The sequence below is a fragment of the Paenibacillus sp. NPDC057886 genome (assembly GCF_042796655.1).
In the GTDB taxonomy this organism is placed as follows: domain Bacteria; phylum Bacillota; class Bacilli; order Paenibacillales; family Paenibacillaceae; genus Paenibacillus.
On record NZ_JBHVMZ010000007.1, the window covers coordinates 208,288 to 265,958 of the forward strand.

Genomic DNA, 57,671 nt, shown 5'->3' on the forward strand with positions numbered 1-57,671 from the left:
ACAAATGGCACACTGTTCGTACCCGCTTCTTTTGCAGAAAAGGTACTGCACGGCCAGGTGACAACCAAAGGAAACCAGGTCACCATCTCCAGTGAAGAGGAAGTGAAAACCGTTACTGAGCGTGGGGTCATTACGGGAATTAACAGCGAAGGCAAGTATCAATCCATCCATATCGGCGGCGCAGGGACAGACGGTATCGTGCTTAATGTTGGTGAAGATACCACTTTCAAATCCGCGGATGGCAAAGATATCAAGCTTACCGATCTGACCATTGGCATGAACGTGGAAGCTGAGCATTCAGAGATTGCAACCCTCAGTTTACCGCCGCAAACCCCTACTTACCAAGTCACTGTACTGGATACTGCTGCTTCGGATTCCGAAGCACAACCAAAAGAGGTTCTGGGTACAGCAGGTACGATTGAAAATGTAAAAACAACACAAGATAACGTTACTCAGATCGAGATCTCCGGCTCTCGTCTGACAGAAACAGCTCCGGACCATGTTATCCTTAACATTAGCAAAGATACACAACTGGTGAATCATCAAGGAGAAACGATCAAACCAGAGGAACTGACCAAAGGAGCCAAAGCGATTGGATTCTATAGCCCGGTCCTGACTCGCAGCCTGCCGCCAATCGGAACGGCTTGGAAAGTGGTCATTGAAACACCAGCCGAACAACCTGAAGCGAAATAAGCTGTAAAGGAACGTACGGTATAAGCCGCTTCGCACGTTGTATGCAGCGGTTTGTAAACTAACATCATGCTGAAATAACCTTATCCGTCCTGTGCTGTGCTCTTGCACCCAGGGTTGGGTAAGGTTATTTCTCTATGCTGTATATTACATCGCTTAGTTAAGTTAAATGGTGAAGCCTGCGATTGATATGTCAAATTGCCACATTGATCCCATCGTGATGTTCAGTAACCACAATATCCAAATTTGTATCTTGTTTGGTAGATACAAAAGAATTAAATGGACAAACATAGCCAGGGTTTAGCAAATTATAAATGTTATTTGGCTATACTCAGAGTAAAAAGCAAATTCAAGTATATTTAAATATGCTTTTGGGTTGAATAATATTCAGCACAATGTATCAGCAAGATTCTGTTTACAGATCGGATTGGATATAAAAAGGTTCCATATTGATCGTTGACAGATATTGACGAAAACGAGATAGTTCTTCGATCGCTCTCTCCTTCTGCTGAAATGTACCTACGGTAAAAGCAGATTCGAAAGAACGGTTCCTTCGTTTGATGTTTCGAGTGTAAGAGCAACAGATTTGACGATAGTTTTCTCATCTTGGCTGATGATCCACATAGTGGGTTTCTCCTCTCGGGTACGTATAATTCTATGCAACAAATTGTACACTTTAATCCGCCCAAAAGCAACATTACGTTTCTTATAAGCATATTTAGAAACGATTTGTTTCCTTTGCTGTATGCAACAAAGAGTTGCATTATACTCCTCATATAGAGGTGATATCATGTTAAATGGTGAACGATTAAGAGAAGGACGTATTGCACAGAACCTAACTCAAGAAGATATGGCAAAAAAGCTCGGTATCACTCGCCAAGCTTATGGTAATTATGAATCTGGTAAAAGAGATGTAGATTCGCAGACTTTAGTGAATCTTGTGAAGATATTAAATGTTTCTGTAGATTATTTATTGGGGTTATCGACAATTAAGACCCTCGAACATAATCTTCAAACTGAGATCATTGAAATTCAAGACTGGACAGATAAAGAAAAAGAATTAGCTAAACTCATAATAAGCAATTGGAGAAAAATAAACTCATAGAATTTAAAAAAACCAACCGTTAATGGTTGGTTTTTTTAACTGTTGACAAAAAAATCTTAGAATTAACTAATCATTCCTCTAATCTCCTCAAAGTTGCTATGAAGAGCGGAAAATTTATAAACTTGCCTAACAAATCTTTTAGTTCCTCAACAAACTTGCTAACTGCATCTAGAGTTTTTCTTTATAGACATCCATGATGGCTCTATTTCGTTACTTCCATATCCGCTTCCGCTTCGACAATCGCTTCCACTTCGATTTCGACCATCAACAGGGGATCGATGAGTGCACGAACCTCCACCATCGTAGCTACAGGCTGGATCTGTCCAAAAAATTCACCATGAGCCTTGCCCACTTCTTCCCACCGGGAAATGTCGGTTACAAACATGCGGGTTCTCACGACATGAGACATGTCTGCACCCAATTCTTTCAGTGCATTTTCAATGGTCTGCAAAATAAATCTCGTCTGTGCATATGGATCACCTGCTCCAACCACAACACCGTCCTGCATGGCCGTAGTACCAGCTACCTCAATTCGGTTGCCAACACGAATGGCACGGCAATATCCCACAAGCGGCTCCCATGGAGAACCCGTAAACACCTGCTGTCTGCTCATTCTGCTTCCCCTCGCTTTAATTGTATTTTCCTTGATTAATCTCTGAAGTATATCAGTCCATTGTCCTTCCGGACAAGGAAATCCAGCTTCATTCCAGTTTGATTCTGCGCATATCAAAAAGCCTTGTAAGACCACCAGTTCACCTCGTCAAATGGCGGTCTTACAAGGACTTGGGAATAACAGTATAGACGCTATGCTAAAACATGTAGCAATTCACTTATGTTTACAGCTTAATGTTAGCCTCGTCAAAGTATTCTTCAAGTGTCAGGCCACTTTTCACAACATCAGGAGCCAGATCAGTGCCGACATAGCGAATATGCCATGGCTCGTACACATAGCCGGTTATCCCTTCCTCACCTTTCGGATAACGGATGATAAACCCATATTCTGCTGCATGCTCAGCCAACCACTGGCCTTCTTTCGATGTGCCAAACACCTCTTCCAGCGCATTGCCTACACTTGGACTGGAAACGTCAATCGCTAGTCCGGTCTGATGTTCGCTGTGGCCTGGCACAGAGCTTACACGATCGGTGTATTCTTGACCTTTGGTTTTGACATTGTTGTTATAGATCGAAACCTGACGCTGATAAGAACGATATCCAGATACCGCACGAAGCTCAATGTCGTCCGCTTTGGCACCTGCAAACAGCTTCTCCAACGCCTCGGCAGCTTCCTTGCGCATATGGCGCTTTTCATGCGGTCCGTCGAAGGAGAACGGCACGTTAGGCTCCACCAGATCATCTGGCTCGTACCCTTCAGGCAAGCTGCGCTGTTTATTAACGATCACGGCCATCGCTTCTGCGTTGGTCACTACCGATTGTGCATCAATCGTCGTTTGCAGCGCGCTAATGCTGCGTTTCTCCATCAGGGGGTCCTCTGCTGTGGCTCCATTGCCTGCGTCAGAAGAACTCTCTCCCCCAGTTGAAGCATTGCCGGAACCACTATCCGTACCTTCATTGTTATTGTCCGAAGATGAGCTGTCATCCCCACCTGTGTTGTTGCCATCATTGCCCGTATCCTCAGTCAAATGAACCGTGGTACCGTCCGACTCTTGCTGTGCGCTTCCTGCTGCGTTCAGATTCTGGTTCTCCTCCGAGCCCGAACCGTCCTGGCAAGCGGATAACAAAGCTCCGCATATCATAAGTGAGGACAGCATGACCGCAATGTGGCGCTGTCGTCCTGTACGTAATTTCATGTAAAAACTCCTATCGGATATTGTAATAATGATTGCAGCATTCGTGCATGTGGGCTTGTCTTCCCTGCGACAGTATACCTTAATTTGCAGCAAAGCTCCACCTGTAAAGACCTCCTTGAGAGCAGGTCATCCTAAAGATATGCCGGGTGTACAGCTTGTACGGTCGTTTTTTGGACTTTTAGAGCCCTATCCCAAGCTTCTACACACAAGAAGCGAATTGGAAATGTATATATCCATTTTGGATAAAAAGGATTGCGCCGATGCACATCACAAACAAGCGGGGGATGATCTGAGATCTCCCCCGCTCCGAATGGTGCATCATTTGGTTGCCGGGCTGTCCTTCTTCTTCTTTTGGACAGCCTCCCACATCCGCGCAGCTACGCGCTCGCGGATCAATGCCATCCCTGCGGTGGCAGGCACGCCTGGCAGCAGCGCCGCCAGTTCCGGCGTTGCCGGGGGCTTCCCCGGCTGCGCCAGCCGCACCTTCACAGCGCCGAAGCCAGGCCCCGGCTGGTGCATGGCGCCGTCCGCGGCTGCCTCGGCGATCCACTCGCCGACGGCTGCGCCGCCTTCGCCGCCCCGCGCCTGCGGGCGGCCGGCCGTTTCGGCTGCGCGGCCGGGGCCGCTGGGATCATGGGCGAGTTCTTCCGCCCATGATCCCAGCACGCCGGCGAGCAGCGCTTCGCGCGGCAGGCCGGCGTGCGCCAGCTGCAGCAGCGGCTCGGCCGCGAAGCGCGCGGCAACGGCGCGCTCAGCGGCCGCGGCATGCGCGCAGCCCGGGCGGCCGCAGGTGCACGCCGCTGCGCCGCCCGCGCTCAGCGAGCTGCTAGCGGTGGCTGTGCCCGGCGCGGCCTCGCTTGGCGCAGCGGGCAGCAGCCCGGCGAGCTCCGCCGGGGCAGGGCCGCCGCGCAGAAGCGCATACAGCGCCAGCGGACGCTTGCGCAGCTGTGCCAGCACTGCCTCCCGCTCAGCTTCACTGAGCTGTGGCAACGTGCCTGTTACCGTGAATAAGCCTTCGGCTAATTCGGTCTTGCTTGCAGCTGCGAATGCCTCTTTGCCTGCATCAGCAGCTGCACTAACTTCTGCTGTCCATCCACCGGGGGACATATGCAGCTCTACATTCCATTTTTCGCTCACAACAATCCCCCTTCCTATCATTACACTCTGCATGTATGTGAGTGTGTATCTATATATGTTTAACTAAACATTTACACAATAACGGAGAGGACAGAAATAACCTGAAGAAGCAAAGCGTTCGCCTAAAAGCTTTCTGAAAGAAAGCTACATCGGAAGCATACGCTATCCCCGGATTTCCCCTTTTATAAAGGAATTAAAGAAATCTGGGGATAACAGCGATCGGAAGGTTGTTCTGTCATCGGAGTGCCAGTGTAAATATTCATTAGTTGAACTTATATAGCAACTTACAGCCATGTCTCGCCCTGAAGCGAGATCAGACCACGCAGTTCATCATCCGACATCTCGGTCAACCAGTTCTCACCAGAACCGACCACTTGCTCGGAAAGTGCCTTTTTACTCTCAATCAGCTCATCAATCCGTTCCTCCAGGGTACCCTGACAGATCAGCTTATGCACCTGTACGTTTCGATTCTGCCCAATCCGGAATACCCGGTCCGTCGCCTGGTTCTCCACCGCAGGATTCCACCAGCGATCGTAGTGAACGACATGACTGGCACGCGTCAGATTCAGCCCCACACCCCCGGCACGAAGAGACAGGACAAACAGGGATGGACCCTCCCCTTTTTGGAAGGTTTCCACCATGTCATCCCTTTGCGACTTCGAAACACCGCCATGCAGGAAATACGGTTCTTCCTCATACCGCTGTGTAAGCCGGGATACGAGCAATTCCCCCATCGCCACATACTGAGTGAAAATCAGCGCCGACTCCCCGTTGTCACGGATCGCATCCAGCAATTCCAGCAAACGTTCCATTTTGCCCGATGCTTCAGCCTTGCCATGTTCCTTCCGGCTGCTGTCCGCCAGCACCGGATGGTCACAGATCTGCTTCAGCTTGGTCAGTGATGACAACACAATTCCCTTACGAGCGATACCGTTTCGTCCATCCAATCCGCCCATCAGATCATCTACCACCCGCTGATACAAAACGGTCTGCTCTGGTGTCAGGGAACAATAAGATTTCAGCTCCAGCTTCTCCGGCAGATCCTTGCGGATATCCGGATCACTTTTCAGCCTGCGCAGCATAAAGGGCGATACAAGCCGATGAAGCTCACGCAAAGAGGCTGCATTTTCTTCAGATGGGCCCAGTCCCGTATACCGCTGGCGGAATGAAGAAGCTGTACCCAGATACCCCGGATTGAGGAATTGGAAAATGGACCACAGTTCGCTTAGTCGATTCTCCACTGGCGTACCCGTCATCGCAATGCGATGCGGCGTAGACAGACGCATAACGCTTTGCGCTTGCTTCGTACGGTAATTTTTAATATATTGCGCCTCATCCAGCACAACGGTAGACCAGTGCAACGAAGCCAGATCCGGGCCATCCCGGCCAGCCAGATGATAGGTCGTCAGCACAATATCATGGGACTGTGCTTCCGCCTGAAAAGCATTGCCGTGCAACCGTTGTCCGCCATGATGAATATATAACGACAGATTCGGGGCAAACCGCTTCAGCTCACGCTGCCAGTTCCCAAGCAACGAGGTAGGGCACACAATAAGTGCAGGCAGATGCGCATCATGCACATGCGGCTGTTCACCGTTCGCGGACTCTTCTTCCATCCCCATAAACGCTTCGTGCTCACGCGCTTCTTCCGCCGCGGCTTGCTGTTCCTCATGTTTCAAGTCCAGCAGGCAGGTAATGACCTGAATCGTTTTCCCCAATCCCATATCATCGGCAAGACATACGCCGAACCCAAGCTCACGCATGGCGGATAACCACTGGTATCCCCGCTCTTGATAGGGTCTCAACTCACCATGCAGCTCTGCCGGAACCTGACGAGGCTCAATACTGCGGAGCACCTGTCCGTCGAGCAAAAAGGAGAGCAGCCCCTCGGATTCCGCACCAAAGACGGAAAGCCCCTTCCATGCGGTATCTTCGCCTTCTTCAGCTGCCAGATGCAGCCATTCGGAGAGTGGCATATATTGTTCTTCTTCTTTTTTCATATAACGCAGAACCTGGCGAATCTCTTTTGTATCCACTTCAATCCATTCACCGCGGAACATCACATAAGGCACCGTTGCTTCCGCAAGAGCAGCCAGCTCCTCCGCCGTAACAGGTTTGCCGTCCAGCATCGGTTCTGCCTTGAAGGCAACCAGCTGCTCCATGCCTAGTGCAGACGGTGCCCCGAGCGGTCTTTCTGTTCCACGATTGAGCATCTGCAGACGTAATCCAGCGCGGCGTTTCCCTGCACGGCTCCAGCGGGAAGGCATTAACACGGTTACTCCCGCCTTCTGCAGACGAGGCACAGCATAGGTCAAAAATTCAAAAAAGGCTTGCTGTTCCAGCTTCATTCCTTCCGGTCGTGCATGAAGAAGCGCCGTTTCCAGCTCCGGTGCCAGTTCTGCTGCATGACCCAGCGCCAACAGGAGCTGTTCTGCAGCTGATATATAACGTACTTTGCCTCGATCCAGATCCCGTTCCGGATGTGCCCAGATCGTGCGTGCAGGCAGTCTCAGGCCAGATTCCTGCACACTGTCTGCCCAGAAGGTAATCCCCCACAATGATTCATGATCACCAAGGGGCGGTTCCAGCCGCAGTACCAGCTTCAGCTCGCCTTCCGTGGGAGCCGTTTCTTCACTGCCTACCACGGGTCTCGCTGTACCGCCAGCTTCTTGCAGCGTTCCAATGAGTTCTGCCATTTCCTCCGTAGGTCCCTGCACCGTCACCGGACGGAACATCGAGATCAGACTATTCCACCACAGCTCTGCTACCGGAGAGGACCCACGCCGGAATGGCGTACGGTAACGGGACAGTTCACTATCCATGCCTTCCATCTCACCTGTGACAACCGCATGAACCATTCCGCTCATAAATGAAAATAATACGGCCGCGCCCGCTTCCTCCCGTGATTCCGGTTCAGAAGATGCGTATGCTCCGGGAGCAGACAATCCGATCGGCGGCATGGATTCCGCCAACTCCCGGAATCGTTCCACATCCGCTTCCTGCAACAGACGCGGACGCCATACGCCTGTCAGCGTTTCCTGTCCGGTGCGGCGACGTGCACCCGTCTTGGCCGCAAACTCAGCGGATGGAGCAAATTCTCCGCGCAGCAGCAGTTCCTGTGTAAACTGTGCTGCTTTTACCCAGTAGCGAATCTCTTCTCCAGCCTGAATTCCTGCCGCATTCAATATACTGTCGTCCCAATGGAGCAGCAGCTTGAATGTATCTTTGGGCGAGATTGCCAGCCCTTCCAACGTCCGCCCGAGCAATTGACGCCGCTTCGTACTCGCTTCCGCGGCATTACGCATCGGATTGGGCCAACGAAGCTCCGCAAGACGCAGAGCGGCAGGCTGAAACAGACGACCCCCGTCGCCAAAATTCAGCTTCCGTACCACGTGGCTCCAGGCATCCACACGTGGCTCCGATGTTTCACCGGAAAAACAAAAAAATACGTCACCAAGCCATACTCCATACAGCGATTGCATCATTACAGTCTCCCGTCATCCCTTCGCATTGTTACTCTCCATCATATACGAAAATGCTCGGATTTAAAAACTTTTACGCATAAAAAGTGCAACATCACTTCGAAAAACCATCTCCAAACCACTTCATACTATATTATGTATGGCTGTTAAAAGGTGAAACACGCCAAGTCATTGCACTCCAGGGTAGGATGCTCACACTAAAAAATGCCCCTTATCCCCAAAAAGGGGTAAGGAGCATTTTCATAATTAACCGGATATGTGCTTTGTATATAATACTTAAGCGTTGCACTTACTGCGACTTGGTCAAATTGCCCAGCAATACATTCAGATTCAGAATTCCGGCCTCATGGTCGTCATTGTGTGCGATTTCCTTGAATATTCCCGTTGTGTAATGACGATATTCTTCCGTAGGCTCTTCAAATCGATCATACATGACCACGGAATCCACTGAATCGACGACGAGCGGTACATAATCATCGTGGTAAGGCACGACAATGATGCGCGTGGAAGGTGTAGTCTCCTCGTCAGGCATGCCCAGCAGGACGCGTACACTCACAACAGAAACCACTTTGCCATACAGGGGCGTAAAGCCCTTGATCTCAGGACTGCCAAAAGGAACAGTGGTTACCGGAAGCATTTTGATAATTTCATGAACTTCATCAATACGAAGCGCACAAATCTGATTTCCTACCGAAAAATTGATGTATTGAACTTGAACTTCCTCATCCATAATATCTCCAAACCCTTCTTCATTTTCAATCTTAGTAAATTTTTTTATAATCATGTTGGATATGCAAGTCTCATTTCACGTTACTTCCTCTGTGATTATATCGGTTGATGTGAGATGAATTTTTACCCACTAATTAATTAAGTCTAATTACTGCTTCACATTTATTAAATAATGACCAATTGTACTGAGTAACTCAATAATTAGGTAACACTCTGATTAGCCCTCTAATTAACCTTCCACTCCGTATAACAATACCGGAATTTTTTCACAAAGAGTATCAAACATGACGGCTGCTTCCTGACGAAGCATGGGGCGGGTTGGCTCATAGTCCACAGCGCCATCAGCATCTATCTTCACCTCTGGACCATAGAGCTGCATAGCAACCGCAAATTGCACTGCTTCTGATGCCCAAGGTGCCGGCAACGTTCCCGTCAGCTTGGCTTGTAGCGCCGGAGCGGATACATTGAATTGAATGAATCTCCAAAGAATAGAAGCCGCTTCTTGTCTGGTTATGGCACGGTCTGGCTCAAAGCGGCCATCCTGTGTCCCTTTTACCCCTGCATACAGAACTGCTGATTGAATCTCTTGTGCCAAATCATGTCCTACTGCATCCTTAAATATTACAGGGTCCTTAGATAGCTGGAATCCGACAATTTTCATTAATATTTGCACAAATTCTCCACGTGTCATTGCTTCTTCCGGTCTAAAGGAATTAGTATCATTTTTATTCAGAAATTGCTGTTGATTTAATTGGTCAATAGAAGCCGCATATGGACTATCGGCAGATACATCAGAGAATGGAGCTTGCACAGGCATTCTTTTCAGGAAGCTGTCTGGATAATTGTAATACATGTATTCAATTTTTCCATCCTCATCTGCCTTAAAGCCTGCTTTTACCCCTTGTTCATCCTGAAATAACAACGCCTCTAATTGTTGAAGCTTATGGGTTCCCAATGCATCCTTTATAATAAGTGTTCCATCCTCACCCGCTTTCACCTCTGCACTAAGTAGAGGTATTCTCAAATCTTGAAATCTCCCTTCAAACTTGGCCAAGCTTTCCTTGGATGATTGGATTGGTGTGGCAGCCTTGTGTTGTTCAGGATAAAATTGATCCATGAATGAGCCAAATATTTCATCGCGAGGGTCCAGCGCTTCACCATTTACAATGATCATGGCGCCTACCTTTTGCTCTGGCACCATCCACAGCCAGGAGTGAAAACCAGGAAGGTCACCACCTTTTCCAATGACGGTCTGACCATTGAAAAGATGATTATGCATGGTTTCAAAACCATAAGACATTACGGGTAAGCTGTCATTAATACCGTATTGGTAGGCTTCCATTGTGTTTGTCGTTTTTTCTTCCAAAATGCGGCCATCACCAAGCTTTCCCCCATCTAACATAGCAAGCATGTATTTGGCCATATCACTACCGGTAGAGAACATGCTGCCACTGGGATCTATGTCAGGATAATTAGGATACACAGCGATTTCTTTACCTGCAGCGTCATAGGTTTTTGCAAGATTGTGATGGACTTGGGACGATAATAAAAAGTCACTATGTGTCATGCCAAGCGGCTTAAATATGTTTTGTTTTACATAAGTATTGAAGTCAATTTCAGCTACATTTTCTACGATATAACCTTGGTGTACAAAAGCCAGATTATCATACCTGTAGGCCTCGCCAGGTTTTATTTTTACCGTTGGCACGTTATTTTTGACATAATTCTGGAGAGAGACACCTGGAGTATTACCAGAAAAATCAGTAAAATCATAACCTGTTGTGTGGGTCATCAGGTTCTTCATTGTAAGGGGAACGCCGGTCTGATTAGGGATCTTAACTCCATCCATATATGCAGAGATATCGCGATCCAAGTCTATCTTGCCTTGTTCGGCAAGCTGCATCACCGCTGTGGTCGTAAATAGCTTGGAGATGGATGCCATTCTAAATTGGGTAATGTCAGGATTGATTGGTGTTTTGGAAGCCACATCTGAGTAGCCATATCCTTTGTTAAGCAGGACTTTGCCATCCTTTACAACTACAAACAATGCCCCCGTAAGCTTCTCCTTCACATCAGCGCGAGCAAAATAGGCATCTGCAAATTCCTCTACGGATTTAGCTGTGATCGGAGGAATTGCGGAGGTCGCTGTCCCTTTCTCAGCCAAGCTTTGGCTTTGGGCCTGATTGCTATTTGGAGTGGCTGATGCATGAGCAGGCAAGCCCGAAGATGACAGGACTAAGCCGGCGATCAAGACACTAGCTAGGATGACCTGTCTGGGCCGTTTACAATTTGATGGTTTCATATATTTTCTCCTCTTCCACTTGGGTTATTATTCCATAGAAATTGTATAATAACCCCATTCGAGGAAACAACCACCTTAGGCCCAGTCACACCCGTGCCTAAAGTTAGTCCCCTGTACTGAACGATGGTCCAGGTTATAACCAAGACTTTGGCCCATTGTCACCTATTACCGTGCCCCAAATGAAAACATTAAACAAGAACAACAAAGACACCTTCATTCCACTTCAATCGTGGTCTTGAAGGTGTCTTTCCCTTTCAACCCTAATATAAATGACACGCTACCTGGCGTCCCGGGGAAATCTCCCGCAGCTCCGGGATAACAGAGCGGCATTCGTCCTTCACATACGGACAACGGGTATGAAACGTGCAGCCGGACGGTGGATTTTCCGGATTGGGCACGTCGCCGCCCAGGACGATCCGTTCCTTTTGCACATTCGGATCAGGAACCGGAACAGCGGACATCAATGCTTTTGTATACGGATGCAGCGCCTCGGTGAACAGCTCGGCTGTGGGCGCAAGCTCCACCACTTTGCCCAGATACATAACGGCAACACGATCACTGATGAACTTAACGACGGATAGATCGTGAGAGATAAACATATACGTCAGTCCGAATTGTTCCTGCAGATCCTGCATCAGGTTCAGTACCTGCGCCTGAATGGAGACATCCAGCGCTGACACGGGCTCGTCACACACAATGAACTTCGGGTTCAATGCGAGAGCACGAGCAATACCGATCCGTTGGCGTTGTCCACCCGAGAACTCGTGTGGAAAGCGGTGAGCCTGATAGGGAGACAATCCGACCACTTCCATCAGTTCTTCGATTCGGCTTTTCAACTCGTTTTTCCCCAGATTGTGATGGGTGAGCAGCGGCTCCTCCAGTGTACGCTGTACCGTCCAGCGCGGATCCAGTGAGGCGTATGGGTCCTGGAACACCATCTGCATATCCGTACGGAAACGGCGCAGCTCTTCTGGCGGAAGCTTCCGTACATCCTTGCCTTCGAAGAACACCTCGCCATCCGTCGGCTCAATCAGACGCAGAATGGCACGCCCCGTAGTGGATTTCCCACAACCGGACTCTCCGACCACGGCGAGTGTTTCGCCGCGTTCCACGGACAGCGTTACACCATCGACTGCCTTGACGGCACCGACCTGTTTGGAGAAGAGGCCTTTGCGGATGGGATAATGCTTTTTGAGGTTTCTGACTTCCAATATCGCACTCATATAATCCCCTCCTGTTGCAGCAGACAGCGACAGCTGTGACTTGGAGCTGTTTCCAGTAATTCGGGCTGTATGGTCTCGCATCGTGCTTCCTTAACCGGACATCGAGGGGCAAAGCGGCAGCCGGACGGCATATGGGCAGGATTCGGCACCTGACCCGGGATGGACTGAAGACGATCCTGATCCCCCGCAAGCTGTGGCAGCGAAGCCAAAAGACCGCGAGTATAAGGATGCTTGGGATCGGCAAAAAGGGTTTTGACATCTGTCTCCTCAACCACTTGCCCGGCATACATCACCATGACACGATCACACATCTCAGCTACAACGCCGAGATCATGGGTGATCATCATTATTGCCATATTCTCCGTACGCTGAAGGTCACGCATCAAGTCCAAAATCTGCGCCTGGATGGTCACATCCAGGGCTGTTGTTGGTTCATCCGCGATGAGCAGCTGCGGGCTGCACACCATTGCCATGGCGATCATCACCCGCTGGCGCATGCCACCTGAGAGCTGATGCGGGTACTGTTCTGCAATTTTGTCAGGACGGGGAATGCCAACTTTGCGAAGCATATCAACCGACCGTGCCCAAGCCTCTTTTTTGCCCAGCTTCAGATGGTATCGTGCCGCTTCCGAGATTTGTTTGCCGATTTTGAATACCGGATTGAGCGAGGTCATCGGCTCCTGAAAGATCATGGCCATTTGGTTACCCCGAATTCGGCGAATTTCTCGCCCGGACAGCTTGAGCATGTCTTTCCCTTGGAAGCGGACTTCTCCCGACGCCACGCGGCCGATCTTTTTGGGGAGCAGCTGCATGATCGATAAAGATGTAATACTTTTCCCGCATCCCGATTCTCCGACAATACCCAGCGTCTCACCCTGCTGTATGGAAAGACTGATCCCGTCCACGGCGCGTATCACGCCTGCATCCGTGATGAACTCTGTCCGCAAATCCGAAACTTCGAGCAGTTTAGTCATGTTGTTCCCCTCCCCTACCATTACGTTCTGAACCTTTTGCTTTTTTCCTTCTAAAAAGAATTAGCGCTTGGACGTCGTGGCTTCTTCGGAAGCCGCACCCTTCAAATTCTTCAATGACGTCTCATCTTCCATACCTTCCACGCCCAAATATTTAAGCGCGCTCAGCGCATACACTTTGGCGCACTGGATAATCTGCCATACGGGTGCTTTTTCGTTAAAATTGTGAATCGTGGACAGCTCTGCCGGACCATATTGCAATACCGGAATCTGATGATTACGGAAGTGGCGTGCATCGCTGGATGCCCATTGCAGCACACCGTACGCCTCTTCGCCGCTCACTTCGCTGATACTCTCCACCAGTTGGCTCACGATTGGTTCATGCGCTGGAGTCCAGTTTGCGTTGCCCTGAAAGCCAAACGGCTTCAGCTCCGACTCAATTCCTGCTTCAAGCAGAAGCGAGCGAGCACGGTCGAGCACATCACGGTAATCCACACCAAATGGAACGCGAGAGTCTACCTGAACAGTGCAGCGATCGGCTACCACATTCACCTTGGTTCCACCCTGAATCGAACCGATATTCACCGTGACATGGTCGAACACTTGATAGGCCAGACCTGCCTTCTCCCGATCACGCGCATACTCCTGCGAGATGCGGATAATATCCTTCACTTCTTCCGGGATGTCTGGCTTGATGTCCCACAGCCGCTGCAATGCTTCAATGCCTTTAGCTGCCTTCACAATCGCATTATCACCTACAATGGGTTGAAGACTGCCGTGGCCCGGTGTGCCTTCCACCGTGAACTCAAACCAGCAGCTCCCCTTTTGTCCAATGGTTGGATGCTGCGGGCTGGAAGGTTCAGCAATTACCGCGGCAGTTCCTGTTGCGAGACCACGTTCCAGAACCCACGGCACTCCCAGATCCCCGCCTGTTTCTTCATCCGGAACAATCATCAGCGACAGATCTCCGCGCAAAGGCACATTCAACTTTGCCAGAATAACCGTCGCAAAGATCAGGCCCGCAAGACCACCTTTCATGTCGGATGCCCCGCGTCCAAGCATATATCCGTCCTTGATTTCACCGCAGAACGGATCAAAATCCCAACGGGAAAGATCCCCGGCTGGCACAACGTCTGTATGACCACAAAAAATCAGATGTTTGTCTGACTTGTCCGCCCCTTCTCCGTTCAACGTCGAGATCAGGTTAAACATGGTTTCCGTTGCCGCGTGTACTTTGGTGTCGATTCCAGCCTGATGCAGATATTCGATAATAAAAGCGCTAATCTCACGTGAATCCCCTGGAGGGTTCTCCGTCGGGAAACGAATCAATTGTGAACAGAGCTCCAGTAATTCATCCTGGCCTTCCTCGATTGCATCAAGTACCTTGCTTTTCCAATCCATCCTGTTCAGGCCCCTTTCAATATTGGCTGTATTGTGCTCAGTGCGAATCGTCAGAAGACAGGCATGATTGCCTGTCCCCCAAATCGTCCGTTCGTTTACTGCTCCTTGCTAAGCGGGTAGAAACGCAGAACCTCATCCGGGTAATACACGTATCCGCTGACCTTGTTATTCATGCCGACAACCCGGTTATATTCGTAAAGATACGCCCATGGTGCTTCTGTCGTAATAATCTCCTGTGCCTTCATGTATAGCTCGTTGCGTTTCGCCTGATCCGGTTCAGCGCCTGCTTCTTCCCACAGTTTGTTAACTTCCGCATTGTTGTAATGAATGTAGTTGGAAGAGCCTTCACCGTAGAGCAGGAAGCCCAGGTGGTATCCAGGATCGTTAACAAAAGAAGTCCATTTGGAGATGTAAGAGACTAAATTCCCGTCTTTTTGCTGTTCCAGGAACTGTGCACGAGCGACTTTGTTAATATTCATTTTGACACCGATCTTGGCCAGTTCCGCTTGAATCAGAACCGCGTCATACTCCCAATCGTCAAATCCGGAACCGAGGGTAAAGTCAAAGCTGAACCCTTCCGCATAACCTGCTTCTTTTAACAATTCCTTGGCTTTGTCCAGATTGTACTCGTATACATAGCCTGCATCCGTAAAACCTGGTGTGTTACTTGCTACAGCACTCTTCATCTCTTTGGCCTGACCGTACATAACATCGTTGATCAATTGGTCATACGGGATCGCATAGTTGATGGCCTGACGCACTTTTTCATTATCGAACGGTTTGACATTGTTGTTCATGGCGAAGAACAAAATACGGTTACTCGCATTCGAGTTGATGGTTAAATTACTGTTCTCTTGCAAAGCCGCAACATCTTTGGGAGGAATCTCGATCGCCATGTCCACGTCACTCTTGTTCAGCAGCAGAACACGGTTGGAGGCTTCCTTCGTGAATTTCAGCGTGACTTTGCCAAGCTTCGGTGCACCCTGCCAGTAGTCGTTGTTGGCCTGGAAGACCGCTTCACTGGCCGGGTCCCATTTTTCAAGCGTAAACGGGCCTGATCCGGCAGCATTTGTTTTCAGATAATCGTCACCTTTTTCCTCGACCAGCTTCTGGTCCACGATGGAGAAGGTATACATGGCAATGATCTGGGTGAACATGTGGTTTGCTTTATTCAGCACGATCTCGACAGTGGAGTCGTCCTTGGCGGTCACACTCTTGATGTCGGCCATTCCGTATAGAAAGCTGCCGGAGCTGGACTTCGCCACACGGTCAAAAGAGTACACAACCGCATCCGCATTGACCGGATTCCCACTTTGGAATTTAAGACCGCTTTTGATTTTGAATGTATACGTTGTATTGTCATCAGACACTTCCCAGCTCTCGGCGAGCATCGGCTGAATATCCTCCGTGTTGGCTACCTCAGCACCATCCACCGTTTTGACACCATAGGTTACCAACTGGTCATAGGTTGCCAGTACCAATGTGTCCGAGGTCAGGTCATTCGCCTCCGCCGGGTCCATTGTGGTTCCACCCTCAGAGTAAGCAACCGTCAGTGTAGGTGCGGGTTTTGTTTCCTCTCCTGAGCCGGATGCCGCAGGCTGCTGGTTGGCATTGCTGGCACAGCCTCCAAGAACAACGGTAAGAGCAATCATTGCAGAAAACCATTTGAGCTTTTTCATTTTTAGTTTCCTCCCCTTTTTGAACCAGTCTTATGATGTGATACTGTAAAACGTTGCAGCTTTTATTAGACAGAGCGAATGTGTGCACCAGTACCCAGAAAGCAACTTGCCCCTATTTCAGATACCAACCGCAGCAGCATTCGATCAGCCTTCTGCCGGTGATGGAACCTTGCATGCCATTATTCCAAGGCATTCCCCGCAAATCGGTTCTCCCATCCAGCTATTTATAAATCGGTTCTATAGAGACCGGTGATCACCAACCCCTATTTTCCCGAACGCAACCTTGGATCCAGTACATCACGGAAACCATCTCCGAGCAGGTTAAAGCCAAGAATGGATGTGGCTATAGCCAGTCCAGGGAATGTCACGAGCCACCATTGTCCAGAAATGATATACTCCCGGCCTTCAGAGATCATGGCCCCCCATTCGGCTGTAGGCGGTTTGACGCCAAGACCGAGAAAGCTCAAGCTGGATGCTGTCAGAATGGCAAAGCCCATACCAAGTGTGGCCTGTACCAACAGCGGTGCCAAAGCATTTGGCAAGATGTGGCGAAACAGAATCACTCTGTCCCTCACACCGATGGCTCTGCTGGCCTCCACGTATTCCTTTTCGCGCAGGGATACTGTCTGCCCATACATCAATCTGGCAAATTCGGGAATGCCGACAATCCCTACAGCAATCATGGCACTCGTCAGTCCGTTGCCGATGGAAGCCGCAATCGCCATGGAGAGTACCAGCGAGGGAAAGGCAAGCAATACATCCATCACCCGCATGATGATATTGCCCGTACGTCCGCCGTAGTAAGCAGCAATTCCGCCCAGCGGAACCCCGATGACAAACGAAATGCTGACGGCAATCAAGCCTGTCCAGATGCTGATTCTAGCTCCATACAGAACACGACTCAGAATGTCACGACCATAGTTATCGGTACCGAACCAGTGACCACCTGATGGGGATTCCAGCTTCACAGCCGTATTCGTCACGTACGGATCATAAGGGGCAATCCAGGGAGCAATAGCTGCAATGACAGTCCATATTACGATAAAGGCCAGACCAATGGCAGCGAGCCGATTGCGGAGCAGTAGTCTCAGAAAGGTTTTGGGTTTGGGAACAACCGCTGGTGCAGGTTTGGTTCCCATGGAAGTCGGTGCGGCAGTACTCACAACGGTACTCCTCCTTTCGCGGCGACCCTATTCATAACGGATTCGTGGATCAATCAATCCATAGACCAGATCCACCGCCAGATTTATAAAGCTGAACAGAATGGCACTTACCAGTGTGAATGCCTGAATTGGTGCATAATCGGCAGCCAGAATCGAATCTGTGACATAACCGCCGACGCCAGGCCAAGAAAAGATCGTTTCCGTGATTACCGCACCACCGAGTAATCCGCCAAACTGAAGGCCAAGAACGGTCAACGTGGGGATCAGCGCATTGATCAGGGAATGTTTGCCGACGACCGCGGTCTCGCTCAAGCCCTTGGCTCGTGCGGTACGCACATAATCCTGTCCGATGACTTCCAGCATGCTGGATCTGGTCATACGCGCTACAATCGCCATTGTTCCTGTACTCAGGCAGATAGCCGGGAGCAGCAAATGAGCAAGACTGCTTTTGAGTGCAACCATATCTCCGGTCATCAGACTGTCTACCACGTACAATCCGGTGATATGCGTCGGTGGATTGAGGTCTCCGCTGATGCGTCCCATTGGAGCTGGGGCCCAGCCAAGGATGGAATAGAAGATGTAAATAAACAGCAGTCCCAGCCAGAAGATCGGTACACATGCTCCAATCAGTGAGAACACCCTGGAGATGTGGTCCATAAAGGACTCTTTTCGGGTTGCAGCGATAATGCCTACCGGAATCGCAACACAGATGGCTATAATCACACTGGCCAATGTCAGCTCAATGGTTGCCGGAAAGCGGGTAGCGAAGTCACTCAGCACCGTATGACCGGTATGGTAGGCGAATCCCAGATTCCCTTGAAGCAACTGTCCCACGTAGCTAAAAAACTGTACAAATAATGGCTTGTCCAATCCCATGTCCATTCGGATTTTGGCAATGACATCATCCGTGGCCTGTTCGCCAGCCATGACAATGGCGGGATCTCCCGGAAGAACACGGGACAGGATGAAGGTAATCACCACGATGCCGATCAGCGCCGGAATCATCTGCAGCAGCCTTCGGAGCGTGTAAGCAAACAATCGATCAACCCCTTTAACTCTGATGTCTCACTTGCTGTTTTACGGTTCTCTGTGGACGGCCCAGTCTTGAAAACTTGTCTGTTCATCCGTCTCTTCTTTGTAATTGTGCTTATTTTACCTAGAATCCGGGCGTCGAACTACGTCCCTTTTAGCTAAAAAAAAGCACAACCGTTTGTCGATTGTGCACTAATGTCTCCTATTTATGTCATGTTAAATCACACTCTAAGACATAGTTCGCTATTTTTCGACCTATATCTACCATTTCATCCTTTATAGATTTTGCTTTGTAGAAGCAAGTGTCCGATTGGCAGGACCTATACCTCTTGCTTATCCTGTTTCATGTAGTAGTACACAAGACACAGATGACAGACAAATTGTTCACGCGGGTGATTCAGGTCGAAGCCCGTAATGTCCCGTATTCGCTCCAGTCGGTATTTCACGGAATTCCGGTGAATATAGAGGCGATTGGCGGTCTCGATCAAACTCCCTCGGCTCTCCAGATAATAAAAAAAAGTCCGCAGCAAATCCCCGCTGTGTTCATCATCATAAGCACGCAATTTCCCCAGCTTCCGCTCAAACAATGCCGCAAAACCCGGATCATTCGCCGTTTCGCTCAGCAAATGATATACCTCCACATCCTCAAACCGGGTTGTACGCCCACCCGACAAACGGGAGGATACCATCAGGGCATTTCTGGCCTCGCCATAGCTTTGATGCATATTCCAAAGTGGAACCTGAGTGCCCACACCTGTCCTGAACTGTCCAAGCTTGTTGGCCGGATCTTCGAGCCATAGTCCAATGGTATCAGTCCAGGATTGAACGTCATCCATCCATGCTGCATCCCGGGACTCCGGTGATGGCAAAAAGAGCACCGCCCTGTTGGTCCGAAACTCAATATGAGGCGCTACCCTCCGTTTTCTGGCCTCTTGACCAAGCAATTCGGTCAAGAGGTCTTCATCCGGAGCCGTCTCACCTTCCATCACGGCTACTTCCCATAAATGCTCCGGATTCATGCCAAGCTTGCGACCTCTCGATTCAGCTTCATGTGGCAACAGCAGAGGCGGTGTCAGCAACTCGTCAATGAAATTGCCCCGAAGACGCAATTCGGTATCTTCCGCCACCTTGTTTCTCATCAATTCCAGGGATAACACCAGTCTGGCCTGCTCAATGCCGACTTGTTCCATTTCATCCAGGGAGTCCTTGTCCACAAGCAACCGGGCAACTTTCCGCCGATCCAGATTAATCTCCCATACGAGTGGGTCCACAGCTTCTTTCCAGTCATAATCCGGCGGTGAAGACACAATTATCTGTCCGGCATTGTCGATAACACCCACAGGTGCCTGAAGCAGCTCAGCCACATTGTCCCCCACTGCCTGAATTCCACTGTTTTCAAGTACCATTGTCATCAGCGTGCGATATACTTCCTCTGACCTGCGGAGCAGTGCGGCCTGTCGATCCAGCACCAATTCCATAACAGGCTGAGTAATATCCATGTAGGGTATCTCCGGAGGAATTTCAATGATGGGCAGACCGCAGTCATTACTGGCTGCAACGGCTTCTTTCGGGATTTCTTTGAGAAAACGCGCAGGTTTGATAGCCAAAGCAGCCGCCCCCGCTTCATTAAGCGTATAGATTAGTTCTCCGAGCAAGCCGGGATTATCGCGAATTGAATAGGCTGTCGTCAGCATAAGCATGCCTTCCCGCAACCATCCTTGCAGATCGGGCACCTCCATAATATCTACGAACCGCACAACCCGATCCAATCCTTGATGCCCACTAATGACTTTGGCCTTGCTGAGTATAGGAATATTCAACAGTTCTTTCAATGTTATACCTGTCGTTTTCAAGCCTATCGACCACCCTGAGCCAGATTTGCAAATCATTCCTGCATACTGTATCTAATTTTTTTGGATAGTTTACCAGACTATCTGATCAAAAAAAACGGGAATTTCTGTGATATCCGTATGTTATATATTGATTTCATAAATTATAGTAATAATAATACGTTGTTAGTAGCAGTTAATGATGCGGAAAATAAATTCACCCCTTTATCGCTTCACATTAGAAAATAGGATAAACGATCCCCACACTCTTTGCACATAGGCGCCATGCTATTCCAAGAACCCCGATAACACCTTATCGCACACAAATAACGCCGATGCAGTTATTCACATTGCATCGGCGCCAAAATCAAATTATCAAAACCATAAAATTTATCCAATACCCATATCCGGCATTTCATTGATCAGGCATTCAACGCAGACACGGCTGCCCCTAATGAATAGATCGGGTCAAGCGCCCGGATATGCAGTTCTTTCTCCACTTCCAAGGCGAAACCCATCGTTGCAAAACCGGTACACGCAAGAACGATGGATTCGGCGCCTTCCGCCTTCAGTCTTCTGGCGGCTTCCATAGCCGCAATTCGCCCCTGTGGCGTGTTGAGATCCAGCGTGGTTATCACACCTTCGGGACGCTCCATCCCGATATAGGCATCACCTAGTATTCCTCGGATCAGGAGAGGCACTTCTTCAAGGATGGTCAATACACCTACACGCGCCGCTGATGTGAGCGCAAGATGTGCAGCACATGATCCAGCACCATAGACAGGGATGTGAACAGCGGCACGCATTTCTGGAAGAGCCGGATCGGCTGCACAACTGATACCGATAGAGGTACAGCCTTCCTGTTCCAGTTTTCGTGCCAGATCCACAATTTTAGGAATCGATTCAAGCTCTGTGGCCTGATCATATACCCCTAGCGGTTGATCGGGAATGCAGCGACTCCGAACCTGAATGCCATAACGTCCTTCAATCAATGCCCCGTGTCTGTGGATATCTTCTTCATGATGAAGCGTAATCACTCTGATAAGACCCAACATTGGCATTCCTCCCCAGGCTGTGGATATCTTGTGCATATGTTACCCACAAACTGTTGATAGTTACCCCCAGTTATGTGGATATCTCTTTATATATTGTGAATATGTTGTGTATTTGTCGCCAAAACTACCGCGTAATTTACGCATTGGTCCCCATTGTGGATATGTTGTGCATACGCTCTCATACACCTTTTTTGATCCACAAGGTTATCTCTTGAATATTCTGCTCCATTATTGATCGAGCAGTTCTCCCTGACGCATAATCAACACATCATCAATGTAAACATCCGGCTTCTGCACAACAGCATCAATATGAACACCTGCTGCAACTGTGCCACCGAACGTATTATTACTTCCAAAAGCAACATGAATCGTACCGTAGACTTTCTCGTCCTCTAGGACAACACCTGTAATTCGAGCCTTGTCATTGGTGCCGATGCCGAATTCTCCAAGAATACGACCATCACCTTCGCCCAGCATGGATAACAGCTTGTCTCCTTCAGCGCCAGTTGCCGTAACAAGGCGGCCCTCTCTAACTGTCAATAGAACAGGTTCACTGATTGCACCTATTCCTGCAATTGAGCCATCCACCAGGATTTCACCTTCTCCAATTCCTTCAACGGGGGCGATGTAAGCTTCACCGGAAGGCAAATTGCCGGACTCACCTGGATTGAGGTACATACCTGTGCTTGGCACGCCATTACGTCCCTGAATTGAGAACGACAGCTGGTGTCCATCTTTCTCGATGCGGACACGGTTGCCTGCACTTAGCATGGCCGTAACCTTATCTGTCAAAGCCTTCACTTTGGGATATTCTGCGGTTATGGCACCATTCATGAACATATCATCCGTCATGCCCGGCATCGTGGCTACCCGGGTTCCAGCAGCTGCTGCCTGTTTACGTGCCTGCGTATGGGTTAGTGAATAACGGGTTACACATACCGCTACATCTGCACGCTTCATCGCTTCGGCAATCTGTGCAGGTGGCTCTTCACCGGATTTGCTCCGTTCCTTCATCACCATAAGCACTGCATCTGCTCCCAATGCCTTGCCTGCCTCATATATGGATTCGGCCAGTTCCCTCTTGGCATCATCCGCTACGACTGCCAGGGTCTCACCACTGCGAAGTCCAAGGCATTCCACCAAAACATTTTTACTGACGTCAATTCGTTGCTGATTCATTTGTTCGTCTCCTCCTAATGTCAGACCATTTCCGCTACTAGCTTACCCATTAGAGCATTCGACAAAATGACCGGGATTCCTTCGCTGGCATTGGCAACCCATTGACGGTGGCGCTCATCATACCCCATGCAATCCAGTAAAATGAGTTCAACACGCCCCTTTAATGATTCCGTCGCCTGCCGGAACTCAGCCTCGCCGGATGTATAGGGAGAAGCAGCAGCAAACGCAGGCTGGACCAGGGAGGAAAACTTCAAATCAAGCTGTCCCGCTTGCTCTGGCAATGGTCCGATAAGCCCCAGACGTCGGCCATCGGCCATCGCCTGTACAGCTGGAGGAATAATGCGATCAGGCTCAATGAGATGTACCTTGGCTGAACGCAGACCCGGAAATGAACCTGTGCACAGCAACAGAATATTGGATACACCCAAGGCTTCGAATTCACGAATTTTTTGATTCAGCATTGGTCTGATTTTTTCGCGGGATACGATAGCCGCACTGCCGTCCTGCAGACGGGAAGTCAACACATAGTCTCCAGGTTCCGGGGCCAGCGCAGCGATCTGAGTTGCTGAAAGTCCGTCCAGCACCCCGACCTGAAGGAGTTCCGCCCGCCCCTCCAGATACTTCTCTATGACAGGTGCAACATCGGTTCGCGGAGCTTGTCCAATCGTAATCATGCCAAGCTGCTTGGTCATCTTATTGCCTCCTACATATCAAATCGCCTGTAGATGCCACGAATATCCACAGCATGGTATCCACCTGCCGCTTCAACCGTGACCTTCTCGGATTAACTATGCAGACGGAGCTGCCTGCATTCCCGGCGTCTGAAGTACCTTCATTGATCCATACAGACGAGTAATCAGGGTATATTCCTCCACATTGTAGAAAGAACAGGTCCCATTCGTGAATTCCTTGGCCGTCTCCACGACCAAACGAACTGCGCTTGCAATATCAACCTCATGGCTCGCTCCTGTGCCGCATCCCGGAACTGCGGATTGAGCGGTTACAGCTACGCCTACAACGGGTGCATGTGTAGCCACAGCTGGCTGTAAAATGGAATTAATATGGTATAAGTCATTGCCGTATGGCGTAATATCCTGCGTCGTAATCGGGAAAGTCACAGGCAGCTGCCCTGTAGTCATCTCCATGATACGGAGCAAATCATCACTCACCCGTAAAATGTATCCCTCTTTTACCGTTGGCGAAATAGCGATGCCTTTATGGTTAATCACCCGGTTTCCCTTGGTTGTATCGATGGACAAAATAGCTTCCATCTCGGGCAGAACCTCATGTTCGTTCATCTGCAAAATGTCGACCGGAGAGTCCATAAAATCAACCGGTTCATGTGGAAGGGTCGGGGCATCCGGACAGATATGCGTTGTCACAATGACATCTCCCTTGAGCGAATCGCCCTTAGTCTGCATATCGGCGAGCTTCAGTCCTGCTGCGACAGCAGCGACGGCGCCATCGGCATCCGAAACGAGTCCGATGCGCGTTGGACGGGCACCGATTCCACCCAGTCGCCCGACAATCCCCATCGTCGGAGCCTGCCCTCCGGACAACTTGCCGTCCGTACCGGGGACGATGATTTTAACAAAATCCGTACTTCCCTTTTCCCCTTGTACAGTCAGTACTTCAACCGAAACCTGTGGATATTGAACAAATAATTGCTTTACACTCTCACCATTTACATAAGCGCTGTCCAGCGCGTCCAGTGCCAATAACGTTTTTTGAAGTGGCATCGTACACATCCTCCTCTTAGCTGTTGATCTTGAAATCAAGTCTATCGCAGTTTAGAAGAGGGTCACAATGTACCGCCTTGCCAAAATGAGCATCGTTTTATTGTGCGACAAGTATAAATGGGAGTGAAAATAACGTTTTCATTCATTTTATCTAACTGTATGTGTAATATAATTTAACATTTTATTTTTGGGTGCCTCGAATATTCTGTAATTTGGAGATTGTATACCTCGATTCGACGTTTACCGTCTCTCCACTTGCCAATTCACGAGCAGTGCAGCCGTTTCCTCCGCCTCAAACAGGGGAAATTGGTGCCCATAGGGCAGTTCCACATGTTGAACGGATGAATGGATATTTTCGGGGCGGGAGTATCCCTTATCGTTTGTTCCCCAGACCATGAGTGTGCGCTGCGCATCTGCACTTGCCTGCGACACTTTATCGTTTGAATGAGACTGTATCCAGTGGAGCAAATCAGCATTCGCTCCTGCAATGCGGGGAGACTTCAAACCAGAAGAAGCTCTCCTCGCGTAGCCTTCCAGCAGGGTTGGATCGATCTCCGAAGCCTCTGCTTTTTTTAACTGCCCAGCCACTTGCTGTGGAGTCATCCGAGATAACAGTCCTTGCAGCATTCTTTTCGAGAATCTTGATATCAGGCGCTGCATTCCGTCCTTCGAAGCCCCCCATACGGGTTGCAGCATGGCCAGCTGGATATTTTCACGCCCGCTCTCCTGCATCACCGCTGCGGCTATTGCTGCACCAACAGAATGTCCTACCAGTTTGACCGGACCTTGTATCTCATCCAGCACACTTCGCACCGCTTCCACCTGCCCTTTGAAGGCCGTCCCTTTTATCTTGTTGCGATGAACCGGAGAACGCCCGAATCCGGCAAGATCCACAAGCCATATCGGGTTTCCCGTCATACTCCATAACACATCTCCCAGCGGGATCATATCGTCAGCACTACTCATCAAACCATGAACAATCACCCATGGCTCCCCCTCACCCTCATGGACCAGCACCGCAAGACTGCCCTTACGTGTCCGAGTCCAACCCTGAGGCAAATCCTCCTGTGAGGGGTAGCTGAAACGATAATCCAAATCTGCTGTCACATAAGGTAATAACTCGCTAACTTCAGGCAATTTTTGTCCCATTCGCTGAAACAACCGCTCCGTTTGCTGCACTTCAAACTCCTGTTTGGTAATAAACGCGATTGATTCAGGCGGTATCCCGCTGATCTTTGTGCCACCAGCCTTCATCGCTGCATGAATCATGGGCAGGGGCACTGACCATCGAGGTGCAGATACATCCAACTCAGCCGCCAGTAAACGAATCAGTTCCTTCATATCCGGACTGTCCGCTTTTCTGGACAACAAGGGATATGTGCCGCTGGATGGATTGCTGTCCTGAGTAAGATAAACAAGAGTCTGTGCAACCACGTCATTGGATACGAGGGGAAGCCAGTGCTGTAGACCACCGGGAATCACCGGCATTCTATGCCTTCTCATCGCTTGTACCATCATGCCAATTCCTCCGGTTTGTTCAGTTGCACCTGTGGGATATGGGCCGACGACTGTACTCGGGTTTACAACCGACAATACATAGGAATGCTGCTCAGCGTGCTGTCGAATATAGCGGTCCGCTTCGAATTTCATATGCTCATAGGCACTTTCCGAATGGAAGGCTTTGCTAATCCATGACTTCTGCCTGTTCGACTTATCCCCAACATCTTCATTGGCTGAAGATATGGACGGAGAACCCTCCCTCCCATACGGACTCATAAAACCAACCACGTGGATAAAGTGCCTCAAACCGTGTAAGCGCTGGATATCTTCGGCGAGTTCGGCAATGCCTCTTGCTCCATTCATAAAAATCTGTTCTGCCACCTTCGGTTCCAATGTGACATCCATCGTCCCACCTGCATGAATTATGATATTGGCCTGAAGAGCACGTTCACGATCAGCTTTGGTTAGACCGAGGCCAGGAGCTGACAGATCCCCCTGGATAAAGGTTATTCGGCTGAAATTCGTAACTCCGTATGCATTTAGAACCATCCTTGCTTTGGACTCAGAGCGTACAAGCAGCAATAACTGTGCTTCACTGTTCCCAAGTTGTTTTACTGCCTCCTTGCCTATAAATCCGGTACTGCCCGTCATCAAAATAGTGCTCGTTTCAGTCGCCATGTTATTCTTGGCTGGATTGGGGTCAGTCTTAAGGTCTGCGTTTGAAAATGATGAAGTATGTATACTCATTTCGAATCTCTCTCCCTTTTTATCGCCATTAATTTAGTACTATTTAGTACTAGTTATATTCAAAAAAAGAGCTTCGTTCACCGAAGCATCTGACAAAATGTACGTGCTGATTGTTCAATAATCCCTGTATCACGCGCAGTCTCCGCAAGTACAAGTGACCCTTCCAATGCGGCAATAAATAATGCAGCCGCTGGTCCCGGTTCAATCCCTTTGCGGAATTCACCACGATCCAGTCCTTGCTGCAACAGCTTTTCCATCATCGGCTGCAGCTCACGGAAAAAGCGGGCTATGCTTTCTTTTACTTCGGGTGCGCTGGCTGGTGTCTGCATATACAATGTAATAAACGGACAACTGCCTTTATAATCGCGCCCTTCCATGCCAGCGGACAGTAACGCCATGAACGAATAGATCCGTTCTGTGACCTCTCGTTCACGCTGACTAAGCAGCAGGTATAGCTCCGATTCATACTGGGCAATCCAGTATTGCACCACGGCCTGAAGCAACTCCTCCTTGTTTTTGAAATGGTAATAGATATTCGATTTGGAAACCCCGCTTGCCCGCACTACCTCATCCATGCTGACATAGCTGTATCCCTGACGCAAAAATAACTGAGCGGCCACTTCGACTGCCTTGGTCCGATTAACCGGATTGGAACTTTTGGATTTCATAGAACACGAGATCGATTTTTGATTTGTCATAAATAGAACTATACAGTACTAATTAAACAAACACAAGTGATGCTGTTAACAAAAGGTGATCTTTGCCCCAAATTTCTCAGACTTGTCCACATTTAGAACGTTGTACACACAGGATATCCACATATAGTATTAACTCTGTGTTAAATAGGTTGTTGGGCCACTACATATGATGGAGTTATCCACATTTCAAGAGCAGGTTCGCATGCTATTCATTCGATCTGCGATAGCGGAGTCCCAGAACTAAAAAATAGGCCAACCAGAATTGTATTCTGGTTGACCTATTTAAGTTGACTACTCATCCAAATCAGTTGCGAATGGCTCCATTAGCCTGTGGATACTAGTATGTGGATAACCATTCAAGGTTGAGACAGCACTATTTTACTTATACGGATAGCTAATCTAAGTTGATTATTTTTTCAGACTATCCCAGTTTTGCTGCAATGCGTCAAGCAGGGCTTTTTTGTCCGATTTGCCTGCCACATATGCCTGAATCGTGCTACCGAATTCCTGTGGAACACCTTCAGGGAAACGGTTGAAGTTCCAGCTTAATGTTTTGTTCTCTTGGCTGTACTTCATGATCTCGGTTGCAAGGTCACCCAGATCCTCTTCGGATGCTTGAATTGAACTAAATGCAGGGATAAACTTGAATTCTTTGGTCATGTATTGTTTACCGATATCCGATGTCACGAGCCATTCCAGGAACTCTTTTGCTTCCGGTTTCACTTGCGAATTCTTGTTCACAACCCAGTAGTTCGGTACGCCAACAAACAATTTGTCGTTCGGTTCATTCGTAATTGGCATCGGCAGAATGCCGAGATTCAGATTAGGATCGATGCCATCAATTTGTACCTGCGTCCAGTTCCCTTGCTGCATCATCGCTGCTTCCCCACTGGCAAACAGGGTTACCTGAGTGTTGTAGTCGGTTGTGAGCGGGTTTTTGTTGCTGTATTTCAGGGTCAAGTCGAGCAGATTCATCCAGTCCGTGAACACCTGATTGCCAGGGATTTTCTCCGTACCTTCATTAAGACCTTGAATAAATTTCACCGGATCTGCCTGATTCGCAAATGCCACGTTTACGTTATGATTGCCGAGTACCCACCATTCCTGATATCCATTGGAGAACGGGGTAATTCCTGCGGCTTGAAGCTTCTGTGCAGCCTGATCCAATTGTTCCAGTGTGGTCGGAATTTCAGTGATGCCTGCTTTTTGGAAGAGGTCTTTGTTATAAATGAAGCCATAGCCTTCCAGTGCCAGCGGCTGTCCATAGAGCTTGCCGTCTTTGGTCATCGGCTCTTTGGCAACATCAAGCACATCTTTTACCCATGCTTCACCTGAGAGATCTTCCAGATATTCGAGCCATGTGTCCAGTTCACGATAACCACCAACGTTGAAAATGTCCGGTTGTTCGCCAGCAGCGAACTTGGCTTTCAATGCAGCGCCGTAGTCACTGCCGCCACCCACGGTCTGAATGTCCAACTTGATGCCTGGATGGGAGGACTCATATTCCGCTTTGAGACGGTTAAGCGCTTCCGCAATTTCGACTTTGAATTGAAAGATTTTAATGGTTTTGTCTCCTGCAGCAGCCTCTCCGCCACCTTGGGTATCTGTCTTAACTGGACTTCCACTCTTATCTCCGTTGCCACAACCTGCGAGCATTACGGAAAAAGCAATTAGCATAAGCAACGTCAACTTGGTCATTCTTTTCATACATACACTCTCCCTATAGTAGTTTCAGTATAACAGCTTCGTTGCATTTTTTAGCCACCCCGATGCAATTTTATCATTTCCCCTCAGGGGTCAGGCCCATGCTTTGCGGGCATGACTCCCTTTGCACACCTCCGTGCGAGGTCGGAGCGGAGGGATCATGATGCGCTGGAGGAGCGGAGCGCTCGCCTTTGCTCCTCGGTGGCTTCTTTGCCTTAATTCATTCAGACCACCGAGGAGCAACAGTGACCAAAAGCGCACATGATCCCGGAGCGGTACCAACCCCCGTACTTACCCTTTAACAGATCCGGCGGTAATCCCCTGAATGATGTATTTCTGCATCAGCAGGAAGAAGATGATAATTGGCATGATGCCAAGCACCAGTGCTGGCAGGGCGAGATCCCATTGTTTCGTATATTGTCCGAAGAGCGCAAAGGTCGCAATCGGAATTGTACGCAAATTGGAGCTTTGCAGAATCAGGGATGGCAGCAGATAGTCATTCCAGATCCAGAGTGTATTCAGGATGATAACCGTAACATACATCGGCTTCATGAGCGGAAATACAATTCGGAAGAATACGCCGTAGGCGGAGCTTCCATCTACCCGAGCTGCCTCTTCAATTTCGAGTGGAACCGATTTGACGAATCCGTGGAACAGGAAGATGGACATCGGTGCACCAAAACCCAGATAACAGATGATGAGTCCGAAGAGACTGTCGATCAGTCCAAGATTACTGGTTACGGTAACGAGTGGAATCATGATAGACTGAAACGGAATCACCATGGCAGCAATGAACATACCGAACAAAATCCGGTTGAAGCGGGTATCGCTACGTACCATTCGGTAGGCGGCCATGGAGCTGATCAACACCAGCAGCAGATTGCTGACTACGGTAACGATGAGCGAGTTCATCAGCGCTGACGGGAATTTAATTTTATCCCAGGCATTCGCATAGTTGCCCCATTGGAACACCTCCGGCCAAGCGGCCGAATTGGTAAGCAGGTCACCGAATGTTTTGACCGAATTGACAAACAGGAAGTAAAACGGAACCAGGAACAATAATCCAATGAGCACCATAACAATCTCGGTTACAATGGTACTGAAGCGATAATTTTTTGACGTTTCCATCTATGCCTCCACCTCCTTGCTCTTCGTTACACGCACCTGAATCATGGTGATAATGGCAACGATTACGAAGAACACAAGTGCTTTGGCTGTACCGATGCCGTACCGATTATTTACAAAAGCTTCATTGTAAATATTCAGTGCTACCGATTCTGTTGATCCAAACGGCCCGCCTTTGGTCAGCGACAGATTGAGATCGAACATTTTGAATGACCAGGAGATTGCAAGAAACAGACAGATCGTGACTCCCGGCATAATGAGCGGGAAAATAATGCTGCGCAGTACCTGCCAGCGGCTGGCACCATCAATTTCGGCAGCTTCCAGCAGATCGGGTGATACGTTGGTCAAGGACGAGATGTAGATAACCATCAGATATCCTGCGGTCTGCCAGACAAATACAATGACGATACCCCAGAAGGCGGTCGGCTCGTCTCCCAACCATGGGAGGTTGAAGAAGGACCATCCGGTTACGTCGCCTACTGCTGAAAACCCTTTCACAAATATGAACTGCCAGATAAAGCCGAGCAACAATCCACCGATCACGTTAGGCATAAAAAAGATCGTGCGCAGAAAGTTTCTCGTCTTGAGCGGTTTGGTCAGGAAATACGCCAGGAAAAAACCGATAACATTGGTCAAAATTACACCAACCACGGTGAAGCGTACCGTAAACCAAAACGCAGATAGAAACTTGGGATCATTCGAGAAAATTTGCTTGAAATTGTCGAATCCTACCCAATGAATGTTCGCCGACACCCCGTTCCAGTCGGTAAAGGAATACACCATGCCAAGCAGGAAAGGGACCACGATAATGAGAATAAAAAAGACGATGGAGGGACCCACGAACACAAGCTGCTGTAACAGCTGTGAAGATTTGCGATGCTTCATATCGTTCTCCCCTTCTATAGATGGATGAAATTGGTCTCTTGTTCTATTAAACCCCAATCTCGCGCAGGGAAACACCGACCCTGGTGAACAGTTTGGGGTAAAATATTGTCCTTTCTTAACCTGCAACCAGAAGGGGTGTCATGATGTCAAAATACTACAGCATTCGCACCAAGCTAATCGCTTTTATGCTCATTGCCACGACGATTCCGCTGCTGGCATCCATCAGCATGACGTTTATCCAGACCAAGACCGCCCTGCGTGAGCAGGCCGTTGCCGAGAATAAACGCCTGATCTTTCAGGCGTCTACCAATCTCAACAATTACGTGGATAACGTGGCAAGAGCTTCGCTTGCTGTGTACAATGATCCGAATTTTCTACGAAATCTGGCGAAAATCCCCGGCGACTATCGCGCAGTTGCCGAGGTATACACTACCTTGCAGACGATACGTTCGGCTGTGCCCGATGTATTTCAGCTGTATTTGCACTCCTTTGCTGCCAATCAATCGACACTAATTGCAAATCCTTTCCCCAAGCGGGAAGAGCGCAAACAGGCCTACTCCGACTCGCTTCATGGAAAATCGGACGATACAAGCCCGGATATCTGGGTCGAATCGGCGCACCTTAGTCATTCCTACGGCTTCAAGGCAGCGTCAGCAGATGATCCTCCAAGAACAGTGATTACCCTTCACCGTGTGATCAAGGATGTGCCTTCGACCGAACGATTGGGCATGCTCGCCATCGATTTGAACATGGATACCATTGCCGAAATCTGCAGCAGACTGTATGATCCAGCAAAGGAACAGATCTATGTCATCGACAATCAAAACCAGGTTATTTACGAAGGGAATTCGGAGGTCAGCGGAACGGATGAATTACGGCAGGAGGCGGCAAGCGAGCTGAATTCGGCACGTTCCGTTGCAGGGCCAGCCCAGACCGCATCAGGGCATTTTGAACAAGATCATTCAATGTATGTGTACCAGCAATTAGGCAGTTCGTTCGCAAACTGGACCATTGTAAAACAGATTCCAAATGAAACTCTGTACGCAAGCGCCACCACCTTAACCTGGAATAACGCCATGATCGCTATTGCTGCACTGTTATTAGTCATTGTGGCAACCCTGTTTATCTCGATCCGGATCACCGGACCGCTCAAGCAATTAATGCGTTATATGAACCAGATTCAGGCAGGACGCCTGCATGTGGATATCCGTTTAACGAGTCGGGACGAGATCGGTGTGCTGGCCCGTCATTTCCGGGATATGATGGATACGGTGAACAATTTGATTTTGCGGGAATATCGCCTTGAAATTGCGAATAAAACGAATCAGCTTAAAGCGCTGCAAGCTCAGATTCATCCCCATTTTCTGTATAATACGTTGCAATCCATCGGTACACTGGCGCTTCAACAGCAAGGACAACGGGTGTATGTGCTGCTCTCTTCCCTATCCAAAATGCTGCGCTACAGCATGCGTGACCAGACCCGGGTCACTTTGCAAGAAGAAGCCGAGCATGCACGGCTCTATCTGGAACTGCAAAAAGAGCGGTTCGGTGACCGCTTAGAGGTTGAACTGGATTTTGCCGAAGATACCTTGCGCGCCGAAATGCCGAGAATGACCTTGCAGCCTTTAATTGAGAATTACTTCAAGCATGGGGCCGATGTTCAGCCTGGCAAAGGCAGGATACGCATATTCAGTCAGCGAACGCCTGACAATTGGATTCAGATTCGACTGGAAAATAACGGGCCGTGCATTCCGGAAGACAAGTTGTCTGAGATTCAGCGTTGGTTACGGCTGGCGTCCACACCTTCCGGCCCCTCTCAGGAACCAGACGAGACCGAGTCGATTGGATTGCGTAACGTGATGCGCAGGCTCCAACTGAACTCACCTCCGGGATACAATGCGACGCTTACGATCGGCAATCTGGAACCGAATGGCGTGCAGATCATAGTCAAAATATACGCGGGAGAGTGAACAACATGAAAGCCTTGATTGTCGATGATGAAAAACACGTCCGCGATGCGATTAAGCTGCTTGGTCAATGGGAAGCTGCAGGAATTGATACCTTGTATGAAGCGGCAGATGGTCACGAAGCGGTCTCTACCATCACGGCTCATCAACCGCAAATTGTACTCAGCGATATGCGAATGCCTGGCAAGGATGGTATGGCTCTGCTTGAATGGATATCTGTTCATGCCCCGCATAGCAAGGTACTGGTCATCAGCGGATATGATGATTTTGAACTGGTCAGACATGCGATTCGTTATGGCGGTACGGACTACCTGCTCAAACCAGTCGAAGCAGATGAACTGAACTCATCCTTATTCAGGGCAGTCGATGCCTGGAAAGAAGCAGATGCGGTACGTATGCAGTCTACAAGACAATCCATGGTAGTAAACCAGATGCGTCCTCATTATCATGACAGACTGCTCACAGAGCTGGTCGTCGGACGCGGGAGTAACAATACCCAATTTCAGCGGCTGAGGGATGAATTAAATCTGCCCAAGCAGATCGACCGTTGCAGTGTGGCAGTCACCAGTCTTTCCCATCTGGATGCACAATGTTTGGCAAAATATCGCAGTCAGCCTGATCTGCTCGTATTCTCCGTGCTGAATATCTGTGCGGAGATGTTATCCCCACCTGCCGAAGGTGTCGTGTTCCGCCAGCTTGATCAACCGGATGAGGTCGTTCTCCTGTACTGGGGTCAGTGCTCGTCACTTCAATCCATTCTTGAGAAAGTGAATGATGGACTTGAACAAACCATCCAACGCCGTCTTCACTTTGGTATCTCCAGCTGCGAGTTTTACCCTACGGGAACCTCGGGAGCATATCAGGAAGCAAGCTTGCGGTTGTGGCGACGTAATGCCTTGCAAACGAAGCAGTGTATTCACGATACACTGGAGTCCTCCATCGGAAACAAGGGGCTCCGGTTATCCACCTTTGAGGAGTCCTTACGACTCGCGTCCATGAGCGGGCGCGCTTCCAGCGTGTCCAATGCGGTTGCGGAATGGATGGATCCCATCACCCGGCTCGATGTTGTAACAGCGGAGCAGATACAGCAATGGGTGGATGAAATGGAATGGATGATTGGCCGTTGGCTCGATGATGCCGCAGGCGCCCCACCGAAAGAGGAAGATGAAGCGATAGAAGAACAATCCATTCCATTCGCCGAATTACCTTTGGACCGTGACGGACTGTTATCGCTGCCCTTGCTCCGCTCCCTGCTGGAACAGCGGTTGCTCGCAGCCGGAAAGGCACTCACTGCACATCATCATGCAACACCGGACCCAATGAGTGAGATTGCACGTTATATGGATGCTCATTATCAGGAGGACCTGTCTCTACAGCAGATTGCTGCACGGTTCTACCTGAGTCGCGAATATATATCACGCAAATTCAAGCAGCAGTTCGGATTGAACTGGTCGGAGTATTTGGGCAAACTTCGAATCAATAACGCCAAGCTGCTGTTACAGAACCCTTCACTACGAATTGCAAAGATCTCGGAGATGGTCGGCTATCAGGACGAGAAGTATTTCAGCAAAGTGTTCAAAAAAATGGAGGGCATCACACCGGGGGAGTACCGCAAAACGTTATCTGACGGAAATGCTTAAATGAGCCGCCGGAACTGTGGACATTCGTCCAATAGAACTTGCTCGATTCGTTAAACGATAAAAGGGGCATCCCGTCATGTTCATGACTCTGGGAATAGCCCCTTTCCTTCTTTTCACATAAATGAATTTATCTTAACGAATACACCCTGATCTTCTTTTCAAAGGAATCAGCGATCTCTCAGTATGACGGAAGGAACAATACGAATATAAATCAATTCTCCCGCCAGTTCGACGATCGTCTGAGTTACAATCACAGCGGCAGCGATTGTGGACCACTCTTCGGGCAATGCAAGTGCCAATGGCAGAACGACAAGTGAATTTCGGGTCCCCGCACTGAAAATAACGGCCCTGCCTGCGCCTGTATCCAACCGGAATAGAGCCGCAACGATTCGTGAGATGAAGGGCATAACCATCAGAAAAATAATATAGATGGGCAGAACATCCACAATTACAGCAAAATCATTGTAGACCTTCCCGACCTGCGATGCAACAACCACAATTAATGCCAGAGCCATCATGGGTACAGGCAGCCAGGCGGTTACATCCATCACCCTTTCCCCTCCCTTTTTGCCTTTAGTCACAACTTGCGTAAGAATAGCCAACAGCAACGGAATGACGATCAAGAATAGAAAGGCCTCCACGAAAGGCCCCACCTGCATGACCTGTGCCGCTTCCTTCCCTATGAACAGCCACAAATATACCGGTAATAAGACCATTTGTATAACAAACAGGATTGGCGTTGCTGCCAGCATCAGTTTCTCATTGCCTCGACCCAGCTGTGTAAAAACAATGACGTAATCAATGCAGGGGGTTAGCAGTACCAGATAAACGCCAATGAGCACGGCAGGAGGTTGCGGAAACGCCAAGGTTAACAACCACACGACCACAGGTACAACGATAAAATTAGCGACCAGCAAAGCTCCAATAAATCGCAGGTTGGATAAGGATTCTTTTAGCTGTAAAAAAGGAATCTGTGCAAACATGCTATATAACAAGATGGCAAGCACAGGTGAAACCGTATAATGCAGCGCTGATCCCCAATCAGGGGTGCCCAGCCCAATCGCTGCTCCCACGAACAGGGCAACGACATAAAACCACGTTTGTTGCTTCTCCATCGTTTCTCTTGTAAACAACCTTCTTCCTCCTTCAAAGTGAACATATTTCCACTTCAACCAGCGTACATTGAGACGTAACTCAGCGAATAAGAGAGCGGCAAACTGCAGGATAGCAGACAACGATCCTGTGAATTTTTTGCGGCTTCTTATTAGAATGCGAAAGAACTGGGTATATTCATTGTAGACTGACCCGTGGTTCATTCATTTTTGTTAAACCAAGGAGGAAACACAATGTCACGTAACAATCCGTACAAGTGGTTAAACGCGATTGGGTTTATCGCTGTTATCGTAGTAAACTACCTTTCCAACGCACTGCCCATCGGAGGCAGGACCAACAAGGAAGTATCGGATATGTACCCTGTATTGCTCACACCTGCAGGCTATGCTTTCTCCATATGGGGACTGATCTATCTGCTGCTCGCTGGCTTTGTCATCTATCAGTTTGTTCCCTTTTCTTGGAAAAGGGACTCTATTACCCGCCTCGGTTACTGGTTTCTAGCAAGCTGTGCCTTTAATGTAGCGTGGATCTTTGCTTTTCAAAATCTCAAAATCGGTCTCGCCTTAGTCGTCATCGTTCTGCTTCTGTTGTCCCTGATCATGCTATATGTAAAAACGCGTGCAATCACCCTTCCCACAACTGCCGAAATCTGGCTCGTGAAGCTGCCGTTCAGTATATATCTTGGGTGGGTGAGCGTGGCAACCATAATCAATGCGGCTGTATTATTATATAAAATCGGCTGGGATGGCTTCGGACTCAGCGAACCTGCCTGGACCATCATTATGTTAATTGTAGGCCTAGTGCTGGCTGTACTTGTGAGCTTCCCTTACCGGGATAGTGTATACCCACTTGTCTTTACTTGGGCATACATTGCCATCGCACTCAAACAAAAAGACGTTACCTCCGTATATTATACGGCAATTATCATTGCGATCGTACTAGCCATTTATGCGGTATGGTTGTTCTTCGCCCGTAATCAGGATCGGGATTAATCCCGATCTGGCCATATAAAAAAAGCCGATTCCGGTCATATAACCAGAAATCGGCTTTTTATGTATCTTTCCTTGCTTGGCAAATATCAGTCTCCCCTATTTGAGGGCAATGACCTCGATTTCCACAAGTGCATCCTTCGGCAGACGAGCAACTTCAACTGCGCTGCGTGCCGGATAAGGCTGTTCGAAGAATGTGCTGTACACTTCATTCACCGGAACAAAATCATTCATGTCTTTCAGGAAAACAGTCGTTTTCACAACTTTGTCCATACTCGTGCCTGCTGCTTCAAGAATGGCCTTCACATTGCTCAGGGACAAACGAGTCTGCTCCTGTACATCAGCTCCGAATTCTCCTGTTTGCGGGTTCAGGCCAAGCTGACCGGAAGTATAGATGAAGTCGCCTGCTTCAACAGCCTGGCTGTATGGACCAATGGCGCCTGGTGCCTGATCGGTAGAGATTGGTTTTTTCATGGATGAGTTCTCCTTCATGTTCGCTGTCCTGCCACCGAGAGGAGACAAGCCTCGAACTCATTTTTGAAGCTTATTATACCATGATCCCGTCCAGGCAAGAAACGTCTATCCTTAGCTCTCATTTCAATACGGGCAAACCATCCATATCTCAGGACTCATCCAAACCAAGCACATGGATGACGTCATTAGAATAGACGTGGTTTCCATTGGTTTGAACAAGTGCAATGTTCATCATGGCCCGAGCTATGGTTGCAGCCTGGATTGCCCGATATTTATCCACTCTGCCTTTCATCCAGCGATCCAGAAACGTCATGACATGAGCTGCCAACTGCTCACCCAACCGTTTTTCTTTGCGATCTCCGAGAATCAACGACGGACGGAATATATGCAGTGAACGGAAACCGACAGCCGATAACGCCTCTTCCATCTCTCCCTTGGTTCGACTATAAAATACACGTGACTCGGCATCGGCTCCCATGGAAGAAATGACGAGCATCTGGGATACACCGTGCTCCTTGGCAAGTTTGGCAGCTTTCACGGGGTAGTGAAAATCCACTTGGCGGAAGTTATCCTGACTTCCGGCTTTTTTAATCGTTGTACCCAAGCAGCAATATAAGTCATCAATATTGCAAAATAGATCTTTTTGGTCCTCTAGTTGCTCCCAGTCCACGACATGCTGCTCCAGCTTTGGATGTTCCCATTCTAGCGGACGTCTGACCAATACACGGATCCGACCATAAGCCGGATTCTGAAGCAAGCTGCGTACCAGCAGTCCACCCACAAGCCCGGTGGCTCCAATCACAAGGGCTTGCCGTTCGTGATTCTCCAAGTACATCCCTCCACATATTTCTATTTCAGAAGCACACGACGTCCAAGCGTAAACATAAGAACCAGCATCGCTGCACCAACACCCACTTGGAAGCCATAGGCGGAGACCCAATTCATCGCGTCTGGCCAGGTTTCCATTCTCTCATACAACCAGCCACCAATCAGCGGTCCAAGAAACGAGGTCACTCCGGTCATAGCCGAATATACGGCTACAAACATCGGTCTTTCGCTTTTTGGTGTATCTCCTATAGTGAAGTTAAAGGCGAGCTGGTTGAATCCACCCACACCAATACCGAGAAAAATATGGGATAAAAAAAGCGCTATCAAAACAGGCATAAACGACATCAATCCCCATGACAAACAGGAGAGTGCGATGATCGGCAATGTCCAAAACAATAAGGTTTTGTTGCTGAATCTCGCGTTCAGATTGCCCCAGATATAGAATCCGGCCATCATGACGAGCGTCTGAACCACGGTGATTATGGATACCGTCTGATAATTAATGTTAAGCAGGTCAAGCATTACGTAGGAAAATAGCGGAACGATCAACGTCTGGATCAGTAACCAGGCCGCGAGGAACAGGGCAGCCCTCAGAAAGGAAGGATCCTGAAACGGCTTCTTGAACATGCGCCAGAAAACCTTTTCAGTTGAACGTTCAAACGGTACATCCGGATAAAAGCAATAAATAACCGTATTGGCTATCGCGCAGATCCACACAGGAACGAACAGGATTAAGAAGCCCATCTCCCCGGGGAAACGGTCCAGAACGATGCCTCCTGCAAATAAGCATACGCTTCCAAGTGCGTTCAGAATCGTGTTTCGAATTCCGAAATAACGCCCTCTCACCTTGGCAGGAACGATATCTCCAATCAACGAGGTCCAGATCATACCGCCGATTGTATTGGCTATGAATGCAACCGTATACACACCAATATAGATACCTACCCACCACTCCTTGGGAAACAGGAACGGAATCAGTCCCGTTGAACTCCACAGGATGCGATGCATCCCCACAAACAATACAAGCATGCGTTTGCGGCTGCGAATGCGCTGCATCCAGTAAGCTGCTCCAATCTGGGCGATATTAACAAACGTCGTAATGGCGAGCACAAAGCCAATATGTCTTGACCCGGCCCCAAGGTACAGCAGAAATCCGGTTAAAAATGGGCCTCCCAGCAACGTCTGCAAAATAATTGCCGGTACACCCTCCCATGTTGCAATAGATAAATTCGTGCGTTGTGTCGAACCCTTGCGCCGTGGTTTGCCTGCAAACGGAGGAGGGTTAACGTTGACCGTCTTCTGTATGGGGATACACTCCTTAGACCGGATTTCAAGTGCCGGTCGATGCTAGTTGTCACCCCAAATTCTACTCACAGCGTGAGGGTTGTCAACTCATTTTTTCACGGTTCAGTGGGAGATAGAGATAGAAGGTACTTCCCTTGCCCTCAGCGCTTTCAAGTTCGATCGACCCGTCTAGCAATCTTGCCAAATCCCGACTGATAGACAGGCCGAGTCCTGTTCCCCCAAATTTGCGGCTAATGGACCCGTCAGCCTGTTGAAATGCTTCGAAAATGGATTGATGTTTATCTTCAGCAATGCCAATTCCCGTATCTTGCACCGAGAAAACAATCCATTGACTCAGAATGCCTGACTTCTTCATTTGCTTGGTGCTCACGGTCAGTGTGACCTTCCCCTGATGGGTAAACTTGATGGCATTGGACATAAGATTACGTAAAATCTGCTGAACTCGTTGGGGATCAGACCAGAGGGTCTCCGGTAGTCCTGGCTTCTTGTCCAGTTGCAGCTGGACTCCCTTTTTCTCGGCAATCAACTGAAAGTGATTCATAGCATCTTCCGTGAGTTGTGCAACACTGATATCCTCCAAGACGATATCCAGTCTGCCCGCTTCCACTTTGGACAGATCGAGAATGTCATTAATTAACGTAAGCAACTCCTGACCAGAATGCTCAATCATTGTGGCAAAACGTACGATATCCTCTTGCTCCATCGTATCACCGTTCTCACTGATCATCTGGGCAAAGTTAATGACACTGTTCAGGGGTGTTCGCAGTTCATGCGACATATTCGCCAGAAATTCCGATTTGTACTGCGAAGCAATCATCAACTGCTTGGCACGGTCTTCCAGCACAATCTGAGCTTTCTGCAATTCTTCTTTTTGCACAGACAATAAACGATTGGTACTCTGGATGAGTAAAATCCGATTCTGTTCATTCTGGAAATCTCGTAAAATAAAAGCAAAAATAAGACTAAGTACAATACCAACAGGAAGGGTATACGGCATAATATGCGAGAAAAAATATGTAGCTGGGATAACGCCAAAAATAGCAATGTTTAAACTATTGACCAGATTTACGATCAAAGTGACGATGACACCTTTAACGATCAGCCTGTAGTCACTGCGTCTCATCCAAATATTCAACCCTGCACACACCACGCCCAGAATCGACATATTAATTAGTGCAGCCACCGTAGCATCATTAATACCAAAAGTTAACCGGGTCAGCCCAATCCCAACCCCCACAAAAATAACGCTATAGGGTTGTCTATATGTCAAAACGGCAACAATTAAAGGAACAAAACGAAGATCGAAGACCACTTCATCATTCAGTTGAAATCCAAATACGGTGCTGATCCAGCCTGCAAAAATAAGCACAAACAACGAACTGATCTGTTTTACTCGTGATGAAGCGCGTATTACGATGTATTTATAGAACACACTAGCAAGGTAAGCAATGGTAATAAGCATCCCCATATTTAATACGAACATTTTTGAAAATTGCATTCACTCACTCCTGTTGTCGTGTATTCATTGACAGAGAACCTTTAGTCCGTATACATCTCTATCATATCATGCCCATTCAACCTTCGACATTCCGTCGTCGTCGAAAAATGCACAAAAATACACAAATCAGGATTCAATTTGTGCGCTGAACGTAGTAGAATATATTGTTGTTCAATTTTTAAACGCTGTGATCCAGTTCCTTGCGAACCTGGATGAAAGGAGAAACGGTGCTGTGCACGTGTTAAAAAGTAAATCCTACTGGCTGTCGTTAAGCTTGATGCTTTCCTTGGCTGTCATGGGGATGTTCTATGATATTCTGAATAGTCCGGAACGTGGTTTCTCTGTGCTTAATTCCCCGTTAGACCGGATCATCCCTTATGTACCATCCATGGCCATACCCTATCTGGGTTGGTATCCGTTTGTCTTCGGCGTGCTGGCTTATTTATGCGCCAAGGATCGGCTCACTTATTATCGCGTCCTGTTATCCATGAACATCTGTGTCTGGATCTGTTACTTGATCTATTTTAATTTCCAGACCATGGTGCCGCGTCCTGAGTTAACAGGTACAGGTCTCGGTGCATCTCTTCTCGGATGGCTCTACGGCCAGGACCGTCCATATAATTGTTTTCCAAGTATTCATGCCCTTCATTCTTATCTGGTTATGCGTGCTGTTCTCTCCGTTCAGAGCATTCGCAAACAGGTTAAGGTGTTAGTTGCTGCCGGGGCAGCACTGATTATATTGTCCACCTTAATGATTAAACAACATGTAATCTATGACGCCATGGGTGCGGTCGTACTCGGTGAATGCGTTTTCACAATTATCACCGGGCTCTCGCTGCACCGTCGTCGCAGAAAAGAATCGAAGTGGACAGAGGGGATCAGCTGACCCCTCGCTCCGACGATTTCTGGAGATGCTCTTGCCGTCTCCACTCATCAATAAACAAGCTTGCAAAATAGGGATCCCACTGGGTCCCTTTTCCTTCTTCCAAAATAGATAGCGCTTTCTCATGACTCATTCCATTTCGGTAAGGACGATCAGACGTCATAGCATCAAAGGCATCAGCCACGGCAATGATACGGCCAAACAGCGGAATCTCTTGGCCCGCTATACCATCAGGATATCCTTTGCCATCATATCTTTCATGATGAGACCTTACACCCGGCAGGAAATCTGCCATCGCATCAATCGGTTCAATCTGTAACAAAATACTCTCTCCAAGGACGGGATGTGTGCGAATGATGGCGAATTCCTCATCGGTGAGTTTTCCATCTTTCAATAACACTTCGTCGGGTATGCCGATTTTCCCAATATCATGCAGCAGCGCTGATTTGTATAACAGATCGGCTTGTTCTTCATTCATGCCACTCAGCTTGCCAATCATAATGGAATACTCTGCCACCCGCATGGAATGACCGGCCGTATATTTGTCCCGTGCGTCCAATGCAGCCGCCAGGGTGGAAAAATAACTTTGCAGCAACTGCTGATTGCGTTCCTGTCTCATCTCAAGCCGGTTAATCATCATATTGAATCCGGAGATGAGCGCAGAAAATTCATCCGCGTACAGATCAGGGGTTCTTCTGCCCAGGTCTCCCTCTTGAATTCGGTTCATCTCCTCCGTCAGCTCCGCAACCGGACCGCGAACATCCCGAATCAGCAGCCAACTTCCCACAAGGGCGAACCCCCCGCCTAGTACGACGATAAGAACTGCCCACAGAATATACTCTTTCGCAAACTCACTATCCATATACTGAAGACGGATCGATGTAGCCAGGAAGAATAGAAATAATGGAAACAAACCGATCAGGGCCGTACTCAGCTGAAATTTACGCTGAATGGAAACCAGCACACGTCCTCCGAGAGAGGGCTCCATGCCATGCTGTTCTTTGCCTCTGCGGCGAACTTCCAGCAGCAGCGGTCTTACGGTCCGAACGGTCAGAAAATATTCAATCAGGGCATGCATCACAGCGATCAATAAGGCACACGCAGCTGCAACTGCGACGTATCCATATGGAAATTCCAGCCATCCTGTAGAAATCATCCATATCGTCAATCCGGCAGCAGGCAGGGAGAATCCAAGCATGTGCGGACCCAATATACGATAGATCGTTTGTCCCGGATACCGGTGAATGCTCTCATACATCTTTGTCAATTCGGCCTTTTCATGATGCTCGGCGGCAAAGAATTGCCGAATGGGGCCTAGTTGAGCCCATAGGGTAATCAGTTCAGCAACAAGCATAAACAATACTGAAATCAACACAATGATAATGAGGCGTACAAATTGAATGTTTGGTATTTGCAAGGTAGACACCATAACCACTGTACCTACCACAAAAACAGCTGCCATTGAACCGATAAGATAATTTCGCATCAGACGAAAGATAAATGAACGGTATACTTCCACCCCAACCCCTCACTCTCTAGCTGTAAACCAGTTCCCCCCATTGATGACAGAGGGAGAATTAAGGGTACAGCCTCCTATTTGTTATCGGTTACTCGCACTGAAAAAATTAATTCATTTAACGGATGGGAAACCTTCCTTGGAATTAACTACGAATCGCTCATCTAACTTATATGTACGCGTACAACCATGCAAAAAAGACTGTCCCCCGCAGGGAACAGCCTATTATGACAAGACATTTCTTATCCTTTAATCTTGGCAGCCAAAATCATTGTACCACGCGGCTCATCACCCATCGCATCCGGTTCAAGTGTGATCGCGACCGTGTCGTAATCGTTGGCAGAGTCTAACGTATAGTATACTGCTCCCGTTCCATTATGGCTCAGGAAGGTCCCTGCATTCTGAGGGGTATCGCCCTTTATCAACCAAACCTGGAACGCCTCGTTTCCTTTCAGAGTAGGCAAGTTTTCCGCCTGTACGACCAGGTGAGTGCCTTTGCTGTCAATGACAATGGTAGCCAGTCCTTGGGCCACAATGTCCTGTGTCGCAGGACTAAGCTTGACAGCTTCGCCTGTTTGCATTCCCTGAGCAGGCTGCAGGGATGAAGCAAGCTGCTCTTGCAGCTGCGCATTCTGTGCCTGCGCCTGAGCAAGCTGCTCTTGCACCGCTGATGAGCCAGCTGCTTGCTGCTTCAGCGAATCGACCTGGCCTTGCAGCTGCCCGGCGTAGATGCCGAGCACAAGCGCCGCTGCCGCAAGGGCTGCGCTCGCTATGCGCCAGGCGCGGCTGCTGCGCGCACGCGCGCGCCCTTGAGGCTGCCACGGCTGTGCCTGTGCAGCCTCTTCTGCCCGGGCTGCAGGCACCGCCGTCTCCGGCGGCAAGCCCTGCCCGGGCTGCGCCGCTTCATGCTGCGGCGCAAGATCCGCCTGAAGCACCACGGGTGCTTCAGGTTGCGCAGGAGCAGCCGCCGGCTTCGTTCCGGCGCTCTCCTGCGCGTGTCCGAGCACGTTGCCCAGCACACGTGCTCGCATGCCAGGCGGCGGTGCAACAGGTTCCGCCGCGAGTGGCAGGAAGCCTGTTACTTCCTGCAATTCCCTCACCTCCTGGCGACAAGACTCGCAATGGGCCAAATGTGCTTCAAATGCTGCCACTTCCTCCGCGTCGAGTCCTCCCAGCACATACACCGGTGCCAGATCAGACCATTCCTCATGTCTTTCTATCATGGATGTATGCCCTCCCTTCCCGCGTCCGGATGCATTTCAGCATCGGCGAGCAGCTTCTGAAGCTGTCGCATCGCAAGCCTGACACGGCTCTTTACCGTACCCAGCGGAATCCCGAATCTGCTGGATACTTCCTGTTGCGTTAAGCCTGCATAATAGATTGATTCAATGACCTGTTGCTGGTCACCATTCAACTGGGACAAGGCCTCCTTGATTCGGACACCTTCCCATTTACGCTCTATTTCTTCTTCTGTATTTGTATGTTCATCGGCATATGCCGCCAGTGTTTCGTTCTCCACTGAGGTCGTAGCTGCGCTTTTGGATTTTCGCCTCAGCATGTCCACTGCAATGTTGCGCGTAATGGCGAACATCCACGTGGTCAGCTTCCCCTGTGAGGCCTCATATCGTTCAGCATTGTTCCAGACGCGCAGGAATAATTCCTGGACAGTCTCTTCTGCTGTCATTGGATCACCAACGATCCGATAAGCAAAAGAATACACCGCTCGCTCATAGCGGTCATATAAAAGCTCGAGAGCGGAAGCATCTCGTTCCGCAATCTGCCGCATCAACCTGCTGTCCTCTATAGATTCAGTCATGCGAGGGCCCCTTTCCGTGTCATCCCTCTTATTATAACCTACGCAGAATCATTTGAAGAGGATTACCTTATTGAAGAAAAAAATCTGAAATGTTTTCGCAATTGTTTTCAAAAAAAGCTTTGACCTTCCTTTTTATTGCAAAAAATTACAACCTGTGGTATAGTATAAGAGTTGGTATTTAAACAACCTCATATGATTTTCTGTCTTCTTTAAACCCCGGAATATTTTCTTCATGCTGCGACCGCAGCGAATATGCACACTAACCTATGAAGATTGAAGAACCTGAATCACAATAACCCGGTATTACAGAGTTTCACAAGATGTTCCCATTCACACTGGCGCGGTCATCGGAGCCGCAAGGACAAAAGAGAGGTAGGGCTTTTGTTGTTTTGGATATCACTTATTCTTGAGAAGATTGAAAACATACACAAAGCACCCGGAATTGGGTTCCGGGTGTTTTTCCATGTCCATTTTTAATAAATCGTGTCCAGACAGCCAAAAGGCACCGATACAATCTCGGCGCCTTTCATCGGAGTTGTATGGATCAACTCCCTGATATAGTTGCTGTTGGACAATTTAGATAAACATTGTTTTGGAGATAATAACCAGCAGGATGAACAGTACAAGAATTGTACCCATCGATCCCCAGCTTCCCCCGCCGTGTCCATAAGAAGTTCCACAACCTTGGTGATAACCGTGCAGCATTGGAGCATGATTGGGATAATGAGCATACCCGTAACCATATCCCATTGGCATTGTTCCACATCCATACCCGTACCCATGCATTTCATGACCTGTGTATCCATGCATGTGCTCATAACCTCCCACGTATCCGTATACGTGTCCCTGTCCGTTCGGTGAATTCGGTTTAACTTCGCTCATTGTTCATTCCTCCTTAACATTTGCCTACACCCCTAAGCTATGTATTATGCCTACCTCTGGACCGGGCTATGGCCCTACTTTGACAAAATAGGCGTTTTCACTATTCCTGTAGGCTTGTCCTCAAACCAAAAAAAACCCCACCGGTTAACCGGCGGAGTTCAAACATATTATACCCAGAAAGATTTAGTGATGATAACGAGAAGAATGAACAGGACCAAGATGGCACCAGTTGATGTCCAGCCGCCGTATCCTGCGCCTCCAACTACTTCGCTCATGGAGATTCCTCCTTTACCAATGGTTTAGGTGTTAAGAGTCTATTAGATGAGGAATGCTTTGGAAATGATAACCAACAAAATGAAGAGAACCAAAATGGCACCAGTCGATGTCCATGCGCCGCCGTATCCACCTACAACTCCACTCATGCAAAACCCTCCTTTTATTTGAGGTACAGTTCACTATATGCAAAAATCACACACTAGATCGGGCTCTGGTTAAATTTGGGCGGCTGTCCTTTAAAGGACACCTTCCCTACAGCAGTGAAACTTTACCTTTCATTTTGCGTTAATGAGGTTATGGCGTCCTGCTAACATAGAAGTGCAGTATTGCAGAAGTTCAGCACGCTTGTGAACGTTAAAATAAACAAAGGGGATGTATGTAATGAATTAGAATATCTGTACAGCCGTTCCGGAAGAATATGCCCCGCTCGCAGCACTTTGGCTGGAAGCCTCGCTGTCCGCACATGATTTTGTTGACCCGGCGATATGGGAATCGCAGCAAAAGAATATGTAGGTTCGATATCTCCCGACAGCCCAAAATTATATTATGGATCTTGATGCTGAAGGTTCCATTCGAATTTTTATTCCCATCGTGAATTCGTATCTGGCCGCCCTGTTCGTTGATGTAAGGTACCAGCGTCAAGGTGTCTAAATAGCTTCAATATTACACATATAACCATCCATGGTTCTTTAGGAGTACGCATATACTTATTAATCATAGTTTTCTATCAAGATGTTGTTTATTTACATCCTTGAACATTACCGTAATGGTATATTTTATAGAATTAACTTTTTATCAGCACATTTATTACCTTTTCGGTAATTATGTATTCTCATTTATGTAGGGATGATATTATTTTACTATTCAAGTAGAAAGGAGTGTTTATGCCAACTCTAGGTGAACGCATTAAACATTTAAGGGAACTGAAGGGTCTTTCTCAGAAGGAATTGTCTGAAAAAACGAACCTTACAATAGTTCAATTGTCCCGGTATGAAACCAATCATAGGAAACCTGATCCAGATGCTTTATGTCGTTTGGTGAACGTTCTGGGGACGAGTGCCGATTATCTTATCGGTCTAACCTCTAATCCAATTAAGAATTTAAATGAGCAAATGTCTTTTTACCTGGATCATCCTTTACACGGAGTCTTTCTAAGGGAATTTTTTAATGCGCCTGATCAACTTAAGAACGAAACCAGGCAATTTTTCAACTTTATCATGAGCAGTTCAGATCTGAATCGTTGACCACACACGATGACCTTAGAAAAAAATCCCATCCGATGGGGAACACATTAGGAGCAATTAGATATCATGAAAAAGCTTATTACGATTTTGGCATTAACAGCATTGCTTAGTGCTTGCGGTAATTCAGAAACAACAAAAACAGCAGACACACAAACTTCAGAGAAAACAAGCACGACCGAAATAGGCTCTGCCGAGGCTAAAGCTACTAAATACACTACATATAGTGGAGAAGGTTTCTCATTTTCATATCCGGATCACTGGAAAAGCGTAGATACAAGCCAGTTGAACGTGCCAGCACTCAAAGCTGCTTTTTCTAACCAGGAAGCAACCCAATTTACCGATAACGTTAATTTTCTTATTGATGCTAATCCGAGTGGTGAAACTAACCCCGAAGCAATAGCCAATGCAACCGTGGACTACTATGAACAAAATGGGCAAAGTATTGGTGTTCCAGAGTATAAGAAGACCCGTTACACCAAAAAACCTTTCAAAGATTACAATGCAGGTGTTCTGGAAGGAACATATAACCATCCATCTGGAGGAGAGGTTGTCATGATTCAATACCTGATTCCATCCAATGCTGAGCTTTATAGTCTGACATTAACCTACTCCAAGAACTATTATGAACAAAAAGGAAAAGAGCAAGTCAATGAAATTTTGAATTCATTGGTGATTTCCTCTCCCATTGAACAGACTAAAGCGAATACAGCTTCTTTAAACCAGGGGACAGTAGTAACTGCGGCTGATTATTTCAATGAATTAACCCCGATCATGACTAATGATACAGCGATCATGGAACAAGTTTCTTATGACTTTTTCACAGCGCACGACGATTTATTCCCAGCCAGTACAGCTGAAGTTCGCAAAAAGCTTAAAAGTTTGGTGGATACCAAAGTGACAACCAAACATTTGAATAAAAATGTTACGAATTACTATGAACATTTTATACAAATTAGCGGTGAAGTTATTGAGGTTGAAGAAGATACTTCTGATGGCTCCACAGCTGCTATCGTTCATATCATGGATGAGAACGGAAACAATGTACTCGCCATCTATCCATCCTCCACAGGCGATCTGCTTGAGGGAGACTATGCTACCGTAATCGGTGCTCCGATCGCCAACTTCTCATTTGAGAATGTTGGAGGTGGCTATACCAATGCTACACTCATTGGAGCAGCACTGGTAACTGCAGAATAGCCTTCTCAATAATCCATAAAGGGGCTATCTCAAAAGCCCTTAAAAAGCATATTGGTGAAGAGAAATAACACCCATACGTTCAATAGGGACGAAGCAGAGGTTTATCCTGCTTTGTCCCTTTACGTTTTTCCGTCATTGCGGCTTTTTTAAGCAGATTGGGCAAGGCAAAGCCACCCTACCTCCAGGCCTACTTTTGGCAAGCCGCGAAGCAGGAATCTTCGGAATCTCCGGTTGTTTTTGATTTGTCCAAACACACTTTCGGGCTCGATCATGCGCCGAACCGAAAGTGTGTACTCTTCCTCGCTGCGAAGTCGTTCCCGCATCACGTTTTTTTGTCGCATATAGGTCAGACTGATGGCGAATTAAAAACAATCCTCAGTGTTAATTCAAATGGTCTTAAAGAGGATGAGGAGAAAGTTGTAACTGATCCATCTGGAAATACGGTTCGTATCAAAAACTACAAGGATCCCTGGTATTAAACAGAGCTGGCCTTAAAAAAGCTGGTTTGATCTTATAGTATCCTGAAATCATACAGCTTCGTATGGAGGTATCCTGCGAAGCTTTTATGAGTTTACATTCAGATATCAGAATACGATTTATCTTTTTAAGGTTGTAACACCAGTATCTCCTTCAAAAAATATAACATAAAAAGCTGCAATCCCCAGACAGGGGCTTGCAGCAATATACATAAGAAAACTTCTCTTAGATTACTGATAAAGACTTCCGTCAGTTCGGCCGCGCCTGACGGGATGCCAGTTTCTCCTGAACAGATTGTAGCTTCTGCACACTGGACGCATCCGGTTTGTCTCGACGATCGTCGATCTTGACGGATGTGGAGACACGCTGGGCTCCCGATAGAAACGGAGCTTCATGCAGAGCCGCAATTGCTGTAAATACTTCATTGAGCGGGCCTTCGATAATGGTACTCATGGAGGTCAACTGATATGTAATGCCCCGCTGCTTTTCCAATACTTTCTGCATATCCGCCACATAACTGCTCAAGCTGGTTGTCCCGGTGCCAATCGGAATTACGGTTACCTCTGCTATTGCCATTTCGCTCCGCCTCCTTGGGCCCCGCAAGTTACCGGTGCCGCTCATTTTTAGTCGATTTTTGCCTGTTTTTATTCTACCAGTTGAAGGAGCCATAATTCAAACTGACGTGATGACGTCATCTGATTTGACCAAAATTTTTTTTTGATAAATCTTCAAATCTTCCAGTCCTTTTCCTTTGCGGAATCTTGGCTTAAATGGTATACTCGGAATTACGTTTCACCGTGTTAACCCTGTTTACAAACACTATATGTTGGGTTACAGTAGGATAACAGCAACAAAATGTAGTAAAATTGAATTACCCCACTTCTATTAGTCATCTTCTGAAATCTCGCGAAAAACAGGATGGAATCACCTCCAAAGGCACGTCCCTGTAGGTGTAAATCGCTTTCTCGAAACAGACTTGACTCGGAGGTTAACGGGGCTATTTGGACTGCACCGGTATCCTCTAGTTACAGGCGTGTCTGCTATAGACAAAAGATTACATAAGCACCCTTTTCTGTCTTTTTTTGATTATTTAAAGACAGCAAGGAACTCAGGGCATCCATGGGCATTTTCAGCCAATAGGCAAGGGGAATGCTTTTTATGTGACCATGTTCTGCGTGCTGCTCCTATGTGCAAGATAAGTCAAGACTCGCTATCACCGCCGTTCAGTCCGCAAAATGCAGCTTATATCTTTATCTCACCGTAAGAAGACACTCAATTCTTTATATAAAGAATTTCTCCAATTTATCTCTTAAACATGCGAAAGCGAGGAATATTCATGCCACAAGTTGTGACCAAGCCGAACAACCGCCAGCTTGCCTTTGATGATATGCGCATCTCGGTATATGCAGATCGTATTCTGGAAGGACTGGACATGCTGGACAAGGAACGTCTGGTACGCGGGGTAAACAGCAAGCTCCGTCGTGACGAAGTTACCGGAGACGAGATCAGTAACGCTTTTATGATGAGCGCACTGGAACTGGTAACAAAGGAAGAGCCTAACTGGAAATTTGCAGCGGCACGCTCCCTGCTCACTTCCCTTTACAAGAAAGCGGCAACCAACCGCAGATACAAATCTTACCCGGAAGAGCCTTACGGCGCTTTCCACCCGCTTCTTGTGGATCTTGTGAAGAAAGGTATCTACCGCGAAGAACTGCTGGAATGTTACACCAAAGAGCAGATCGACGAACTTGCTGAATGCATCGATTACCAAAACGATCTGTTGTTCGACTACATCGGCTTGCTCACACTGGCAGAACGTTACCTTGCTCACGATTTTGACGGAAAAGTCATGGAGTTGCCTCAAGAGCGTTACATGGTTATCGCCATGTACCTGATGCATCAGGAGCCTGCTGAGAGACGTATGGATCTCGTTAAGGAAGCTTACTGGGCAATGAGCAACATGTACATGACAGCAGCTACACCTACGATGTCCAACGCGGGCAAAAAAGTGGCTGGACAACTCTCCAGTTGCTTCATTGATACCGTGGATGATTCCCTTGAGGGCATCTTCGATTCCAACACAGATGTAGCACGTCTCAGCAAAATGGGCGGCGGCATCGGCGTTTATCTCGGTAAAGTCAGAGCTCGTGGTTCGGACATCCGGGGTCACAAAAACACAAGTTCTGGCGTAATCCCTTGGATTCGCCAACTGAACAACACTGCGGTAAGCGTAGACCAGCTCGGAACACGTAAAGGTGCAATTGCCGTTTATCTGGACGTTTTCCACAAAGACATCCTGGCCTTCCTCGATCTGAAGCTGAACAATGGTGACGAGCGGATGCGTGCGCATGACGTATTCCACGGCATCTGCCTGCCCGACCTGTTCATGGAGCGAGTAGCCAGCCGCGGCGAATGGAGCCTGTTCTGCCCGCATGAAACGAAAAAAGTAATGGGCTGGAAAGACGAGAACGGTCGTCCACTCGGACTGGAAGATTTCTATGATGAGTCCGTAGGCGAAGGCGCATTCCGTGAGAAATATGAGGAAGCAGTCAACCACCCGCTGTTGTCCCGGATCACGGTACAAGCGATTGACATCATGAAACGTGTTATGAAATCCCAACTGGAAACCGGTACGCCTTACATGTTCTACCGTGATACCGTTAACCGTTCGAACCCGAACAGTGCACACGGCATGGTGTACTCTTCCAACCTTTGTACCGAAATCATGCAGAACCAATCTGCAACTGTAGTTGAAAAGGAAGAGCTCGTAACCAAAGATGGACAAACCCGCATCGTGATTTCCAAAGTTCCGGGCGATTTCGTAGTCTGCAACCTGAACTCCATTCACTTGGCACGTGCTGTGCCTCATGATGTATTGGAGCGTCTGGTACCGATTCAGGTTCGTATGCTGGACAACGTAATCGACATCAACAACATTGAAGTCCTGCAAGCCCAATACACCAACAGTCAATATCGTGCGGTTGGTCTGGGAACATTCGGACTTCATCACCTGCTTGCTCTCGAAGGCATTCGTTGGGAATCCGAAGAAGCAGTCACATATAACGATAATCTGTATGAAAAAATTAACTATCTGCTCGTGAAAGCCAGCATGGAGCTGTCCAAGGAAAAAGGACATTATCCGAAATTCCAAGGTTCCGATTGGCAAACAGGCAAATACTTCGACCAACGGGATTACACGACAGGTGAGCGCGTCGGCGAATTCGTTACAACTGAACAATGGAAAGAACTGCAAGCCCAAGTACAGCAAAACGGGGTACGTAACGCCTGGTTGTTCGCCATTGCACCAAATGGTTCAACGTCCATCATTGCCGGTTCAACAGCCAGCATTGATCCGCTTTATGAACTGTTGTCCTATGAAGAGAAAACGACATACAAGATTGCCAACCCGGCACCTGACCTGTCCGAAAAAACGATCTGGTATTACAAAACAGCGTTCATGGTGGATCAACATGCTTCCATCAATATGGCTGCTGCCCGTCAGCGCCACGTCGATCAGGGACAAAGTTTCAACTTGTATGTTCGTCCAGATATCAAAGCAACGGAATTCCTGGAACTGCATCTGCACGCCTGGAGAGCCGGCATTAAATCAACTTATTATGTCCGCAGTCGGGCATTGACTATTGAAGAATGCGATTCTTGCGCAAGCTAAGTTTTATCGTAATGCTGAAAGCTCACTAGATCTACGATGACTACCAGGGCATCCTGTTTTGAATGCAAAATGGCGTTGCCCTGGTACTTTTTTGCCCAAATCACGATCACAACATCATGAGATGTTGATATAGATGCCACATTACAGCCCCTAATATATAAGTTGAAATAATATAACAGTGTAAATTCATTCAAGGAGTGAACGGATTATGCAATTGCAGAAAATTTTCAATACCGAAGCGCCCAACCAGTCTACCCGTATCATTGAAGGGGAATGCTCAGGCATTCTGAACTGGAACGATATTCGTATGCCTCATATGTACAAACTGTACAAAGTACTGCTGCTCAACCACTGGATCGCGGATGAAATCCCAATGTCCAAGGATGCTTCCCAATTTGCCCAATTGGATCCGGAAGAACAGCGTACATTCAAAGTCAACATCTCCCTGCTCGCTGTATTGGACTCCATGCAAACGATGTTTGTAGGTGACGTGAAACGTTATTTCACGGATTCCTCACTGGAAGCAATCTCGGCAATCATTGGACAACAGGAAGTTGTACACAACCAATCGTACTCTTACGTTCTGTCCTCCATCGTGTCCGATCGGGAGCAAAAGGAGATCTTTGAATACTGGAAACATGATCCGGTGCTGCTTGACCGTAACCGGTTCATCGCCGACATTTACCAAACCTTCCGGGATAACCCGTCTCCACAGACGTTCTTCCAGGCCATGGTAGCCGATCTGGTACTTGAAGGTATCTTCTTCTATAGTACATTTGCCTTCTTCTACAACCTGGCCCGTGACCAGAAGATGATGGCAACCAGCCAAATGATCTCTTATATTCAGCGCGACGAGAACCAACACTGCTACTTCTTCGCTGAAGTGTACAAACAGCTGCTGGTAGACTTCCCTGAACTGAACACACCAGAGAACATGGACTATGTGTACAAAACGATCAACCGTGCCGTTGAACTTGAAACCAACTGGGCACACTACACACTCAGCAACGTACGCGGAATTGACCTGAACGAGTTGGAAGACTACATCAAGTACATCGCTAACAAACGTTTGCGTCTGATGGGTATGGAAAAAGCATACGAAGGCGTGGATGTGAACTGCATGCCTTGGATTAAACCTTTCTCCGACGAAGCGCTGAATGCTACGAAAACAGACTTCTTCGAAGCCAAATCCCGTAACTACGGCAAAGTCGGCGACGATAACGGATTTGACGATCTGTAAGTTGATCGATCCAGCGACCGCAACCTAAAACAAATACACAACACTCCCCCTGTTGGAACGTCTTGATGGCTTTCTGCTTGTGGGAGTGTTTTTATATACGACTGGAAAGGATACCCATCCATCCTGCAAGCTTGTAAGATATAATGGAAACAGGTTCACATTCCCCTATTGAAATGAGGCATAGTGATGGAAAGAGAACTGCTGGAACAACTAAACAAATGGCATGAACAGGACCAGTTCGCTCTCATTATTGAACGTATTCAACATATCCCTGAACCGGAGCGGGATTATGAGCTAATTGGACAACTTTCCAGAGCGTATAACAATGAAGGACGTTACCGTGAGGCTGTCCAACAATTACTATCCGTCAATGGGCAGGGAGCAAGTGACCCTCTCTGGCAGTACCGGTTGGGTTACGCTTATTATCATATGGCCATGTATGAGCAGGCACTCAAAGCTTTTGAGATGGCAAACGAGCTCTTGCCCCATGACGAATCGACTATCGAATTTCTCGAATGGACACGGCCCAAAGCTGAAAAAATGCAACAGGATCGACAACGCCATCAAGAGATATTGTTGGAATTGGAGCACAGCGGCAGGCTAAACAACCTTAGAGCCGCTTCCGGGCCCTACGATCCGGTTTCATTCTGGGAAAAGAGTGAATATGCGTTGGAAAGTTATGTATCTTCACCTTTTGACGAAGAGTTGATTCAAACCATTGAACAGGAGCTAGGCTACAAATTACCTGCCTCCTATATCCAGTTAATGAACACACAGAACGGTGGAATCCCTGCACACACCGTTTTCCCAAGCAAAGAAGCCACTTCATGGGCCGAAGACCATATCGCCATTACGGGGATTATGGGCATTGCGCGGGACAAGTCCAATACACTGGGTGGAGAATTTGGAAGTCGTTTCATGATTGAAGATTGGGGATACCCTGATCTTGGTGTTGTGATCTGTGATTGTCCATCTGCCGGACACGATGTGGTGATGCTGGATTATCGATTCTGTGGTCCTGAAGGCGAGCCAGCTGTGGTTCATGTGGATCAGGAAGACGATTATGAGATTACATATCTGGCGCCTAATTTTGAAGCTTTTATTCGCGGATTGGTTGATGCCGATACGTTTGATCTGTCTGACGAAGAGGATGAAGACTGAGATCGCAGGAGGGGCTTATGACAACCCGTATATATTTTGGCTCCAATAAACTTGGTGAGATTGAGCGAGCATCCTTGCAAAAGGCGCTTCATGATTTCAATCTGGGAACACTTATGGATTATAAGCGAACCGATGAAGGTGTGATGGGTCAGACACTTCTTATTCTCTCTTCAGAGGGAGAATATATTCTGAAAGGCAACCCATTATATGCGGGACAACTTCAGGAAGAGCAGTTTTTCGTAGAACAGCTGAGAACTCACACCAACATTCCTGTACCTGATCCATATTTATTGCATGAAGATACCGACATATTGGGCTGGAGCTATGCCATCATGCCCCGATTACCTGGAATGCACCTGCAAGATCCGTCATTACAGGCTTCACTTTCACAGGAGGATCAGGAGAACATCGCTACGATGCTTGCCCACTCCTTAGCAGAACTGCACCGTTGGAAGGTCCCTGACGCGGGAGAGTATGATCCTGTAGCAAAGCAGATCGTTCCCTTTGCGGGCAAATATCCGGACTGGTTGTATGGGACAATTCATCACTGGCTGCAGGATGCTGCAAAGTACTCTGTGATAACAGATGAAGATATACAGTGGGTGGACGAGCAGTTAAAAAACGCTGAATCTGCATTCCAATCCATGCCTGTTCCCGGATTTGTGATGGGGGATTTTAAGGTCGAGAATTTTTTAATTCAGAAGAATGGTAGCCTTGCTTCGGGATGGCAAATTAGTGGTCTGTTTGATTTTACGACGGCCTATTTTGGAGACGGTACAGCTGACTTAACCAAAATGACAGCCATGTATGTACGCGAAGGCCAACCCGAACTAGCCAGACGATTCCTTCACGGTTACCGGGACGTGGTCTGCGCAGCAGATACGGAGCGATACCAGCACTTTGCCACCCGTCTTAGGGTGCATCTGCTCTATCAGCGTATTTTGTTATGGGGTGAATGCAAAGCAACAGGCCGAGTGACCTGGGCAGCGGATATGCCTTTTGCGCATTGGGCGGAGCAGTACATGAATTCGGTTATTGCTTTGCTGGATTAGCATACCAAAAAACCGCCAGAACGATGAGACACACGCTCTCCTGGCGGTTTTCTCAAACCATCATATATTTAAATCGGTGATACGACCATATGAATTACGCTTGTGCAACCGGCACTTCCTGATGTTTCTGCAAAAACTCCAGCATCCGCCGATAAACGAGAATCTCATTCGTTTTTCTGGAGAAGCCATGCCCTTCATCATCCAGAACGATGTATTCCACGTCTACCCCTTTCCCCTGCAACGCGGCCACGATCTGATCGGATTCCGCCTTCACGACCCTTGGATCATTGGCTCCTTGAATGACCAGCATCGGGTTCACCATATGGTCCAGATACGTAATCGGTGAATCCTTCGTTAAGCGTTCGTGGTCACGGACCGGATCACCCAGCCAGTTGTCCATCATCGGTTTCCAGTCTTCCGGCACAGATTCCAGGAATGTGAACAGGTTACTTGGCCCAAAAATATCGACCGCAGCGCGGAATAATTCCGGGTGACGTCCTGCCAGCAGCAAGGTCATATACCCACCGTAACTGCCCCCCACCACGAACAAGCGATCCGGTGACGAGATACCCTCGTCAAACAGCCAGTTTATACCGGCAACACAGTCCAGCCTTGGACCTTCGCCCCAATCCCTCTCAACCATCTTTACAAATTCGGCGCCATATCCAGTGCTTCCCCGGAAGTTTGGAGCAAAAATATGATACCCCTGAGCCAGCATTAACTGGAACATCGGACGGAAGAACTTCGCTTCTGATGCCTGTGGCCCCCCATGCGGCCAAAATACCGTGTAACCATTAGCCTGCTCCGGCTTTGCCTTGAAAAAAAGCGCTTCGATCTCCAGTCCGTCATAGGAGTTATATCGAATAACATCCGGGTAGACGAGATCGCTCGGATGAAGTCCCGTTACCCGATTGGCAGTCAACGGCTCCCATGACTCACTACCTGCCATCAGCCGATAGATATTATGCGGCTGGACAGCTCCGCGCCCCGATATATACACGTTGCCAGCCTTGGTAACCGTCACATGTTCTACGGTATCCAGCGGCATGTCCACACGCCGAGGCTGCTCGGAACCTTTGTCCAGCGCGTACATTCGATTCTCGGGACCTGTAAACGTCCAGAAGTATAATGTCTCTGAACCCTTATGCCAACGGATGATTTCCACGTCTTCTCCCTCCACTTTGCACAGAGGACGAAATTCATGAGTGTCAAGCTGGTATTCAGCCACATAGGAGTACGGTTCGTTATCATTTGTAATCA

General features: G+C 48.2%; 47 protein-coding genes and 1 pseudogene (2 of these 48 only partly in view). 12 read left to right on the forward strand and 36 right to left on the reverse strand.

The window, feature by feature from the left end; translation table 11 throughout:
- Both ACFVQB_RS23950 and ACFVQB_RS23955 read left to right on the forward strand, forming a co-directional pair.
- Positions 1 to 693, forward strand: the 3' portion of a protein-coding gene (locus ACFVQB_RS23950) for a copper amine oxidase N-terminal domain-containing protein (RefSeq protein ID WP_379445058.1). The gene continues 381 nt to the left of window position 1, outside the view; only the last 693 of its 1,074 coding nucleotides appear in the window; its start codon lies beyond the left edge, outside the window; its stop codon occupies positions 691 to 693.
- Positions 694 to 1,480: 787 nt separating this feature from the next.
- Entirely contained in the window at positions 1,481 to 1,795 is a 315-nt protein-coding gene (locus ACFVQB_RS23955) for a helix-turn-helix domain-containing protein (protein ID WP_379445060.1), read from the forward strand.
- 202 nt (positions 1,796 to 1,997) lie between these two features.
- On the opposite strand, the gene ACFVQB_RS23960 is transcribed toward ACFVQB_RS23955, so the two are convergent.
- The 22 genes from ACFVQB_RS23960 to ACFVQB_RS24065 form a co-directional block, all read right to left on the reverse strand.
- Entirely contained in the window at positions 1,998 to 2,408 is a 411-nt protein-coding gene (locus ACFVQB_RS23960; protein ID WP_379445063.1) for a RidA family protein, read from the reverse strand.
- A 223-nt stretch (positions 2,409 to 2,631) separates the two neighbouring features.
- Positions 2,632 to 3,603, reverse strand: coding sequence for a M15 family metallopeptidase (locus ACFVQB_RS23965; protein WP_379445065.1), 972 nt, complete (start codon positions 3,601 to 3,603; stop codon positions 2,632 to 2,634).
- Positions 3,604 to 3,921: 318 nt separating this feature from the next.
- Positions 3,922 to 4,740, reverse strand: coding sequence for a hypothetical protein (locus tag ACFVQB_RS23970; RefSeq protein WP_379445067.1), 819 nt, complete (start codon positions 4,738 to 4,740; stop codon positions 3,922 to 3,924).
- A gap of 284 nt (positions 4,741 to 5,024) precedes the next feature.
- A complete protein-coding gene (locus ACFVQB_RS23975; protein ID WP_379445069.1) occupies positions 5,025 to 8,225 on the reverse strand; it encodes a DEAD/DEAH box helicase in 3,201 nt (1,066 codons plus the stop codon).
- A 286-nt stretch (positions 8,226 to 8,511) separates the two neighbouring features.
- The gene (locus ACFVQB_RS23980) at positions 8,512 to 9,006 is read right to left on the reverse strand and encodes a chemotaxis protein CheW (RefSeq protein WP_379445072.1); all 495 of its coding nucleotides are present in this window, start codon (positions 9,004 to 9,006) and stop codon (positions 8,512 to 8,514) included.
- A 174-nt stretch (positions 9,007 to 9,180) separates the two neighbouring features.
- On the reverse strand, positions 9,181 to 11,253 hold the full coding sequence (locus ACFVQB_RS23985; RefSeq protein WP_379445074.1) for a serine hydrolase domain-containing protein: 2,073 nt from the start codon (positions 11,251 to 11,253) through the stop codon (positions 9,181 to 9,183).
- Positions 11,254 to 11,513: 260 nt separating this feature from the next.
- A complete protein-coding gene (locus tag ACFVQB_RS23990) occupies positions 11,514 to 12,476 on the reverse strand; it encodes an ABC transporter ATP-binding protein (protein WP_379445076.1) in 963 nt (320 codons plus the stop codon).
- Positions 12,473 to 13,450: an ABC transporter ATP-binding protein gene (locus ACFVQB_RS23995; RefSeq protein WP_379445078.1), complete on the reverse strand. Its 978-nt coding sequence runs from the start codon at positions 13,448 to 13,450 to the stop codon at positions 12,473 to 12,475. Before ACFVQB_RS23995 ends, ACFVQB_RS23990 begins: the two co-directional genes overlap by 4 nt.
- A gap of 60 nt (positions 13,451 to 13,510) precedes the next feature.
- Positions 13,511 to 14,848 carry a M20 family metallopeptidase gene (locus tag ACFVQB_RS24000; protein WP_379445081.1) on the reverse strand — a complete coding sequence of 446 codons (1,338 nt, stop codon included), beginning with the start codon at positions 14,846 to 14,848 and terminating at the stop codon, positions 13,511 to 13,513.
- 95 nt (positions 14,849 to 14,943) lie between these two features.
- A complete protein-coding gene (locus ACFVQB_RS24005; protein ID WP_379445083.1) occupies positions 14,944 to 16,527 on the reverse strand; it encodes an ABC transporter substrate-binding protein in 1,584 nt (527 codons plus the stop codon).
- Positions 16,528 to 16,790: 263 nt separating this feature from the next.
- Positions 16,791 to 17,666, reverse strand: coding sequence for an ABC transporter permease (locus ACFVQB_RS24010; protein ID WP_379445500.1), 876 nt, complete (start codon positions 17,664 to 17,666; stop codon positions 16,791 to 16,793).
- A 51-nt stretch (positions 17,667 to 17,717) separates the two neighbouring features.
- The gene (locus ACFVQB_RS24015) at positions 17,718 to 18,728 is read right to left on the reverse strand and encodes an ABC transporter permease (RefSeq protein ID WP_177185880.1); all 1,011 of its coding nucleotides are present in this window, start codon (positions 18,726 to 18,728) and stop codon (positions 17,718 to 17,720) included.
- 314 nt (positions 18,729 to 19,042) lie between these two features.
- Positions 19,043 to 20,575: a PucR family transcriptional regulator gene (locus ACFVQB_RS24020; protein ID WP_379445086.1), complete on the reverse strand. Its 1,533-nt coding sequence runs from the start codon at positions 20,573 to 20,575 to the stop codon at positions 19,043 to 19,045.
- A gap of 398 nt (positions 20,576 to 20,973) precedes the next feature.
- On the reverse strand, positions 20,974 to 21,606 hold the full coding sequence (locus tag ACFVQB_RS24025; protein ID WP_379445088.1) for an aspartate/glutamate racemase family protein: 633 nt from the start codon (positions 21,604 to 21,606) through the stop codon (positions 20,974 to 20,976).
- Positions 21,607 to 21,834: 228 nt separating this feature from the next.
- Positions 21,835 to 22,785 (reverse strand): aminopeptidase, encoded by a 951-nt coding sequence (locus ACFVQB_RS24030; RefSeq protein ID WP_379445091.1) that lies wholly within the window; start codon positions 22,783 to 22,785, stop codon positions 21,835 to 21,837.
- A 20-nt stretch (positions 22,786 to 22,805) separates the two neighbouring features.
- Entirely contained in the window at positions 22,806 to 23,477 is a 672-nt protein-coding gene (locus ACFVQB_RS24035; RefSeq protein WP_379445093.1) for an AroM family protein, read from the reverse strand.
- A 96-nt stretch (positions 23,478 to 23,573) separates the two neighbouring features.
- The gene (locus ACFVQB_RS24040) at positions 23,574 to 24,524 is read right to left on the reverse strand and encodes a DUF1177 domain-containing protein (RefSeq protein ID WP_379445095.1); all 951 of its coding nucleotides are present in this window, start codon (positions 24,522 to 24,524) and stop codon (positions 23,574 to 23,576) included.
- Positions 24,525 to 24,764: 240 nt separating this feature from the next.
- Positions 24,765 to 26,771: an alpha/beta fold hydrolase gene (locus ACFVQB_RS24045; protein WP_379445098.1), complete on the reverse strand. Its 2,007-nt coding sequence runs from the start codon at positions 26,769 to 26,771 to the stop codon at positions 24,765 to 24,767.
- 77 nt (positions 26,772 to 26,848) lie between these two features.
- Positions 26,849 to 27,439, reverse strand: coding sequence for a TetR/AcrR family transcriptional regulator (locus ACFVQB_RS24050; protein ID WP_379445100.1), 591 nt, complete (start codon positions 27,437 to 27,439; stop codon positions 26,849 to 26,851).
- A gap of 438 nt (positions 27,440 to 27,877) precedes the next feature.
- Positions 27,878 to 29,176, reverse strand: coding sequence for an ABC transporter substrate-binding protein (locus tag ACFVQB_RS24055; protein ID WP_379445103.1), 1,299 nt, complete (start codon positions 29,174 to 29,176; stop codon positions 27,878 to 27,880).
- Positions 29,177 to 29,464: 288 nt separating this feature from the next.
- The gene (locus ACFVQB_RS24060; RefSeq protein ID WP_379445105.1) at positions 29,465 to 30,301 is read right to left on the reverse strand and encodes a carbohydrate ABC transporter permease; all 837 of its coding nucleotides are present in this window, start codon (positions 30,299 to 30,301) and stop codon (positions 29,465 to 29,467) included.
- Entirely contained in the window at positions 30,302 to 31,183 is an 882-nt protein-coding gene (locus ACFVQB_RS24065) for a carbohydrate ABC transporter permease (protein WP_076290579.1), read from the reverse strand. It lies immediately after the preceding gene.
- Between the two features lie 140 nt (positions 31,184 to 31,323).
- Between ACFVQB_RS24065 and ACFVQB_RS24070 the strand changes: the two genes are divergently transcribed.
- Positions 31,324 to 33,153, forward strand: a complete 1,830-nt coding sequence (locus ACFVQB_RS24070; protein ID WP_379445107.1) for a cache domain-containing sensor histidine kinase — start codon at positions 31,324 to 31,326, stop codon at positions 33,151 to 33,153.
- Between the two features lie 5 nt (positions 33,154 to 33,158).
- Complete coding sequence (locus ACFVQB_RS24075) at positions 33,159 to 34,790, forward strand: response regulator transcription factor (protein ID WP_379445110.1); 1,632 nt, start codon at positions 33,159 to 33,161, stop codon at positions 34,788 to 34,790.
- Between the two features lie 167 nt (positions 34,791 to 34,957).
- Here ACFVQB_RS24075 and ACFVQB_RS24080 read toward each other — a convergent pair whose 3' ends face one another.
- Positions 34,958 to 35,905 (reverse strand): arsenic resistance protein, encoded by a 948-nt coding sequence (locus tag ACFVQB_RS24080; protein ID WP_379445502.1) that lies wholly within the window; start codon positions 35,903 to 35,905, stop codon positions 34,958 to 34,960.
- A gap of 231 nt (positions 35,906 to 36,136) precedes the next feature.
- Here ACFVQB_RS24080 and ACFVQB_RS24085 point away from each other — a divergent pair, with 231 nt between their 5' ends.
- A complete protein-coding gene (locus ACFVQB_RS24085) occupies positions 36,137 to 36,895 on the forward strand; it encodes a tryptophan-rich sensory protein (RefSeq protein WP_379445112.1) in 759 nt (252 codons plus the stop codon).
- Positions 36,896 to 36,991: 96 nt separating this feature from the next.
- Here ACFVQB_RS24085 and ACFVQB_RS24090 read toward each other — a convergent pair whose 3' ends face one another.
- The 4 genes from ACFVQB_RS24090 to ACFVQB_RS24105 form a co-directional block, all read right to left on the reverse strand.
- Entirely contained in the window at positions 36,992 to 37,366 is a 375-nt protein-coding gene (locus ACFVQB_RS24090; protein WP_024632179.1) for a RidA family protein, read from the reverse strand.
- A 148-nt stretch (positions 37,367 to 37,514) separates the two neighbouring features.
- Positions 37,515 to 38,195, reverse strand: a complete 681-nt coding sequence (locus ACFVQB_RS24095) for an oxidoreductase (RefSeq protein WP_379445117.1) — start codon at positions 38,193 to 38,195, stop codon at positions 37,515 to 37,517.
- A 20-nt stretch (positions 38,196 to 38,215) separates the two neighbouring features.
- Positions 38,216 to 39,373 carry an MFS transporter gene (locus ACFVQB_RS24100; RefSeq protein WP_379445505.1) on the reverse strand — a complete coding sequence of 386 codons (1,158 nt, stop codon included), beginning with the start codon at positions 39,371 to 39,373 and terminating at the stop codon, positions 38,216 to 38,218.
- Positions 39,374 to 39,581: 208 nt separating this feature from the next.
- A complete protein-coding gene (locus tag ACFVQB_RS24105) occupies positions 39,582 to 40,997 on the reverse strand; it encodes an ATP-binding protein (RefSeq protein WP_379445121.1) in 1,416 nt (471 codons plus the stop codon).
- A 232-nt stretch (positions 40,998 to 41,229) separates the two neighbouring features.
- Here ACFVQB_RS24105 and ACFVQB_RS24110 point away from each other — a divergent pair, with 232 nt between their 5' ends.
- Positions 41,230 to 41,883 (forward strand): phosphatase PAP2 family protein, encoded by a 654-nt coding sequence (locus ACFVQB_RS24110; protein ID WP_379445125.1) that lies wholly within the window; start codon positions 41,230 to 41,232, stop codon positions 41,881 to 41,883.
- On the opposite strand, the gene ACFVQB_RS24115 is transcribed toward ACFVQB_RS24110, so the two are convergent.
- The 6 genes from ACFVQB_RS24115 to ACFVQB_RS24140 form a co-directional block, all read right to left on the reverse strand.
- Positions 41,876 to 43,399 (reverse strand): HD domain-containing phosphohydrolase, encoded by a 1,524-nt coding sequence (locus tag ACFVQB_RS24115; RefSeq protein ID WP_379445129.1) that lies wholly within the window; start codon positions 43,397 to 43,399, stop codon positions 41,876 to 41,878. The genes ACFVQB_RS24110 and ACFVQB_RS24115 overlap by 8 nt on opposite strands.
- A 239-nt stretch (positions 43,400 to 43,638) precedes the next feature.
- The gene (locus ACFVQB_RS24120) at positions 43,639 to 44,619 is read right to left on the reverse strand and encodes an anti-sigma factor domain-containing protein (RefSeq protein ID WP_379445134.1); all 981 of its coding nucleotides are present in this window, start codon (positions 44,617 to 44,619) and stop codon (positions 43,639 to 43,641) included.
- Complete coding sequence (locus tag ACFVQB_RS24125; RefSeq protein ID WP_090904187.1) at positions 44,616 to 45,212, reverse strand: RNA polymerase sigma factor; 597 nt, start codon at positions 45,210 to 45,212, stop codon at positions 44,616 to 44,618. The genes ACFVQB_RS24120 and ACFVQB_RS24125 overlap by 4 nt, the downstream gene beginning before the upstream one ends.
- 576 nt (positions 45,213 to 45,788) lie before the next feature.
- Positions 45,789 to 46,094: a hypothetical protein gene (locus ACFVQB_RS34570; RefSeq protein ID WP_483874958.1), complete on the reverse strand. Its 306-nt coding sequence runs from the start codon at positions 46,092 to 46,094 to the stop codon at positions 45,789 to 45,791.
- A 167-nt stretch (positions 46,095 to 46,261) separates the two neighbouring features.
- A complete protein-coding gene (locus tag ACFVQB_RS24135; protein ID WP_221825910.1) occupies positions 46,262 to 46,369 on the reverse strand; it encodes a YjcZ family sporulation protein in 108 nt (35 codons plus the stop codon).
- 42 nt (positions 46,370 to 46,411) lie between these two features.
- Positions 46,412 to 46,516, reverse strand: coding sequence for a hypothetical protein (locus ACFVQB_RS24140; RefSeq protein WP_017690880.1), 105 nt, complete (start codon positions 46,514 to 46,516; stop codon positions 46,412 to 46,414).
- 738 nt (positions 46,517 to 47,254) lie between these two features.
- Between ACFVQB_RS24140 and ACFVQB_RS24145 the strand changes: the two genes are divergently transcribed.
- Positions 47,255 to 47,614 carry a helix-turn-helix domain-containing protein gene (locus ACFVQB_RS24145; RefSeq protein WP_379445144.1) on the forward strand — a complete coding sequence of 120 codons (360 nt, stop codon included), beginning with the start codon at positions 47,255 to 47,257 and terminating at the stop codon, positions 47,612 to 47,614.
- A 66-nt stretch (positions 47,615 to 47,680) separates the two neighbouring features.
- Complete coding sequence (locus ACFVQB_RS24150; protein WP_379445148.1) at positions 47,681 to 48,811, forward strand: hypothetical protein; 1,131 nt, start codon at positions 47,681 to 47,683, stop codon at positions 48,809 to 48,811.
- Between the two features lie 79 nt (positions 48,812 to 48,890).
- Here ACFVQB_RS24150 and ACFVQB_RS24155 read toward each other — a convergent pair.
- Both ACFVQB_RS24155 and ACFVQB_RS24160 read right to left on the reverse strand, forming a co-directional pair.
- Positions 48,891 to 49,167 (reverse strand): annotated as a pseudogene (locus ACFVQB_RS24155) (transposase); the annotation flags it as partial.
- Between the two features lie 370 nt (positions 49,168 to 49,537).
- The gene (locus ACFVQB_RS24160) at positions 49,538 to 49,864 is read right to left on the reverse strand and encodes an MTH1187 family thiamine-binding protein (RefSeq protein WP_379445156.1); all 327 of its coding nucleotides are present in this window, start codon (positions 49,862 to 49,864) and stop codon (positions 49,538 to 49,540) included.
- A gap of 760 nt (positions 49,865 to 50,624) precedes the next feature.
- Here ACFVQB_RS24160 and ACFVQB_RS24165 point away from each other — a divergent pair.
- The 4 genes from ACFVQB_RS24165 (at position 50,625) to ACFVQB_RS24180 (ending at position 56,411) form a co-directional block, all read left to right on the forward strand.
- Entirely contained in the window at positions 50,625 to 52,958 is a 2,334-nt protein-coding gene (locus ACFVQB_RS24165; RefSeq protein ID WP_379445159.1) for a ribonucleoside-diphosphate reductase subunit alpha, read from the forward strand.
- Between the two features lie 208 nt (positions 52,959 to 53,166).
- The gene (locus ACFVQB_RS24170) at positions 53,167 to 54,198 is read left to right on the forward strand and encodes a ribonucleotide-diphosphate reductase subunit beta (RefSeq protein ID WP_024632189.1); all 1,032 of its coding nucleotides are present in this window, start codon (positions 53,167 to 53,169) and stop codon (positions 54,196 to 54,198) included.
- A gap of 186 nt (positions 54,199 to 54,384) precedes the next feature.
- Entirely contained in the window at positions 54,385 to 55,359 is a 975-nt protein-coding gene (locus tag ACFVQB_RS24175) for an SMI1/KNR4 family protein (protein WP_379445166.1), read from the forward strand.
- A 17-nt stretch (positions 55,360 to 55,376) separates the two neighbouring features.
- A complete protein-coding gene (locus tag ACFVQB_RS24180; RefSeq protein WP_379445171.1) occupies positions 55,377 to 56,411 on the forward strand; it encodes a phosphotransferase family protein in 1,035 nt (344 codons plus the stop codon).
- Between the two features lie 94 nt (positions 56,412 to 56,505).
- On the opposite strand, the gene ACFVQB_RS24185 is transcribed toward ACFVQB_RS24180, so the two are convergent.
- On the reverse strand, positions 56,506 to 57,671 hold the 3' portion of the coding sequence (locus ACFVQB_RS24185; protein WP_379445175.1) for a S9 family peptidase. The gene runs 646 nt beyond the window's last position; 1,166 of the gene's 1,812 nt are visible here — the last part of the coding sequence; its start codon lies off the right edge, out of view — the gene reads right to left on this strand; its stop codon occupies positions 56,506 to 56,508.

Excerpts from the sequence above, each read along its gene's own strand:
- ACFVQB_RS23955 (WP_379445060.1), top strand. The coding sequence starts at position 1,481 with ATGTTAAATGGTGAACGATTAAGAGAAGGACGTATTGCACAGAACCTA.
- ACFVQB_RS23960 (WP_379445063.1), bottom strand. The coding sequence starts at position 2,408 with ATGAGCAGACAGCAGGTGTTTACGGGTTCTCCATGGGAGCCGCTTGTG.
- ACFVQB_RS23965 (WP_379445065.1), bottom strand. The coding sequence starts at position 3,603 with ATGAAATTACGTACAGGACGACAGCGCCACATTGCGGTCATGCTGTCC.
- ACFVQB_RS23975 (WP_379445069.1), bottom strand. The coding sequence starts at position 8,225 with ATGATGCAATCGCTGTATGGAGTATGGCTTGGTGACGTATTTTTTTGT.
- ACFVQB_RS23980 (WP_379445072.1), bottom strand. The coding sequence starts at position 9,006 with ATGATTATAAAAAAATTTACTAAGATTGAAAATGAAGAAGGGTTTGGA.
- ACFVQB_RS23985 (WP_379445074.1), bottom strand. The coding sequence starts at position 11,253 with ATGAAACCATCAAATTGTAAACGGCCCAGACAGGTCATCCTAGCTAGT.
- ACFVQB_RS23990 (WP_379445076.1), bottom strand. The coding sequence starts at position 12,476 with ATGAGTGCGATATTGGAAGTCAGAAACCTCAAAAAGCATTATCCCATC.
- ACFVQB_RS23995 (WP_379445078.1), bottom strand. The coding sequence starts at position 13,450 with ATGACTAAACTGCTCGAAGTTTCGGATTTGCGGACAGAGTTCATCACG.
- ACFVQB_RS24000 (WP_379445081.1), bottom strand. The coding sequence starts at position 14,848 with ATGGATTGGAAAAGCAAGGTACTTGATGCAATCGAGGAAGGCCAGGAT.
- ACFVQB_RS24005 (WP_379445083.1), bottom strand. The coding sequence starts at position 16,527 with ATGAAAAAGCTCAAATGGTTTTCTGCAATGATTGCTCTTACCGTTGTT.
- ACFVQB_RS24010 (WP_379445500.1), bottom strand. The coding sequence starts at position 17,666 with ATGGGAACCAAACCTGCACCAGCGGTTGTTCCCAAACCCAAAACCTTT.
- ACFVQB_RS24025 (WP_379445088.1), bottom strand. The coding sequence starts at position 21,606 with ATGTTGGGTCTTATCAGAGTGATTACGCTTCATCATGAAGAAGATATC.
- ACFVQB_RS24030 (WP_379445091.1), bottom strand. The coding sequence starts at position 22,785 with ATGAATCAGCAACGAATTGACGTCAGTAAAAATGTTTTGGTGGAATGC.
- ACFVQB_RS24035 (WP_379445093.1), bottom strand. The coding sequence starts at position 23,477 with ATGACCAAGCAGCTTGGCATGATTACGATTGGACAAGCTCCGCGAACC.
- ACFVQB_RS24040 (WP_379445095.1), bottom strand. The coding sequence starts at position 24,524 with ATGCCACTTCAAAAAACGTTATTGGCACTGGACGCGCTGGACAGCGCT.
- ACFVQB_RS24045 (WP_379445098.1), bottom strand. The coding sequence starts at position 26,771 with ATGAGTATACATACTTCATCATTTTCAAACGCAGACCTTAAGACTGAC.
- ACFVQB_RS24050 (WP_379445100.1), bottom strand. The coding sequence starts at position 27,439 with ATGAAATCCAAAAGTTCCAATCCGGTTAATCGGACCAAGGCAGTCGAA.
- ACFVQB_RS24055 (WP_379445103.1), bottom strand. The coding sequence starts at position 29,176 with ATGAAAAGAATGACCAAGTTGACGTTGCTTATGCTAATTGCTTTTTCC.
- ACFVQB_RS24060 (WP_379445105.1), bottom strand. The coding sequence starts at position 30,301 with ATGGAAACGTCAAAAAATTATCGCTTCAGTACCATTGTAACCGAGATT.
- ACFVQB_RS24065 (WP_076290579.1), bottom strand. The coding sequence starts at position 31,183 with ATGAAGCATCGCAAATCTTCACAGCTGTTACAGCAGCTTGTGTTCGTG.
- ACFVQB_RS24070 (WP_379445107.1), top strand. The coding sequence starts at position 31,324 with ATGATGTCAAAATACTACAGCATTCGCACCAAGCTAATCGCTTTTATG.
- ACFVQB_RS24075 (WP_379445110.1), top strand. The coding sequence starts at position 33,159 with ATGAAAGCCTTGATTGTCGATGATGAAAAACACGTCCGCGATGCGATT.
- ACFVQB_RS24080 (WP_379445502.1), bottom strand. The coding sequence starts at position 35,905 with ATGGAGAAGCAACAAACGTGGTTTTATGTCGTTGCCCTGTTCGTGGGA.
- ACFVQB_RS24085 (WP_379445112.1), top strand. The coding sequence starts at position 36,137 with ATGTCACGTAACAATCCGTACAAGTGGTTAAACGCGATTGGGTTTATC.
- ACFVQB_RS24090 (WP_024632179.1), bottom strand. The coding sequence starts at position 37,366 with ATGAAAAAACCAATCTCTACCGATCAGGCACCAGGCGCCATTGGTCCA.
- ACFVQB_RS24105 (WP_379445121.1), bottom strand. The coding sequence starts at position 40,997 with ATGCAATTTTCAAAAATGTTCGTATTAAATATGGGGATGCTTATTACC.
- ACFVQB_RS24120 (WP_379445134.1), bottom strand. The coding sequence starts at position 44,619 with ATGATAGAAAGACATGAGGAATGGTCTGATCTGGCACCGGTGTATGTG.
- ACFVQB_RS24125 (WP_090904187.1), bottom strand. The coding sequence starts at position 45,212 with ATGACTGAATCTATAGAGGACAGCAGGTTGATGCGGCAGATTGCGGAA.
- ACFVQB_RS34570 (WP_483874958.1), bottom strand. The coding sequence starts at position 46,094 with ATGAGCGAAGTTAAACCGAATTCACCGAACGGACAGGGACACGTATAC.
- ACFVQB_RS24135 (WP_221825910.1), bottom strand. The coding sequence starts at position 46,369 with ATGAGCGAAGTAGTTGGAGGCGCAGGATACGGCGGCTGGACATCAACT.
- ACFVQB_RS24140 (WP_017690880.1), bottom strand. The coding sequence starts at position 46,516 with ATGAGTGGAGTTGTAGGTGGATACGGCGGCGCATGGACATCGACTGGT.
- ACFVQB_RS24145 (WP_379445144.1), top strand. The coding sequence starts at position 47,255 with ATGCCAACTCTAGGTGAACGCATTAAACATTTAAGGGAACTGAAGGGT.
- ACFVQB_RS24150 (WP_379445148.1), top strand. The coding sequence starts at position 47,681 with ATGAAAAAGCTTATTACGATTTTGGCATTAACAGCATTGCTTAGTGCT.
- ACFVQB_RS24160 (WP_379445156.1), bottom strand. The coding sequence starts at position 49,864 with ATGGCAATAGCAGAGGTAACCGTAATTCCGATTGGCACCGGGACAACC.
- ACFVQB_RS24165 (WP_379445159.1), top strand. The coding sequence starts at position 50,625 with ATGCCACAAGTTGTGACCAAGCCGAACAACCGCCAGCTTGCCTTTGAT.
- ACFVQB_RS24170 (WP_024632189.1), top strand. The coding sequence starts at position 53,167 with ATGCAATTGCAGAAAATTTTCAATACCGAAGCGCCCAACCAGTCTACC.
- ACFVQB_RS24175 (WP_379445166.1), top strand. The coding sequence starts at position 54,385 with ATGGAAAGAGAACTGCTGGAACAACTAAACAAATGGCATGAACAGGAC.
- ACFVQB_RS24180 (WP_379445171.1), top strand. The coding sequence starts at position 55,377 with ATGACAACCCGTATATATTTTGGCTCCAATAAACTTGGTGAGATTGAG.